Below are 55997 nucleotides of genomic sequence, written 5' to 3' on the forward strand. Positions count from 1 at the left end.
GACAACCGCCACCACCCGGGGCGAGTTCGGGCTGTACCGGGTGGAGATGCGGCCCCGGGCGGGCGGCCCCAAGACGCACTTCCACAAGCGGATCTCCGAATCGTTCTACATCCTGGACGGCACCGTGCGCGTCTTCGACGGTGTGCAGTGGGTCGACGCCCGCAAGGGGGACTTCCTGCACGTGCCGCAGGGCGGGCTGCACGCCTTCCGGAACGACTCCGACGCCCCGGCCGACATGCTGCTGCTGTTCACGCCGGGCGCTCCGCGCGAGGAGTACTTCGAGCAGGTGTCGCAGCTGGCGCACGCTTCGGAGGAGGAGCGGGCCGCGTTCTTCGACCGGCACGACTCGTACTTCGTGGAGTAGGAGCAGCGACCGGGAAGAAGGCCGCAGGCAGAAGCGGGGCTCTGTGCCCGTGACACCGGCAGTCGCCGGTGTCACGGGCACAGGGCCCCGCGCAGCTGTCAGGCGGTCGGCCGCGGTGCGCGCAGGTGGGCGCGCTCCTTCAGTTCCGCCTCGTCGACCAGCTCCAGCATGGGCTTGCCGGGCGCGCACATCATCGTGACGACGAACTCGGTCCGCTCGTCGTCCAGAGCGTTGCCGTCCTGGTAGTGGATGGCGTCGCCGCCGGGCTCCCAGAAGGTGCCGCCGGCCTCGACGACGCGCTCCGGCTCCCCTTCCAGTTCGAAGCGGACGGCACCCTTGATGACGTAGCCGAACGCCGGGCCGGAGTGGCGGTGCGGCGGGGTACCGGGGTCGCCGGGCTCCCACTCGACGTGGATGGTCATGGCCGAGGCGCCCTCGGGAACGGTGACCGGTGAGGCGTCCTGGAGCATCTTCGCCGCCCGGGTCCAGCTGGGGCCGTCCTCGCCGCCCGTGCCGTGCCCGTGTCCGTGGTGGCCGTGCTGGGTGTGCTGTGAGTTCTCCGACACTGGGTCGCACCTTCCGTGGTTGCACCGTGTCCGCGCGACACATCGTCCGCGCATTCACGTGATCGTCGCGGTCGTGGCGACCGCTCGATTCTCCTGACCGGGTCCCCCGGGAATCTGTGACACGCGGTGACGGTCGGCCGCGCCCAACACGGTGTCACAAGAACCGGCTCCGACCTGTCTAGGTGTGGTGAGCACGGTGGCACGCGGACGCCCGCCGCCGTCGCCGCCGCCCATCGGACACCCGGCAGGGTCATCGGCCCCCGACGAAGGAGATCCAGATGAGAGTCGTCGTTGTAGGTGCCACCGGTCTGATCGGTTCCCGGACGGTCGCCAGGCTCCGCGACCACGGGGTGGAGGTCGTGCCGGTCTCGCGCGCGGACGCGGTCGACGTGAGCACCGGGCAGGGCCTGGAGCGGGCCGTGCGCGGCGCCGAGGTGGTCGTGGACGTCACCGACGCCCCCTCACGGGAGCAGACGGTCAGTACGCGGTTCTTCACCGCCTCGACGGGCCATCTCCTCAAGGCCGCTGCCGCGGCGGGCGCGGAGCACTATGTGGCGCTGTCGGTGGTGGGCGCCGACCTCGTCGGCTCGGGCTACTTCCGGGCCAAGGCGACGCAGGAAGACCTGGCGCGGCACGCCACCGTGCCCTACACCCTGGTGCGCGCCACTCCGTTCCACGAGTCCGTCGAGGCGATCGCGACGGACGGCATCCGGCCCGACGGTGTGCACGTGCCGCCTCTGCTGGTGCGCCCGGTCTCGACGGACGACGTCGCCGCGGCGGTCGCCCATGCCGCAGTGGGACTGCCCCGCTTCGGGATGCTCGAGGTCGCGGGACCGCAGGAGCTCCGGCTCGAGGAGGCCACCGGCGAGCTGCTGGCCGTCCTGGGCCGGACCGGGCCGGTGGTCGCCGACGCGCGGGCGCCCTTCTTCGGCGCGGTGGTCGGGGAGCGGGCCCTGCTGCCCGGACCGGACGCCCACCTGGGCCACCACACCTTCACCGAGTGGCTCAAGAGCCGCTGACTCCGGCGGGCGACGCCGCGCCGTCGCCCGCGCTTCCCGTCGGCCGCCGACCCCTGTGTCCGCGGCCGGCCCCACCCGTCCCAACGCCGTGCCAGGAAGGCTGCGCCATGAACGATCCGTCCCGGCCCACTGAGACACCCGCGATCAGTGAGCTCGACCAGCTACCCGACCGTGACCGGGAGGAGACCGCCGAGTGGCGGGCCTCTCTCGACGCCGTCGTGCGCAACGCCGGGCCGGAGCGGGCGGCGTACCTGATGCGGCGCGTGCACGAGTTCGCCGAGGCGTCCGGGACCCAGCTGCCCCCGCTGCTGTCCTCGGACTACATCAACACCGTCCCGGCCGCCGCGCAGCCCGAGTTCGGCGGTGACCTGGAGATGGAGTCCAGGATCACCGCGCTCAACCGGTGGAACGCCGCCGCGATGGTCACCCGGGGTTCACGCCTGGGGCTCGGCGGCCACATCTCCACCTACGCGTCGGCGGCCTGGCTCTACGAGATCGGGTTCAACCACTTCTTCCGGGGCAAGGACGGCGACGGCTCCGGCGACCAGCTCTTCCTGCAGGGGCACGCCTCCCCGGGCATCTACGCACGGGTGTTCCTCGAAGGGCGCCTGAGCGCCGAGCAGTTGGACGGCTTCCGGCGGGAGGCGAGCGGTCACGGCCTGCCGTCGTACCCGCACCCCCGGCGGCTGCCGTGGCTGTGGGAGTTCCCGACGGTCTCCATGGGTCTCGGGCCGCTCGGCGCCGTCTACCAGGCCCGCTTCAACCGCTATCTGCACGCGCGCGGCATCAAGGACACCTCCGCCTCACGGGTGTGGGCGTTCCTGGGCGACGGGGAGATGGACGAGCCGGAGTCGATGGCCGCCCTGACGCTCGCCTCCCGTGAGGGCCTGGACAACCTCACGTTCGTCGTCAACTGCAACCTGCAGCGCCTGGACGGGCCGGTCCGCTCCAACTCGAAGATTGTCCAGGAGCTGGAGGCACGGTTCCGGGGCGCGTGCTGGAACGTGGTCAAGACGTTGTGGGGAGAGGCTTGGGACCCGCTGCTGGGGCAGGACAGCACGGGTGACCTGGTGCGGCGGCTGGGCGAGGTGCCCGACGCGCAGCTGCAGACGCTGGCCGCGCGGGACGCCGCGTACATACGCGAGAACTTCTTCACCGGGGACGCCCTGTCCGCCCTCTCCGCGTCCCTGAGCGACGCGCAGGTGGTGGAACTGTTCGAGAACTCCCGCGGCGGACACGAGCCGTTGAAGGTGTACGCCGCCTACCGGACCGCGGTGGAGCACCGGGGCGCGCCGACGGTGGTTCTCGCCCAGACGGTCAAGGGCCACACGTTGGGCTCGGCGTTCGAGTCGCGCAACGCCAACCACCAGATGAAGAAGCTCACGATGGCTCAGTTCCGTGAGCTGCGCGACGTGCTGGAGCTGCCCATCCCCGACAGCGCGCTCGCCGGGGACCAGGTCCCGTTCTGGCATCCCGGGGCGGACTCGCCCGAGGCGCGGTACCTGCGCGAGCGACGGGCCGGGTTGGGCGGCCCCCTCCCGCTGCGCCGGGTGACGGCCGCGCCGCTGCCGGAGCCGCCCGCCAAGCCCTTCGAGGCCCTGGAGAAGGGGTCCGGCCACCAGGAGATCGCCACCACGATGGCGCTGGTCCGGCTGGTCAAGGACCTGATGCGGGACGAGCGGAGCGGCGCGCGCTGGGTGCCGATCGTTCCCGACGAGGCCCGCACCTTCGGCATGGAGTCGATGTTTCCCACGGCCGGCATCTACTCGCCGCAGGGTCAGAACTACGACCCCGTCGACGCGGACCAGCTCCTCCACTACATGGAGAGCACCACCGGGCAGCTCCTCATCGAGGGCATCACCGAGGCCGGTTCCGTGGCCGAGTTCACCGCCGCGGCGACCTCGTACGCCACCCACGGCGAGCCGATGATCCCGTTCTACATCTTCTACGCGATGTTCGGATTCCAGCGCACCGGCGATCAGTTCTGGGCGCTCGGCGACCAGATGGGCCGTGGCTTCGTGGTCGGTGGCACCGCCGGGCGCACGACCATGACCGGCGAGGGTCTGCAGCACGGTGACGGCCATTCGCATCTGCTGGCCGCCACCAACCCGGCGGCGGTCAGTTACGACCCGGCCTTCGCCTACGAGATCGCGGTGATCGTCCGGGACGGCCTGCGCCGGATGTACGGCGAGCGGCCCGAGAACGTCTTCTACTACCTGACCGTGTACAACGAGCCGAAGCATCAGCCGGCCATGCCGGCGGTGCCGGGCATCGAGGAGGGCATCGTCCGGGGCGTCTACCGGTTCCGGCCCGCCGGGCCCGGCGCCGCCGGGCCACGGTTGCAGCTGCTGTCCTCCGGTACGGCCGTCCACTGGGTCCTGCGGGCGCAGGAACTCCTCGCCTCCGACTGGGGCGTGCACGCCGACGTGTGGTCGGTGACGTCCTGGACGGAGCTGCGCCGGGACGCGATGCGCGCCGACGACGCCAGGATGCGCGGCGAGGAGCGCACACCGTTCGTCACCCGGGCGCTCGCGGGCGCGCCCGGTCCTGTGCTGGCGGTCAGCGACTGGATGCGGCAGGTACCGGATCAGATCAGCCAGTGGATCGAGCAGGACTACTACTCCCTGGGCACCGACGGCTTCGGTCTGTCCGACACGCGTGAGGACGTCCGCCGGTACTTCCGGGTGGATGCCGAGTCGATCGTCGTGACCGCGCTGGACCGGCTGGTCCGGGCCGGGCAGGTCCCCCCGGCGACCGTCGGACAGGCCCGCGAGCGCTACGGCCTCGACCGCTGAGCGACGCCGGACGCGACCGGCCCCGCACGACACAGACCACGAACGACAGATCCGGCGGGCCGTCGCGTCGCGCCCGCCGGTGTTGAGGAGTTGACGACATCATGACGGTTTCCGTGACCCTGCCCGCCCTCGGCGAGTCCGTCACCGAAGGCACCGTGACCCGTTGGCTGAAGCAGGTCGGCGACCGCGTCGAGGCCGACGAACCCTTGCTGGAGGTCTCCACCGACAAGGTCGACACCGAGATCCCCTCCCCGGCGGGCGGTGTCCTGCTGGAGATCACAGTGGCAGAGGACGAGACCGTCGAGGTCGGCGCCGCCCTCGGCGTCATCGGCACACCGGTCAAGGCCCCGACGGACCCGGCCCTCATGCCGGTCGCACCGTCAACACCCCGGGCCGAGCCCGCCTCCCCGACCCCGGATCCGGCCACGGCACCGTCTCCGGTTCTGACTCCGGCCCCGGCACCGTCCCCGGCTCCGCTCCCCTCGCCTGTGCCGGCGGCCGCAGTTCCTGCCGCCCCACCCGTCGGCGCTCCGGCCGCCGGCACAGAAGCCTCCTCACTGCGAGGCCGTACGGTGCCGATGACCCGCATACGCAAAGCCATCGGGAACAACCTGAAGAAGGCGCTGCAGGAGCAGGCGCAGCTGACCACCACGGTGGAGGCCGACGTCACGCGGCTCATGCGGCTGCGCAGCCGGGCGAAGGACGGCTTCCTCGCCCGCGAGGGGTTCAAGCTGTCGCCGCTGCCCTTCTTCATCAAGGCCGCCGCCCAGGCGTTGAGGGCGCACCCGGTCGTCAACGCCAGGATCGACGAGGCCGCGGGGACCATCATCTACTTCGACACCGAGAACATCGGCATCGCGGTCGACACGGAGGACGGCCTGATGACCCCGGTCGTCAAGGCGGCCGGGGACCTGACGGTCGCCGGGCTCGCCCGGGCCGTCCACGACCTGGCCGGCCGGGCCCGCGGCGGGCACCTCACTCCCGACGACGTGACGGGAGCGACGTTCACCATCTCCAACACCGGTTCGCGCGGCGCGCTGTTCGACACCGTCATCGTGCCGCCGAAGGAGGCCGCGATCCTGGGCGTGGGCGCGACGGTCAGGCGGCCGGCGGTCGTCCGCGACGGCGACGACGAGGTCATCGGCATCCGGGACCTGGTGCACCTGTCGTTGTCGTACGACCACCGGCTGGTGGACGGGGCGGACGCGGCCCGCTACCTGACCTCGGTCACGGCGATCCTGGAGGCCGCGGCGTTCGAGGACGACCTGTACGCCGACACCGTGGCGTAGGAGAAGGAGCGCCGGTGCGGCCCTCCCGCCGCACCGGCGCAGGCATGTGGTGTCATCCGCCCTTGCCGCCCTGCGGACACCGGCCACAAAACCGTGGCCGGCTCGCGCGCTCCGTGCGGAGGACGGCGAGGTCCCGGGCCCGCGCCCAGGCGGTGACGGTGTCGCCTTCCTGCGTGCGGTGCACGGGAACGTCCGCGTGGCGCAGGATGGCATCGATCCGTTCGTCCCCTGCCAGGAAGAGACCGTAGAGGCTCTCCCAGCCGCCGCTGAGCGCGTGCCGCGCCAGACGTCGCAGGAGACGGGTTCCGAGTCCGCGGCCCTGCCAGGAGTCCTCGACCAACAGCGCGGCCTCCACGGCCGAGTGATCCGGCATCAGATGTCCGACGGCGACGAAGCGTCCGGTGACGTCCAGCACGGCCAGGTGGACCGAACCGGGGCGGGTCAGCAGAGTGGGCAGGTAGGTGCGGGGGTCGGGCATCGCCCGGTGGTAGCGGCTCCACAGGGTCTGTGGTGAGCAGCGGCGGTGCAGCGCCACGGTTCGGGCGAGGTCGGCGGGGCCTATCGGTGTGATCCGCGGTTCGCGGCGCATGAGCTGGTCCTTGCACATCCGGGGCCGGTGCGGGAGGTGGCCCGCCGCAGCGTCGGCCGGTTGAGCGGGTCGCGGACACCTGACCGGCCGCACCGGCCGGGTGTGACTCGCGACGAGCCGTGCGGACGGGCTCGCGGCAGCGCGCCCGTCCGCACAGGACCCGTCTTGCGGTGTCAGCGCACCGAGTGAGCGGCGTCCTCGATGACCTCGGTGACCTTTCCGGGCTTCGAGACGCTCACCGCGTGGGAGGCCCGTACCTTCGAGGTGTGGGCGTGGGCCCGCTGGGCCATGAACTCCTGGGCCGTGGGCGGGATGTTGAGGTCCTGTGTGGCGACCAGGACCCATGAGGGGATGGTCTTCCAGGCCGGCTCGGCCGCGCCCTCGGCCAGGGCGGCGTCGGTGATCGGCCGCTGCGTGACGGCCATCAGGTCGGTCTTGTCACGAGGCACGTCCGCTGCGAACTGGTGGCGGAACTTGTCGTTGTGGATGTAGAGGTCGTTGACCTGGGAGCCGTCGGCGTTCGTGGTCGGTACCGGCCGCAGCGCGTCGCCGAGCGTGCTGCCGGGGAACTTCCCCGACAGGTCGGCCGCGCTCTCGCCTTTGTCCGGGAGGAAGGCCGCGAGATAGACCAGCGCCTTGACGTTCTCGTTGCCGGTGGCCGCGTTGCTGATCACCGAGCCACCGTAGGAGTGCCCGGCCAGGACGATGGGCCCGTCGATGCCGGCCAGGACATCCTTGAGGTAGGTGGAGTCGCCGCTCAGGGAGCGCAGCGGATTGGCGACGGTGACCACCGGGTACCGGTCGTGCCGCAGCTTGCGGATGACGTCGTTCCAACTCGTGGAGTCGGCGAACGCGCCGTGGACCAGGACGACGGTGGGCTTGGGCGCCTCGGTGGCGGCGCCCTTGTCGGCGGCGGCCGGGCCGGTCGTGGTGACGAGCAGCCCGGCGAAGATGCTCGCGGTGGCGAGGGCTGTGAGAGCGGTACGGTCCCGGCTGGTGCGGGAGGTTCGGTCCATGTCGATTGCCTTTCGGACGGGATCGGTGATCGGTGCCCGCGTCTCCCGGACGGGAAGCGGGTGTTGGTGCCGGCGGCCGGTAAGAGCTGAGTGACCGTCTGCCGGGGTGCTGGGGAGGCCGCTTCGGCCGCGAGGACGGCGCCGGTGCCGCCGCGCGGCTTCAGGGCCGATGCCGCCCGGTGAGCTCCTTGTGCTCGGTCGGCGAGGGTTTGGGGATCTGGGCGCCCGGGCCGTAGAAGGCACGGCTGAGCGCGACGCGCAGGCGCCGGGTGCGGGCGGGCGCGGAGCCGTCAGGGTCCCGGTCGGGCCCGCCCTCCAGGGGTCGGTACTGCTCGTGGGCGGTGAGGGTGTGCAACCGCGCCTGGTCGAGGGGCTCGTGGACCTCGACGTACTCGCCGTGCGGCAGTCGTTTGATGACGCCGGTCTCGCGTCCGTGCAGCACTTCGTCGCGGTCGCGGCGCTGCAGGGCCAGGGCGAGGCGCTTGGTGATCACGAAGGCCAGGACCGGGACGACGAACAGGCCGACGCGCACGGTCCACGTCACTGAGTTGACGGAGAGGTGCAGCCTGGTGGCTAGCACGTCGTTGGCGGCGCCGATGAGCGCCACCGCGTAGACGCTGAGCCAGGCCACCCCCAGGGCGGTCCGCACGGGGCGGTTGCGGGGGCGGTCCAGCAGATGGTGGTCACGGTCGTCGTCCGTGACCCAGGCTTCCAGGAAGGGGTAGGCGCCCATCGCCAGGAAGAGCAGCATCCCGCCCAGCAGGGGCAGGAGGTTGTCCAGGGCCAGGGTGTGGCCCCACAGGTCGATCTCCCAGCCGGGCATGACGCGCAGCAGGCCGTCCGCGACGCCCATGTACCAGTCCGGCTGGGATCCGGCGGAGACCTGGTCGGGGCGGAAGGGGCCGTATTCCCACACGGGGTTGATCTGGGCCACGGCGGCCATGAAGAAGATCACGCCGGACACGAAGCAGAAGTAGCCGGCGGACTTGACGGCATGAACCTTGAACGGAAGGCCGACGACGTTGTTCTCGGTCCGGCCCGGCCCGGCGTACTGCGTGTGCCGGTGGCGTACGGCAAGAGCCACATGGCCGACCAGCAGGGCGATGATCAACGCAGGGATGACCAGCGTGTGCAGGGTGTTGAAGCGGGCGATCAGGTCCTCACCGGGGAACTCGCCGCCGAAGAGGAAGAACGACAGGTAGGTCCCGACGACCGGGATCGACAGCAGAGTGCCGTTGACCACCTGCAGGCCGGTTCCTGACAGCAGGTCGTCGGGCAGGTCATAGCCGGTCAGGCCCGCGAACATGGCCAGGACGAGCAACAAGAACCCCAGCACCCAGTTCAGCTCACGCGGCTTGCGGAACGCGCCGGTGAAGAAGACCCGCAGCAGGTGCACGAACACCGCGGCGACGAAGACCAGTGCCGCCCAGTGGTGAGCCTGGCGGACGAGCAGACCGCCGCGGACGTCGAAGGAGATGTGCAGGGTCGAGTCGAAGGCCTGGGACACCAACTGCCCCCGCAACGGCGCGTACCTGCCGTCGTAGACCACGAGGTCGGCGGACGGGTGGAAGTAGAGGCTGAGGTAGACACCAGTGATCAGCAGGATGACGAGACTGTAGAGCGCGATCTCGCCGAGCAGGAACGACCAGTGGTCCGGGAAGACCAGGCGGCGCGCGGAGCGAGTCAGCCCTCGCAGGCCCGTCCGGCTGTCCACCCACGTGGCGAGTCTCTCTCCGCCGCGCCCCCGCTCCGGCTCGGCCGGCCGGCTGTCGTTGCCCATCTCGTCACCATTCGTTTCTGCGTCGCACTCCGGGGCTCGCCGTCTCTGGTCCCGCATCGGGTCAGCGCACAGCGGGCACGACGGAGCCGATTCGTCCAGAACTGCACTGCCTGCACTGACTGCACTGTTCAGGTGCATTCATGAACTGCTGTCCCAGTCAAGACCGGCGAGACGGCGAAGGTGTGACACCGTCGCGTGGCCCGACGTCAGCGTGTGACGACGTTCTCCGGCTCCTCACCAGCGGCGAACCGGGCCAACTGCCGTCGGATGAGCGCCTCGAGACGGGGCCACAGGTCGGGGGTGAAGGCGCCGACGTGCGGGGTGATCAGGACGCCGGGCGCTGTCCAGAGCGGATGCCCCGGCGGGAGCGGCTCGGGTTCGATCACGTCGAGGGCGGCCCGCAGCCGACCGCCGTGCACCTCCTTCAGCAGGGCGTCGGTGTCGACGACCGCTCCCCGGGACACATTGACGAGCAGGGCGCCGTCCTTCACACGGGCCAGCAGTCCGGCGTCGAAGAGCTGACGGGTCGCCGCGGTCAGCGGAGTGGACAGCACGATCACGTCCGCGTCCGCGACGAGCCCGGGCAGTCGCGAGACGGAGTGCACCGGCCCCTGCCGCGCGTCCCTGTCCTGGCGCCCGACGCGGGTGACGACGCAGCCGAAGGGTGTCAGGAGCTCCTCCAGCGCGGAGCCGACGGCGCCGTGGCCGACGATGAGCACGGACCGCTCGTACAGGGACGAGAAGGTCCGCGGGTTCCAGTCCTCCCGGTCCTGGGCACGGAGCGACTCCGGTATGCCCCGCAGACAGGCGAGGATCAGCGTCAGAGCCAGCTCCGCCGTTCCGGCGGCCGGGACCCCCCGCGCGCTGCACAAGGTCACCTCACGGGGAAGGCGATCGAGTGCCGCCCGCAGTTCGTCGGTACCGGAGCTGAGTGCCTGAACCGCCCGCAGACGTGTCATCCGGGCGAGCGGCCCGGCGATGATGTCGATGTCCTTGGTCAGAGGCGGCACATAGAACTCCACCTCCACCGGGTCCGTCGGGAAGGCCGAACGGCCGTCCCAGCGGGCGTAGTCGAGCCCCGGGGGCAGATCGGCGAGACGGCCGAACTGTGCGGGCAGCCATACCTGTGGGGAACGCGCGGTCATGACGACGTACTCCGCTCTCACGACGGTTTCGGGGCCGGTGCGCTCGGCCGTCCGGTCGGTGCCCTGCCATGGGGCCACTGACCTGGGGCGCGGCGGCGTCGCCGGCGGGAAGGGGCACCGGTCCGGTCGCGAAGGTCGGAGACGGGGCCGAAGAATTGACTGCGCACCGTGTGTATCTGTGACAGCGGTGCGCGGTTGCTGCCCTCGTGTCACACACTCTGCTCATACGTTGTCATGTCGGGCATGCACACTGTCATATCCAGAGCGCCGAACATCCGACGGGAATCCGACTCCTACGCGGTGACCGCTGAGTTCTACGACATCCTGCAGGCCGACGAGGACGAGGCGCGGGTCCGTCGCCTGTACGGCCGTGAGGTTGCCAAGGCCCGCAGCGGCGTGCTGGACATCGGGGCCGGTACCGGGCGGGTGACGATGCTGGCGCTGGCCGACTCCTGGGCAGATGTGCACGCCGTCGAGCCGGCCCGGGCCATGCGCACGTCCCTGCTGACCCGGCTCGCCTCCCTTCCCGCCGAGCAGCGGGACCGGGTGACCGTGCACCCGCACCCCCTGGACGAGGCGGCGCTGCACGCGGTCGCGGACGTGGCCGTCTGTCACAACATGGTGGGCTGCCTCCCACCTGCCGCACGCGAGAGGTTGTGGTCCGCGATCGGCGGGGCTCTCACCCCTGACGGTTCGCTGTTCCTGCAGCTGCCGCCGGCCCGCCTTCCGGTCCGCACCGTCGTGCGCGTGCTGGCGGACAAGCGAGTCGGCGAGCACATCTACGGCGGGCGGATGACGATGTCGGCCGCCGGCTACCGCATCCGCACCCGCGTCGACTACTGGGTCAGAAATGCCGAGGACGTGCTGCGGGAACACTCCGAGACGTTCTGGATGTGGCCCGCGACGCGCGCTCGGCTCGTCGACGAGCTGGCACAGCACGGATTCGTCCCGCTCCCGGGACACAACGACTCGGAGCTGCTGGCCGTGACTCTTCGGAGCGGTCGGTGAGACGCCGTACGGAGTGTGTCTTCTTCAGGCGGCGTTGTCACAACCGGGCTTGCCGCCCGGTCTTCTGGACGGCCCCACCACACGGCTCGCTGTGCGCGCCACACCATCTGGGACGGGATTCATCATGTCGCGTGTGAAAACTTTCGTGATCGTCGGGGGCGGCCTGGCCGCCGGAAAGGCCGCGGAGGAACTGCGCGCGCACGGTCACGACGGGCCTCTCGTCGTCATCGGCGACGAGCAGGAACGGCCCTACATCCGGCCGCCGCTGTCCAAGGGCTATCTGCTGGGCAAGGAGGACCGCGAGTCGGTCCACGTGCACCCCGAGGACTGGTACCGGGCGAACGACGTCGACCTGCTGCTCGGTCGGAACGTGACGTCCATCGACCGGCGGGGCAGCGCGGTGACGCTGGACGGCGGCAGCCGTGTGCCCTACGACCAGCTGCTCCTGGCGACCGGTTCCGCGCCACGCCGCCTGGCCGTCCCCGGGGCGGACCTGGACAACGTGCTGTACCTGCGGCGTCTGGGCGACAGCGACCGTCTCAGGGCCGCCTTCAGCGAGGGCGCGCGGATCGTGGTGATCGGCGGCGGATGGATCGGCCTGGAGACGGCGGCGGCCGCCCGGACGGCCGGGGCGGACGTGACCGTGCTCGAGCACGGGGAACTGCCTCTGCTGAAGGTCCTGGGACGCGAGGCGGCCGAGGTCTTCGCCGGCCTGCACCGGGAACACGGTGTCGACCTGCGAGCCCGCGCGGAGATCGAGCGCATCACCGGAACCGGCGGACGCGCGGACGGCGTCCTGCTCGCCGACGGCACCCACCTGCCCGCGGACGCCGTGGTGGTCGGTGTGGGCATCACGCCCAATGTCCGTCTGGCCGAGGACGCGGGCCTGGACGTGCGCAACGGCATCGTCACGGACGCGCACCTGAGGACCTCCGCCGAGAACATCCATGCCGCCGGTGACGTCGCCAACGCCTACCACCCGCGGCTCGGCCGCCATCTCCGGGTGGAGCACTGGGCGAACGCACTGCACCAGCCGCGCACGGCCGCGCTGAGCATGCTGGGCAAGGAAGCGGTCTACGACCGGCTGCCGTACTTCTACACCGATCAGTACGACCTCGGAATGGAGTACACCGGATACGCGGAGCCGGACGGCTACGACCGCGTCGTCTTCCGCGGAGCGCGGGACGAACGGCGCTTCATCGCCTTCTGGATGTCCGGCAAGCGCGTCCTGGCCGGCATGAGCGTCAACGTGTGGGACGTCGTCGACTCGATCCGGTCCCTCGTCGAGTCCGGCGTGGAGACCGACGACGCCGTCCTCTCCGATCCCGCAGTCCCCCTGGAGAGTCTGCTTCCGTGAGGCACCGCCGGACCCCGCCATCCCGTTCATCTGCCAAGAGAGGACCAGCCATGGCCCCCGAGCCCCCTGCCATCCTGGACGCCGGCCCGTTCGACGGCGTCGACCCGGACGAGTTCGTACGAGCGGCCATGCGCTGGCACTTCGACCGGGCGACCGGTTCGCGCTACTGGCTGGACCGGGCCGACCGACTCGGTTTCGATCCCCGGCACGACGTCAAGGGAGTGGCCGATCTGGCCCTCTTCCCCGATCTGACCGACGAACTGCGGGAGGTCCCGGTGACGGACCTGGTCCCCCGCGGTTACGGGAGCGACGTCCGGCTGGTCAACGTCTTCGACAGCGGCGGGACGACCGGGGCGCCGAAGCGGGTCGTCCAGCTTGACGACTGGGTGTCGCACAGCACGGAGCAGATCGACCGGCGGCTGCGCGCCCACGGCCTGCCCACCGGTACCCAGTGGTTGACCGTGGCGCCGACCGGCCCGCACCTGGTGGGGGACGTCCTGCAGCGGGCGGCACGGTCCCTGGGCGGTCCGGGGCTGAGCGTCGACATGGACCCGCGGTGGGTGAGGAAACTGGTCGCCGCGGGCCGCAGCGACGAGGTCGAGTCCTACACCGACCACCTCGTCGACCAGTGCCGACGGATTCTGTCGACCCAGGACATCGGCGTGCTCGCCGCCACCACCCCGCTGTTGGAGCGCTTCGCCCGGGAGGACGACCTTCTGGAGCGGATCAACGGCTCGGTGAGGGCCATCGTCTGGGGCGGCACGCACATGGACCCCGACACCCGCCACCTGCTGGCCACGGACGTCTTCCCCGACACCCCTCTCGTCGGCATGTACGGCAACACCATGATGCTCACCGCGCTCCTCGAGCGAGTCGGTCTCAGCGCCGCCCAGCCCTGCGTGTTCGATCCGGTGTCGCCGTACGTGTTCCTGTCGGTCGTGACCCCTGGCACCCGGGAACCGGTCGGGTTCGGTGAACGCGGCCAGGTGATCGTCAGCCACGTCAGCAAGTCCATGCTCATTCCCAACAACGCGGAACGCGACACGGCCGTACGCGTGCGGCCGGTCGACGGCCAGGCGGGTGACGCCGTGGCCGATGTGGCACCGGTCCCCACGGTCGAGGGCGACCGGGTGATCGAGGGCGTGTACTGATGACGGCCGCCGGAGCTTTCCCGCCGGTCCATCTGGACGCGCTGGGCCCCCGCGGTCCCTACCGGACGCGGGTGCCGAGCACGGTGCAGGACGTGACCGGCGCCGAGGTGGCGCGGCTGAGCCTGGTGCCGCCGGTGTACGTGACCCGGACGCTGTCCGCGCTGCGCAAGGCCGAGCCCGTACCGGCGGCCCGTGTCGACGCACTCCTTGAGGCGGCCGCCGAGGAGTTCGCCACCGGCACCGTCGGCGGCCTGGACGTAGGCGAGTACGAGCACCTCGTCAGCCGCACCTCCGGAACTCCGCTCCCGGTGGTGCGCACCGCGACCCGGGGCACAGCGCGCTTCGTCGCTCTGGCGCGCTCGTCCACGGAGCAGGGCAGGCCGCGCGGGACGCTCGCCGGCCGCGAGCGCGCGGGTGCCGGGCACGCCGTATGGGCACGACGGGGTGACGTGTTCGCGGTCAACGCCTCCGGCAACCACCCCGGTGTCCACCGGCTGTGGCTGGAGGCCCTGACCCTGGGCTACCGCGTCGCCGTACGCCCGTCGCGGCGCGAGCCGTTCACCCCGCACCGGCTGGTCGCCGCGCTGCACCGCGCGGGTGTCCGACAGGACCAACTGGTGCTGCTTCCTACGGACCATCGAGCCGCCGACGCGCTGATCCGCGGCGCCGACCGCGCGGTGGTGTACGGCGGCGACGACATGGTCGCCCGGTACGCCGGCGATCCCCGCGTGTTGCCCCAGGGGCCCGGCCGGAGCAAGATCCTCGTCACCGCGGACACCGACTGGCGCCGGCACCTCGACACGATCGTCGCGTCGGTCGCCGACGAGGGCGGCACCGCGTGCGTCAACGCCACCGCCGTGCTCGTCGAGGGCGATCCGGCACCGCTCGCCCAGGCCCTCGCGGCCCGCCTGTCCCGGCTGCCCGGTCTGCCGCCCCAGGACGAGCGGGCGGTGCTTCCGGTGTGCGGCCTGGACCGGGCCCGGGCTCTCGACTCCCACCTGCGGTTCGTGGCGGCCGGGACCCGGCCCTGGCTCGGCGGCGACGGCATCGTGGAGGATCTCGGCGACGGAAGTGCCGCGCTGCGCCCCGCGGTCCACCAGGTCGACCGGGCCGACGCCGAGCAGCTGCGGACCGAACTGCCCTTCCCCTGCGTGTGGGTGGCGCCCTGGAACCGTACGGACGGCATCGCTCCGCTGCGGGACACGCTCGTCCTCTCGGCCTATACCCGCGACCGGGCCCTGCTCGACGCGCTGCTGGCGGAACCCACCGTCGCCAATGTGTACGTCGGCGACCACCCGACCTACTGGATGGCTCCCGGCGTGCCCCACGACAGCTATCTGTCGGACTTCCTGATGCGCAGCAAGGCGGTCGTCGGCACGCTGTGACCGGAGCTCAGTGGTGCACGAGCAGCATCAGCGCGGTCCCCAACGCCATGGCCCCGTGGCGCGTTTGTCCGTACGGATCCGTCGGTGCGGCGCCGTGCGCGCGGTCGGTGTCGGACCGGAGCGATGGCATGGGGCGAGTCAACAACCAGATGGCGCACGCCAGGAGATACGACGTCAGCACGGCGGTGACCACCGTGGCCGGTCCTGCGGTGTTGCCGAGAGATCCGGCCGAGACGTGCTCCCGGCCGTGGGACGGGCGCAGCATCCAGGCCATCGCCGCCATGCCCACGGCGGACGGCAGTTGTGCGGTGATGGCCGCAACGGCGTGCGCCGGGCGGCGGTCGAAGGCCGTCAGGGAGAACCACACAGCGGCGGCCGTGAAGAGGAGCGTCGCTGTCCAACCGGGCAGCGAGCGGCCGAGACTCCAGGGCATCGCCGCCATGGCCGCGGCCATGGCGGCGTGCAGGAGGTGGTCCACCCTGTCACGGCCTCCGGTGCCCCGGGGCCGCAGGCCCTGCCACAGCGCGTGCGCCGCGACAACGGAGAAGAGCACCGTGAGCAAGCCGTGTTCGACGTCGACGGGTGTACGCATGGACGTCATTTCCCACACTGTGTGTGCCTTCCTGGTCCCTTGCCGTACGCAGTCATGACCAGGTGCGCGATCCATCCGTGACACGGAGAACGTGACGTGATCAGGACCCAGGAAAAGGAACGAATACCACGGTGTGACTCAGGAAGCATGTCGGGCGCGAGCATCCGGTCGGCCAGGAAATCGACCGGCAGCACCGCTTGTAACATGGTGCGCACAAGCCAGAAGGGACACTTCATGCACGCTGGCAGCCACCCCGACGCCCTTGATCAAGCGATGGAGGACTTCCTCGCGGCACGCCCCCAGCTCTTCGGCATCGCGTACCGCGTACTGGGCAGCATGGTGGAGGCCGAGGACGTCGTGCAGGACACATGGGTGCGGTGGCAGAACACGGACCGCACGAAGGTGAAGGAACCGGCGGCCTTCCTGACCACGGTCGTCACACGGTTGGCGATCAACTTGGCTCAGTCCGCGCGGGTGCGCCGGGAATCCTATGTCGGGCCGTGGCTTCCCGATCCCGTCGACACCACGGAGGATCCGCAACTGGGTGCGGAGCGTGCCGAGGCCCTGGAGCTGGCGGTTCTGATGCTTCTGGAGAAGCTGAACCCCGTGGAACGCACCGCCTATGTGCTGAGGGAGGCGTTCGACTACCCCTACGGCCGGATCGCCGAGATCCTGGAGACGACCGAGGCCAACGCACGCCAGTTGGTGAGCCGGGGGCGCAAGCACCTGGCCGCCGAGCGCACGGCGCGCGTCACGCGGACCGCCCACCGGCGCCTGCTGGAGGTGTTCCTCTCCGCGGCGCGGACGGGCGAGCTGTCGGTCCTGGAGGACATTCTGACCGCCGACGTCGTCAGCTACTCGGACGGCGGCGGGACCCGCGGCGCATCCAGGATCCCGGTGGTCGGACGGACCCACGTGTCGCGGTACCTCGTGGCCTTCGCCCCGCGCTTCTGGCCGCAGACGGACATCCGGTGGGTCGAGGCGAACGGTCTGCCGGCGGTGCTGATCTCCTCCGGCGGGGAACCCGTCAGTCTGCTGTCCCTCGACGTCTCGGAGGAGGGCATCGACCGGGTCATGTGGGTGATGAACCCGGCCAAACTGGCGCCCTACGTGGCCTCCTTGCAGGACTGACCAGCCCTCGGCGTCTCCGTCGCTCGCGGACCGGCGTCACAGGAGCGGTCGTTCCTCGGTCATGCAGTAGTCCGGCCCGAACTGCACGACGGACGCCTCACCACGACGACTCGGAGTCATGCCGTGACCGATCCGATCCAGCTGCCCGCCCTGTCCACCGAGAAGGACTTCACCGGGGACGAGTTCTCGCCTATCTACACGACGACGGTGACCGTCGACGGTGGTGCGGCCTCGCACGGGCGGGCCTCCGGCCGGGCATGTTCGTCCGACGGCGCCCTGGACCTGGATCTGCGGATGCCCGCCGAGCTGGGCGGCAGCGGCCAGGGGACCAACCCCGAGCAGCTGTTCGCGGCCGGCTTCGCGGCCTGCTTCCACGGCGCGCTGGGCCTCCTGGCGCGGCAGGAGGCACTCGACCCCGCGGCCATCTCCGTCCTGGCGACCGTCGCGTTCGGACGTAATCCCGAGGACGGCGGCTATCTGCTCCACGTCGACCTGGTGGTGCGGTGGCCCGGCGTCCCGCGCGAGACGGCCACGAGCCTGATGGAGCGGGCCGACGGGTTGTGTCCGTACGCACGCATGGCCTGGAGGGGCACCCCCACCACCATCACACTCGCTCCCTGACCGGTCAGAGCGGAAACCACGGATCCACGTCGGCGGCTTCCTCCTTGCGGACGGTGAACCCGGAGATCTCCTTCTTGCGCACGTGCTGCGGCGGCAGGGCCGCGACCAGGGGGCGGTCACCGGGCGCCCCACGAGGTCCACGCCGCTGCGGCGAACCCCCGTCGAAGAACTCCTCGTTGACGGACCGGTAGTGCGCCCAGTGCTGCGGCAGGTCGTCCTCCTGGAAGATCGCCTCCACCGGGCACACGGGCTCGCAGGCGTGGCAGTCGACGCACTCGTCGGGGTTGATGTACAGCGTGCGTACGCCCTCGTAGATGCAGTCCACCGGGCATTCGGTCAGGCACGCCCGGTCCTTGATGTCGACACAGGGCTGCGCGATGACATACGTCATCCCCTTGCCCCTCTCCGGGCTTCGGGCTCACCCATGTGACCGACGACGCCGCAAAGTTGTGACACCTGCACACGCACGGTGCTCACCACATCGGCACCCATGTCACAAACCGTCGCCCGGACTTGTCACTTGTCCGTGACCCACTCAGAGCGACGGGAGTGATCGTGGCCATTACCGAACAACGTCTTGCCACCACGGTGCTGGTGATCGGCACCGGCGGAGCCGGCCTGCGGGCGTCGATCGAGCTGGCCGAGGCCGGCGTCGACGTTGTCGCCGTCGGCAAACGTCCCAAGGAGGACACCCACACCTCACTGGCCGCCGGTGGGATCAACGCGGCCCTGGCCACGATGGATCCCGAGGACAGCTGGCAGCAGCACGCCGCCGACACGCTCAAGGAGAGCTACCTGCTCGGTGACCCCCGTACGGCCGAGATCGTCACCCAGGGCGCCGCCCTGGGCATCGACGACCTGGAGCGATACGGCATGGCCTTCGCCCGTGAGGAGGACGGCCGCATCTCACAGCGTTTCTTCGGCGCGCACAAGTTCCGGCGCACCGCCTTCGCCGGCGACTACACGGGCCTGGAGATCCAGCGCACGCTCGTCCGGCGGGCGAGTCAGCTGGACATCCCCCTGCTCGACAGCGTCTACATCACCCGCCTCCTGGTGCACGACGGCGCGGTGTTCGGCGCCTACGGCTTCGACCTCACCAACGGCACCCGCTACCTCGTCCACGCGGACGCCGTCATCCTCGCGGCCGGCGGTCACACGCGCATCTGGCGCCGCACGTCCTCGCGGCGCGACGAGAACACCGGCGACTCCTTCCGGCTGGCGGTCGAGGCCGGGGCCAGGCTGCGCGATCCCGAACTGGTGCAGTTCCACCCCTCCGGCATCATCGAGCCGGAGAACGCCGCCGGCACGCTGGTCAGCGAAGCGGCCCGCGGCGAGGGCGGCGTCCTGCGCAACGCCCTGGGCGAGCGGTACATGAGCCGCTACGACCCCGAGCGCATGGAACTGTCCACGCGCGACCGCGTGGCGCTGGCCTCCTACACCGAGATCAAGGAGGGGCGCGGCACGCCCAACGGCGGCGTCTGGCTCGACGTCTCGCACCTTCCCCGCCAGACGATCATGGCGCGGCTCCCGCGGGTCTATCAGACCCTCCTCGAACTGCAGATGCTCGACATCACGCGTGATCCCATCGAGGTCGCCCCCACGGCCCACTACTCGATGGGCGGTGTCTGGGTCCGCCCCGAGGACCACAGCACCGACGTCCGCGGCCTGTACGCCATCGGCGAGGCCGCCAGCGGACTGCACGGCGCCAACCGCCTGGGCGGCAACAGCCTCATCGAGCTTCTGGTCTACGGCCGCATCACCGGCCAGGCCGCCGCCGCCTACTCGGAATCACTCACCGCACAGCCCCGCAGCGCCTCCGCCGTGGCCGGGGCCCGCGCCGAGGTCGACGAGCTGCTCGCCGCCGACGGACCCGAGAACGTGCGCGCCCTGCAGCGCGCCATCCGCAACACCATGACCGAGCACGCGGGCGTCGTCCGGGACGAGCAAGGTCTGCGCGCCGGCCTGGCGGAGCTGGACCTCATCGAGAAGCGCCTGGAGAACGTCGGAGTCCACCCCGACATCGCCGGCTTCCAGGACCTCGCCCACGCCTTCGACCTGAAGTCGGCCGCCCTGGCCGCGCGCGCCACTCTCGAGGCGGCACTGGAGCGCCGGGAGACCCGCGGCTGCCACAACCGCAGCGACTTCCCCGCGACGGACCCCGCGTTCCGCGTCAACCTCGTCTGGTCCCCGAAGACCGGTGTCGCCCACGAGAGCATTCCGCCCGTTCCGGAGGAGATCGCCGCGCTCATGGCGGAGGTCTCCACCGAGGGAAAGCTCGTCGAGTAGCCGGAACCGGCCGGACACATGACGATCTTGTCACACAACACAGACGAACCCGGTCTTTCCTTACAAACCCTGTCCTCGCGACAATCACGCACTCCCGAAAGGACTCCCTCATGAAGGTCGTCATCATCGGCGGTACCGGACTGATCGGCTCGAAGCTGGTCGCCAAGCTCAAGGAGCACGGCCATGAGGCCGTACCGGCCGCTCCCAACACCGGTGTCAACACCCTCACGGGCGAGGGTCTCGCCGAGGTCCTGACGGGCGCCTCGGTCGTGGTCGACGTCTCCAACTCGCCTTCCTTCGCGGACGACGCCGTCATGGAGTTCTTCCGCACCTCGACCACCAACCTCCTCAAGGCGGAGGCGGACGCCGGTGTCACCCACCACGTGGCCCTGTCCGTCGTCGGTACCGAGCGGCTCCAGGAGAGCGGCTACTTCCGTGCCAAGCAGGCGCAGGAGGAGCTGATCAAGGACTCGGGCATCCCGTACTCCATCGTGCACGCCACGCAGTTCTTCGAGTTCATGAAGGGCATCGCCGAATCCGCGACCGATGGTGACACCGTCCGTCTGGCCCCGGTCAAGATCCGGCCCGTCTACTCCGACGATGTGGCCGCGACCGTGGGCCGCACCGCCGTCGGCACCCCCGTCAACGGGGTGGTGGAGGTCGCCGGTCCCGACGTGTTCCAGCTGGACGAGCTGATCGGCAAGGGCCTGGCCGCCAAGAACGACCCGCGCAAGGTCGTGTCCGACGTGCACGCGCCGTACTTCGGTGCGGAACTGCAGGAGACCACGCTGCTCCCCGGCCCGGACGCGCACATCGCGGAGACCCGTTTCGCCGACTGGCTCGCGCAGCAGCAGGGCTGAGTCGTCACCGGGCAGCAGGCACTGGGGAGCCTGCTGCCCCGGGCCGGGGCCTGCCGTGCGCACCGCGTCACGGCGGGTCCCTTCCGTTCACCACAGATGTCAGGGTGGTCCCGTTCCCGGGACCACCCTGACATCGTTCGGGCCGCGCTCACGCAGCCGCTTCCGTCACCGTCGCCGTAGGCCGACGCATCGTCCGCGCTCGCATGGCGCGGCGCTCTCCTTCCGTCGTACCGCCCCAGATGCCCTCGACCGGGCCCACGTCGACGGCCCACGACAAGCACTGCTCCGCCACCGGGCACCGGCGGCAGACGGCCTTCGCCTCGTCGATCTGAAGGGCTGTCTGGCCACTCCTGATGTTGCCTACCGGGAAGAAGAGATCCGGGTCTTCTCGTAGGCACAGGCTCCCGTCGCGCCAATCCATGGAACACCTCCTGAGTGTGGAACGGACACTGTTCGGGGGTGGCTCATCACGTGGGGGGAGGCGTGGGGAAAGTGGCCGGCAGCGCGCCGCCACCTCACACGCGGGTGGCAGAGCGCCACCACCCTTCACTGGGAAGGACCGATGGATCGGCACATGTGTGACATCGGCGCCGGGCCGGCAGCGGGTCGTGAAGTTCTGGCACAAAGTGCGTCGCGCACCTGTAACGAAGCGTCCGCCTGCTCGGTCTCTAGGAGCGGAGGTGCCCCGCGGGAACGCGCACCCGGCGCCCGGGCGGTCCCGGCGTGCGCACCGCCTCCGTCAAGAACCGGCAACAGGAAACGGAGACCGAAGGACATGCATCCAGAGGCGATCCCCGTGGAAGGCGACCTGCATGAGGCCGTGTCCGTCTTCGTGAAGCTCCGACCGCGTCTCTTCGGCATCGCCTATCGCGTGCTGGGCAGTGCGGTGGAGGCCGAGGACGTCGTCCAGGAGGTGTGGCTGCGGTGGCAGCACACCGACAGGGCCGTGGTGGTCAGCCCCGTGGCCTTCCTGTCGAGCGCCACCACACGACTGGCCATCAACGTGGCCCAATCGGCCCGGGTCCGCCGTGAGACCTACATCGGTCCGTGGCTGCCCGAACCCATCGACACCAGCAACGACCCGCAGGCCGGTGCCGAACGGGCGGAAGCGCTGGAACTCGCCCTGCTCCTGGTGCTGGAGAAGCTCCCCCCGACCGAGCGTGCCGCCTACGTCCTGCGGGAGGCCTTCGACTACTCCTACCCGGAGATCGCACAGATTCTGGGGCTCAGCCCCGTCAACGTGCGCAAGATCGTGAGCCGGGCCCGCAAGCACCTCACCGAGGACCAGCGGGACAGCGTCGACGCCACCGAGCACCGAAGGCTGCTCGATGCGTTCGTCACCGCCGCCCGCCAGGGGGATGTCGCCTCGTTGGAAGCGCTGCTCACCTCGGACGCGGTCAGTCTGTCCGACGGGAACGGCATGCGCGGGGCGGCCCGCGTCCCAGTCCTCGGCCGAGCCCGCGTGGCGAACCTGTCGACCGCCTATCCGCGGTTCTGGCCGACGGTCGAGGTCGAGACGGTCGAGGCCAACGGTCGCGGCGGAGTCGTCCTGTACCGCGACGGCCGGGCCTCCACCTTCATGACCGTCGCGGCCACGCACCGGGGCATCCATCAGGTGATGTGGGTCTTCAACCCGAGCAAGATCGCCGCTCTCCTCCGCTCCTGCTCGGGCTCGCGCGAGGCGGCCTGCAGCTCTGCCTGACGGACAGTCAAATGCCTTCAGGAGCAGGACTGTTCCAGGAGCGCAGCTTGTCGGGGTTGAGGACTGCCCAGATCTGGGCGACACGGGAGTGGACCAGGTCGAGGGTGATCACGGCGGCGACCCGCTCGTCGTAGCGGGCGACCAGTCCGGTGCGTCCGTTGACCGGCCAGGTGTCCACGGTGGTCCGCGGCCGGGCGGAGAGCAGGGTGAGCAGGCTCCGGGCGACGTGTTCGTCGCCGGTGACGGGCCTGGCCAGCGCGCGGACCTTGCCGCCGCCGTCGAAGTACGCGGTGACGCCGTCGGTCAGCAGCGCTCTGAGACCGTCGTGGTTCCCGTCGGCGCACGCCTGCCGTACGGCCCGCGCGATCTCCTCCTGCCGACGCGGCGATGCCGGTCGGCCGCTTCGGGCGCGCAGACCCTGCCGGGCCGTGACCGCCGGGTCGGCGCGGACCGGCACCGATCGCACCGCGCCGCCCGGTGCCGTGGACGCGGCCGCTCCGAAGACACCGTCGAGCACGAACGCGGCTCTCTGCACCGGTGACAACGTGTCCACCGCCCGCAGCAGCACCTCGCTGACCTCGCCCTCCAGCCCGTCCTCGCACGGTCCCCGGCGGTGCGCGGAACCACACGCGTCACCGTCCGGACCGAGCGGGGCCAGCCGTGCCAGCGCGAGGCCGCCCACGACGTGGGTCAGCCAGGTCCGCGGCGTCCGTATGCGCGACCGCTCGCCGTCGGAGAGCCCGTACCACTCCCGGTACGCCTCGTCGGCGACGCGCTCGGCCGTGACCCGGCTGCCCAGCATCCAGTGCGCGACCTCCACCAGGTGCCGCCGCTCGTCGAGCAGTTCCGCGAGCGGCATGGCGTCACCGATGTGCTCCATACCGACTCCCCCTTCCGCACGGCCCTGCCGCCGCGGCCGCGGCGCACGGAACGTTACCCGCCGGGTCCCGCTCCCCGGTCGGTGAGCCCGCCGCATCGAGAAGTGGGAGAGATGCTGACATCTCTGCAACGAAACACACTGTCACACCGGCCTGCGGTCTTCTGTCCCACTCAGTGGCAATACAGTGTGTCGTGTGTACAGGCTGCCCATGGAGTCTCCTTACCCCGGGCCGCTCCTCACACTCACCTTCCGAAGGGAATCATCATGCACACTTCAGCACGTGCCGCTGTCGTCGGAGCCTCCCTCATAGGGCTCTCGCTCGTTCCGGGAGCCGCCCAGGCCACCCCCGGCGGCCCCGGCGTCAGCGGCAAGGTCCTGGCCCAGCGGACCGTCGGCGACACGGACTACATCCTCCGCGAGATCACCATTCCTCCCGGCCAGGCGACCGGGTGGCACTACCACGACGGCACCCTGTACGCCTACGTCAAGCACGGCACACTGAGTCACTTCAACGCCTCCTGCACGTCCGACGGCGTGTACAAGAAGGGCAGTTTCCTGAAGGAGCCGTCGGGCGCGGATCACGTGCACATCGGCGAGAACCGGGGGGCGACGGACGTCGTCCTGGAGGTTCTCTACGTCCTGCCGCACGGCGCCCCCTTCTCCCAGGACGCTCCGTCCCCCGGCTGCGAACTGCCGTAACGCGGCAGCTGTACGACGGCTGTCACAGCTCCCGTCACTACCCGGTCAATGCGGTATCGACGGCTCGCGGCGGTCTCTGCCCCGGGCCCCGCGGCGACGAAGGAGGAGCATGGCAGGGACATACATCAGCCGCGTCCGAGCGACCGCTGGTCCCGAGAAGCCCGTCCACCGGACTTCCGACGCAGGTCGAGGAGGGACGCGCGGATGACTCGAAGCGCTGACCGCCGGACCGATCCCGCCGCCGTCACCGTCTCGCTGGCCGCGGAGGCCGCCGTCCTCGAGGGACGGCTGGGTGTGCTCCGGGAGGCGATCGACGAGGTGGACGTCCAGATCCACGCGGTGTCCGAGAAGATCAGACGGCTGTCGCGGTCCGTGGCCGGATCCGGCGACACCGAGGCGCCGGCGGGCGAAGGGAGCGACACGGGGCTCGCCCCCTCACCGGCGGGCCGTCCCTGACGGCCCGTGCGGGCGGATCGCACCGATCAGCCGGGCCGGCACCCCGCCTCCGCAAGAAACGGTGTGTTCTCCGTGGGCCTGCCCACTCTGTTCTCGTACCCGGCGGGGCCGCTGCATATGATGTTCGGCAGCATCCCCCCGGTGCCGCGCCGGGTGGCGGGCCAGGACATCGAGCGGTCCCGCCAGGACAAAGGGTTGAGGACGAGAGGAACCCATGGTCTCCGTGACCCCGACGGCGCACAACATCGAGAGCACTGCCGAGAGTCTCCAGGAGGACCTGGTCCGGCTGGAGATCCAGAAGCAGGCGCTGGAGCGGGAACTGGCCGCGGTCACCGCCCACCTCGGTTCCGTGCAGCGGGCACTCGACGCCCTTCAGGCCCTCATGCCCGGCACCGGCCCGGCCGCCACGCCCCCCGGTCTCGTGGACGCGCCGTCCCCGGCGAAGCCGAAGCCCGCGCGAGCCACGGCATCCGCCGCTCCGGCCGACGAGCCCCCGGCCAAGGCCGGCCGGAGCGACGATGGCGACGACGCCGGTAAGACGTACGGCAAGCTCACGGAACAGATCCTGGCCTACTTCGCGGAGGCCGGAGACGCCGAAGTCCGCGCCCGCGACGTCGCGTCCGCTCTGGGACGCGACACCGACAGCGGTAGCATCAACGCCGTCCGCAGCACGCTCGACCGTCTGGTCGGCGCCTCGCGCGTCCAGCGGGTCGGCCGCGGGCTCTACCGCGCCGTCAAGCGCTGATCCGGCCTCCGGGCTCCGCGGGCTCCTCGCTCCGGCGTGGTTCGCCGTGGGAGACGAAGGCCTCCCTCGGGTGCTGCACCGAGACGAGCGAGACGATGTCGCGGCCGTAGAGAACGGCGGTGGCCCACACGGCGAACACACGAGCCTTGCGTTCCCAGCTCGGTATGGCCAGGACGTGATACCCACGGTGCATCAGCCAGGCCGGGAACCCCTTGATGACCAGGCCCCGGTACTGGAAGATGCCACGGCCGAGCCCGAGCGTGGCCACCACGCCCAGACTGCGGTGCACATAGTCCTTGGCCGGTCGGTCGCGCAGGGACGCCAGGACGTTCTTGGCCAGACGCTTGCCCTGCCGGACGGCGTGCTGGGCGTTGGGCACGGTGCGGGCGCCCGGTCGGCCGGCTGCGAGATCGGGCACCGAGGCATCGTCACCTGCCGCCCAGACGTCGGGCACCACCTCGGTGTCCGTGGTGACCCGCAGATCCGCCCGTACGGTGAGCAGTCCGCGCTCGTCGACGGGAAGGTCGGTGTGGTTGTGCACGATCGGGTTGGCGGCGTTGCCGGCCGTCCACACCAGCAGACCCGAGTCGTACTCGGTGCCGTCCGACAGCCGCACGCGTCCGTCCTCGGCCGAGACGAGCTGGGTGTTCAGGTGCACCCGCGCCCCCCGCTTCTCCAGTGAACGCACCACCCAGGCACCCGGCCGGTCGGTGACCTCAGGCAGGATGCGGTCCCGCGCCTCGACCAGGTGGAAGGCCGGTTCGTCCGCGTCGATCTCCGGATACTGCTTGAGCAACGCGGTCGCCAGTGCCAGCAGTTCACCGAACCCCTCCACTCCGGAGAATCCGCCACCGACGACGGTGACGGTGAGCAGCTTGCTGCGTTCGGGCCCGCGCGGCAGGCCGGCCGCGCGGTCGAACGAGGTGAGGAGGCGGTCGCGGATCGCGACCGCCTCCTCGACATGCTTCAGTCCGTACGCCTGATCGCTCAGCCCCGGGATCGGGAAGGTCCGTGTGACCGCCCCCGCCGTCACCACCAGCACGTCGTAGTGCAGGTCGAAGGGCGGCGCGGATTCCGGGCGGACCGTGACCGTGCGCGCGCCGTGGCGGATCTCCGTCACCGAGCCCGCGATCAGACGCGTCCGGTGCAGGTGCCGTCGGAGCGAGACCGCGGCGTGCCGCGCCTCCACCGAGCCGGCCACGACTTCGGGCAGGAACGGCTGGTACGTCATGTACGGACGGGGGTCGACAACGGTGACGCGCGCCTCACCCCGCCGCAGCTTCTTCTCCAGGCCCCAGGCGGTGTAGAAACCCGCGTAGCCGCCGCCCACGATCAAGATCTCACGCACGGTGTCCTCTGTTCCTCTCGGTCTTCACCTTGTAGACCGATCGTCGGCACTCGGTGTGACATGGTGGCCGGATCGCAGCCGACTACCGTTCGTGGCTTGGCTCTCGCGGGCTCCGGGGTGTCAACGCGCCGTGTGCGGGCACTTCTTCACCCTCATGTCCACTTCGTAGACCAGGGACGTGCGGTGGCCGTACTGGATGGTGTACATCCTCTTGCCACCGAAGACGACCTTGGTGGCGGCCGCCGGGAAGTAGTCGGTGGTCAGCCGGGGAGGCGCCGTCGTGACGTAGGCCTGGCCCGTCGGCACGGTGTACATGCTCAGGGGCGCCTGGGTCGACGGCGACAGTCCCGTCGGGATCTCGGCGGGATCCGGGTAGCTGGTGCCGTAGACATCCACCGGTTCGATGCCCGCGGAGCCGACGACGGTCGCGTCGGACGCCGGAACAGTGTCCCTGCCGTGCGGGTTGTGGAACCAGACCTGGCGAGAAGGATGAATACGCGATTTGTCTGTCATGTCAAATCCCGCCGTTGAACGAGCCGAACGATGTCTTCGTCACGAGGCGCGGCTTCGTCCCACGGGGGCGGTTCCCGCCGGGGGCGGGCGGTGATACGGCCATGAGGGGCCTGTGCCAGGGGAGTTGCGGTCTCCGGGATAAGGAAGCCCCGGCATTTCACACTGTTTCATGTTGAACGAATCAGACGGGCGCAGTCGACACAGTGGCATTTGGGCCAGGCTCCGATCAACGAAATCGGAACTCCTGGCGCCGTCGCCGCGTGCGGCGGCCGATGGGCACGACGAGGACGGGGATCAGACGGAACGCCAATCCCCGCCGCAAACCGCGAGCCACCAGCCACAGGGAGGTGTGATCGCCTCAGTGGTCGTCAGGCGCCGGCGTGCGCGCTCCAGTGACCTTCCAGGATCTCGGCGACCTCTGCGGGTCGCTGGAGCAGCGGCCAGTGGTTGCAGTCCATCTCGACCACCTCGGAGGCGTGCAGGGAGGCGCCGAGCTTGCGCCCGAACTCGATCTGGCACGCGGGGTCGAGTGCTCCCCAGAAGACCAGACAGGGCGCCGACACGGCAGACAGTCCCGGTTCCCACTCCGCTCCCATGGTGACCGCGGAGCGGTACAGCTTGAGGATGGAGTCCTTCATCGGCTCGTCCACGCGGCTCGCCATGTCCTTGGCCGGCCCGATGGGTACGTCGAAGCCGGCCGCCAGGTCCTCGGCGAACGGCTCCGCACGCAGTTCGCGCATGAAGCGGTTGCCCTCGACCTGGTCCTGCCAGATCTTGGCCAACGGGTGCCACACGTAGCCGGAGTTGACCGGCCCGTTGCCTCCGGCCCAGGTGCGGACCAGATCGGGGCGCAGATAGGCGACGCGGAGGGTGAGAATGCAGCCCCAGTCGTGACCGACCAGGTCCACCGGCTCACCGACCCGTTCCAGTCGTCGGATCAGCCAGTCGACGTACTCCTCCTTGGAGGAGCCGAAACCGTTCGGGCGCGCGGCGCCGAAACCGGGCAGGTCCCAGGCTTCCACATCGGTCCTGCTCAGGTGCTGTCGCACACCGTCCCATACGTGATGGGTGTCAGGCACGCCGTGGATCAGGATGGCAGGCATGAGTGATTCCTTCTTCAAGAGACGGACTGCGCCTCGCGGGTGGAAGAGGTCTCACATCTTGTCACACCGTGTTTTTGCGGTGCCGCCCTCCAGCGGTCCGCAGGACCGCACATCGGCTGCTGAAGTACGGGGCGGGGCTCTCCACGTAGGCCCAGGCCGATGTCACATGATCCCCGTCTGGCCGGTCTGCTCTGCAAAGAACGCTGCGGCCACGCGGTGGTGGGGCGTGGCAGGGTGCAGGAGGAAAGGACGCCTCATGGGGCACACCGGTGACACAGTGCCGATCGCTGATCTGCTCGACGAACGGCGGCACCTACTCGACGTCGCCTCCTGGATGCTAGGCACCGGTCCCGAGGCCGAGGACGCCGTCACCCATGCCTACCAGCGGTGGTACGGCCTGACCGACGCCCAGCGGACGAACATCGCCGAACCGCGCACCTGGCTGACCAGAACCACGGGCACCATCTGCCTGGCCCGACTGCCCCTGCAGAGAGGCTCGTCCGCGGTCGCGGGTGAAGCCGCCACCGAGATCGACCGGGCGCTGACGGAAGAGATCAGCGACGTCCTGCTCGACGCGCTGAACACGCTGTCGCCGGCCGAACGGGCCGTGTTCGTCCTCGACGACGTCTTCGCCGTGCCGCCGCAAACGGTCACGATCGTGGGACAGTCAGCCGACGCAAGCGCCGAACTCGCCGATTACGCCCGCCACAGCCTGCGCGGGCCCCGGGTACGTGCCACGACGCCCCCACAGCACGACCGGATCGTCCACGCCGTCCGGGGGGCCTGCGCCACTCTCGACGCCGCGCGTCTGGACTCCCTGCTCGCCCCCGACGTCAGCGCGTTCTTCGACGGTGGCGGCAAGGTCCGCGCCCTCCTCCGACCAGTGCACGGCAGCCGGCACGTGGGCCGCGCCCTGCTGACCCTCCTCGCCCCGCGCCCTCACATCACCCTGCACCTGCGTCCGGCCAACGGCCGCACCGCGATCGTCGTGCGCCACCGCGACCAGGTCGCCGCCGTCATCAGCTTCGGCATCGCCCGGCATCTGGTCACCCGCGTGTGGGCCGTTCTCAACCCGGACAAGCTGCGTTCCTGGAACCGCGGCCCCGCTGCGGCCGTCGAACGCGGCGCACAAGACGGTTGATCCGCCGATGACGCACGCACCCGTTGCGCTTTGCCATGACAGTGGCAACAATCGGTGTACAAGTTCTTCACCATCCATTACTGCATCTTCATCACAGCGCCGGCTGAGATCCGAACGCATCGCAGCTGGACGGGGGCGCGGCACGTGAGTCGAGGATGAGAGGGAGAAATGGTTTCGGCATCGCGCACGGCACGCACCATCGAGAGCACCGCTGAAAGCCTCCAAGGGGATCTTGACCGCCTGGAGTTGCAGAAACGGTCGCTGGAGAGAGAACTTGCCGCCGTCGCCGACCATCTCGAAACCGTGCGCCGAGCCGTGCACGCCCTGGAAAGCGTGATGACAGGCCCGGCGGACACGGCGCCCGCAGCGGAAACCGTCGACCCGAACCGGCGCTCTGCGGCACCGTCGACACGGACAAAGGCGGGCTCGGGCACGGGCCGTGCAGCTCCTGTCGGTTCCTCTGCTGACACCCCGGCGGCCTCGCGGCCGCCCGGGCGCGACGAGAAGGCCGGGAAGCGGGCTTCCCGTTCGAAGGACACCTCCCGCTCGAAGAACGACGCGGATCGCACGTACGGCAAGCTGACCGAACAGACCCTCAACTACCTTTCACAGGTCGGTGACACTGATGTGCGCGCCCGCGACGTGGCAACAGCGCTGGGCCGCGCCACCGACAGCGGGAACATCAACGCCATCCGCAGCACGCTCGACCGTCTCGTCGGCACGTCCCGGGTCCAGCGCACCGGCCGGGGCCTCTACCGTGCCCAGCAGCCCTGAGCGACAGAGCGAAAGGCCAGGCCATAGCCCCGGACGCCGTTTCGCGGGGGATCGAAGGCGTCCGGGCCACGGCACCCGCCCGGTTCTGTGCAGCGGGTGCGACAGCGTTCCCGACGCCTTCGTGGAGTGCGCCTCGACGTCGGAAACACTGTATTCACCCTACCGCACTTTGACACACTCAATGACACTGTTGGTTCCGGAAGTGATGCGATCCATAACAGTGTCATCAACAGTGACAAATTCTCTTGGAGCCCAGCCACCGCGCACGGATCATCGGACGACGTGAAGCACTCGTATCAGTCCTCGCCGCTTTCTCCCGGCACTCATGCGCTCACCGTCCCCCACGGTCTCGCCCGCATCGAACAGCGATACCACGTCGCCGGTTCGGGCCCCGTGTGCGTCGCTCATTCAGGCGGGCCGGGCATCGGCTGGGAGTACCTCCGGATGCCTGAGCTGGAAGAGCGTCTGACCATGGTCTACGTCGAGCCGGTCGGAACGGGGCGCTCCGGACACCTGCCGGACGCCCGTGACTACACCGTGGCCACGTACGCAAACTTCCTGCACCATGTCGTCGAACACCTCGGACAGCCGCGGATCCAGTTGCTCGGGCACTCCCACGGTGGTTTCGTCGCCCAGCAGTACGCACTTGACCACCCGAACCACCTTGCCTCTCTCGTCCTGTACGACACCTCTCCTGTGGCGGACGACGCGTTCTGGTCGACTGCGGTCGCCGCCATGGAACGGTTCGTGGAACGGAACGTCGACGCCCATCCTGAGGTGGCCGGTTACACCGTTAGCCTCACCACCCCTCTCGGCCTCTTGAACGACGACGGCGCCACCGCTGTCCTGCGGCAGATCATGCCGGCCTATGTCTTCGACTACTGGGCCCGAGAAGGGGAGTTCGGGCCTGCCCGTCGGTTGCTGCGGATGTACGCGGCCCCCAACCGCGGGGAGGGCGCTCCGTTCGACATACGGCCAGAGCTGCCCCGTATCACCACTCCGGCCCTGGTCCTGGCCGGCGAGGACGATTTCATCTGCGGACCTCGCTGGGCCCGTCTCCTTCTCGAGTCGATGCCCGCCGCCGAGTTGTCGGTCCTGAAGGACACCGGACACCTCGGGCACGTCGAACGGCCCTCTCTGTTCAGCACCGCGGTGCTGGGGTTCCTCCGGGCGCACGGCGTTCTCTCCTCGTAGCCCGTCACACGGTGCACCGAAGCTGTCACAAGGTAAGCCGCTGTCCGGTCAATCATTCGAGCACGGATGAGGCACCGGCGGTGACTCACACCGGAGAATAGGCATCTCATTTACCAGTTCGGAGTCGGCATGCTGTCCGAACGATCCGCACAGATCGTCCGCACCACTCCCCCGCCGTGGGCGCCTCCCTCGGCACCATCACCGAGCTGTTCTACCGCCGCATGTTCGAGGAACGGCCCGAGCTGCTCCGCGACTTGTTCAACCGGGCGAACCAGGCCAGTGGCGCGCAGAGGGAGGCTCTCGCCAGTGCCGTCGCCGAGGTCCTCGGTGACGCCGTGACTCCGGCGGTGGCATCCGCATGGGACGAGGTCTACTGGCTGATGGCCAACGCTCTCATCGTCATGGAAGCGCGCCTGTACGCGCAGGCACAGGTCGAGGACGGTGCCGTCTGGCAGACCATGGAGATCACGGTACGCCATGAGGAGACCCCCGACGCGGTGTCCCTCGTCCTGCGACGCGCCGACGGGTCACCGACCGGACCGTTCGTCCCCGGCCAGTACCTCAGCGTGCGGGTCGAACTGCCCGACGGAGCACACCAGATACGGCAGTACAGCCTCTCCTCGGCCCCCGGCCTCAAGACCTGGCGCATCACCGTCAAGCGGGAGTACTCCGCCGACGGCCAAGTGCCCGAGGGCGAGGTCTCCTCCTGGCTGCACGCCCACGCCAATCCCGGCGACACCCTCCAGGTCTCCCTCCCCTTCGGCGACCTCCTGCTCCCTGAGGGCGACAGCCCGCTGCTGCTCGCCTCGGCAGGCATCGGCGTCACCCCCATGCTGGCCATGCTGGAACACCTGGCCGCCACCTCGCCCCACCGGCCCGTGGCCGTCGTCCACGCGGACCGCTCCCCCTCCGATCACGCCCACCGGCTCGAACTCGTCGAACTGGTCGGCCGACTCCCCCATGCCTCGCTGCACGTATGGTACGAGGACACCGACCACCCGGACGCCGCCGCGGACCATGTCAACGAGGGCTGGGCCGACATCGCCCGCCCTTCCCCCGCCCCTGACGCCACGGCATTCCTGTGCGGTCCCCTGGCCTTCATGAAGGCCGTCCGCACCGACCTGCTCGCCCACGGGCTGAGACCCCGATCCATCCACTACGAAGTGTTCGGCCCGGACCTCTGGCTCAGCAAGTAGAACGCCCGCCGCGTGACAGCCACCCGAAGGACCTCAACCAGTGAGCGAAAAGGTGTGCTCGCAGCTACAGACAGACGCCGCGCGCAGAACGCCAAGAACACCACGACCACGGCACCGATCAGAAGCAACTGCACTGGAGCGGAACCCCACGGAGGCACTGCGCGTCGACGCCGAGCGCAACCGCGAGCGCATCCTGGCGGCAGCCCGCCGTCTCATCTCCCGCGAAGGACTCGGTGTCCCCATGACCGCCGTCGCACGCGAGGCCGGCGTCGGCAACGCCACCCTGTTCCGCCGATTCGGCACCAGGGAGCGCCTCATCGACGCTGTTTACACGGATCGGGTGGAGGCCCACCACAGCCTTGTGACGGCCTGCTCGAACGACCCGGACCCCTGGCAGGGTTTCGCCGACTACGTCCAGTGCGTCTGCGCCCGGCAGATTGCGGACCCGACCTTCGTCGAGGTCCTGACCATGACCTTCCCCGCCGGCGCCGTGGAGACCCGACGCGCCGAAGCATCCCGCGGTGCGCTCGGGCTCATCTCCCGGGCCAAGAAGGCCGGTTACCTGCGCGAGGACTTCAGTGACCGCGACCTCACCATTCTGCTGTTGGCCAACTCCGGCGTCGTCCGAGCAGGCGGCAACACCGCCTCGAACGCCTCGCGCCGCCTCGTGGCCCAGACGCTGCGCGCCTATGCCACCCCGGACGCGCCCCTCATACCCGTGCCGGACGCTCCGCCGGCCACGGAGCTCTACCACGCCATGATCAGCCTCGTTCGATCGCGTCCCGCATGAGTCGGGCGAGCCAGTCGGTGCGGGTTCGGCGGGCCATGGTCGAGATCCGTGCCTGCGGGTACAGGGCGTCGAAGCCGTGGAAGCCGCCAGCCCAGACGTGGAGTTCGGCCTGGCCGCCCGCCGCCCAGATGCGGGTGGCGTAGTCGGTGTCCTCGTCACGGAAGACCTCTGCGGAGCCGGTGTCGATGTAGGTCATCGGCAGACCCAAGGGGTCCTCGGCCAACGCCAGCGACATGTACGCGGACACCTCGGCGTCGGTGAGGTCGCCGAGTGCCGAGCGCCAATCGATACAGGCGGCACAGCACCTGCTCACCGAGCTCCTAGCCCTGCAACAACTCCTCCGCAAGGGTGCGCGCACCGCATCGGAGGAGGAGAAGAGCGAGTACCAGCGCACCAAGCTTCATCACCACGCCACGGTGCAGCTGCACTCACAGTGGCTCCCCGGCGCCGAGTTGAGGTCTCGCCTCACATCGAACGTGCTGTACGCCTCCATTGGCCCCCAAAACGACCAACGCAGCGACTCCGAAAGGCGATCCGACGCGATGCTGGCCTGCGCAGACTCAGTAGCGTGCCTCGGCGCGTTCCTGCGCTCCGAGGCACCGCCCAGACGCTCACCGGAAGTTGAGGCCGTCATCAGACGCTGGCCCGAAGGCAAGGACTATCACGAGTACATCGTCTCCGGGCCTCCCAGGGAGTAGCCCGCGGCCGTTCTGGTCATTGGTGGGCGTTGGGCATCCCGTTGGGCGGCTTCTGCCTGGATACGGTCGAAGTTAGTAACGGGCGCCATCGACAAGCACCATGCGCGACGACCGGAACACCCCGGGCGTGCCAGCGCACCGAACGGGTCCGGGCTTGGTTCATCTGCGCCCAACTCCCGACGACACGTACTTGAGGTTCACTGGCACCGGACGCGGGCCGAGAGGCTCGAACGGGACAACCCGCCGGGGTGCTCCAGTTCACACGGCACACAGCACCAACAACGGAACAAGCAGGGACAGTTCACCGTTCTTCCAGATGTGGCTGCGGAGGGGACAGTGTCCCCGGGCCTCACCTACAGCCCATGGGGACGATCGTCCGGCTGAAGCCCCATGGAGCCCTCCGCCGGGAGGCGACCGCCCTCCGCACGCCACCGCTCACGGCCCCGGCTGGTCTCCCCCGTCCAGCCGGGGCCTTCGCATACGGGCACGCCCCCAGGGTTGTCGTTACCGGGCCAGGGTGACGGTGACCGGCTCGTTGGGGCAGCGGCTCAGCGTCTCCGAGAGCGCGGCTTCCTCACTCCCGTCGATGGACAGTCCGTAACGGGTTTTGTCCGCGACCCAGTCGGTGACGTACTGACACCGATAGCCCTCGAACGTCGGCAGCCAGGGGCTGGGGTCTTGTTCCGACTTGGACCGGTTGCTGGATGCGGACACCGCGATCAAGGCCCGCGGGTCGTCCTGATCGTTGGCGTATGCCTCGCGTTCCTTCGCGCGCCAGCCGGATGCTCCGCTGTCCCACGCTTCGGCGAGCGGTACGAGGTGGTCGACGTCGAGCTTGCGGGCGCTGTCGAGGTACTGGTCGTCGTAGGCGCTGTACCAGAGGCCGCCGGTGAGCACGCAGTTCGCTTCCTGCCCGGGAGCGGTGACCGCCTCAGATTTGAGGACCTCCGCCCGCCGCGGTCCGCGCGCGACGGGACGGGCGGTGCCCGGCCATCGCCCAAGACGCTGTCGGCGCTGCGTCATGGTTGAGCCGCGTCGGGCACGCCACAAGAGCACGGGATAGATTGCCGCTGTGTCCGGCTCAGGTCCCGATTCCTACGCGGCGTTGTATCGCCTGCGGTTCACCCGGCGGCTGCCGGGCGAACTGACGGAGCTGACCGGGCCTGTGCACGGCGTCCCCAGAGCACCGGCTACTCCCGGCCCCGGGTCACGCTCCTGGACGCGTTCGCCGGCCCGGGCCGCTACGAGGACGGCGAGCCGGGCTCACCGGTGTTCATCCTGGACCGCCTGCTCGGTCATCACGCGGTCGACCGCATGCACCTCAGCCCCCGGCGGGTGCATTTGATATTCATCGAGAAGGACCGCGCCCGCCACGAACGCCTCGTGGCGGAACTCGTCTCCCGCTTCGGGCCGCTCAAGGATCTGCCGGTACGGGTGGAGGTCCGGCGCGGTGACGCGGGCCGCGACAGCCTCGCAGTCCTCGATGAGCTCGGAGCCTGGGGCCACCCGATCCTGGGGATCTTCGACAGCTGGGGCAGCGTCAACGTGCCGCTGCACGTGATGTCCCGCCACTGCCCGTCCCGGAACACGGCGCTGCGCAGCACGCCCTCACGGGCGAAGCCAGACTTCTCCAGTGCGCGCTGCTCGGCGATGTTCTCCGTCTCGGTGTCCGCCTCGAGTCTGACCACAGGAGTGTGCGCGAACAGATAGCGCACCAGTAACCGCTGTGCCTGCGTGCCGACACCACGTCCCCGGCCATCCGGCAGCAACTGGGCCCCGATATTCCAGCAGTGCGAGCTCCGCGAGGTCACGACCTTCCGCCATGCCACGAAGCCGAGCCGGTCGGTGCCGGTCGCCACCATCAGCTGGCCGCCGTCATCGCTCAGCAGGCCATCCTGCGCCCAGCGGCGTCGCCAGCGCCCCGGATCTGACCAGCCCAGCCATTGGAACGGCCCAGTCGCCTCCGGATCTGTCAGGAACCGCTCGAGCACCGACAGGTCATCCTCGACCACTGGACGCAGTATCACGGGATCGTCGCTCATCCCCGTCACCGTAGGTCCTGCCGGCAGTCCAGGTGACAACAATCCTGCTGCCGTGCCAACTATCGTGCTTCGGCACACGAGATGCCCGCCAGCGTTTGTGACAGTGGCCGGGCTCAGTAGGAGAACTCGATGTAGTCGATGTCGGTGAGTCTGACCATGTGCAGACCACCGCGCCCGGGTGAGACTCGGAAGTAGGCCTCGCCTACTGCGTCGGCAACGATGCTCCGCATTTCTTGCTCGTCCGCGCTGCGGTGTCGTGCCTCGAGCAGGCGGGCCGGATAGGGATGATGCAGGGCCTGCGACAGGCGGCGTACGCGGCCGTCGTCGGAGGACCCTGCTGCTGCGTTAAAACCGAACCAGCCGCGGAAATGCACCCACAGACTGTGCTACTGGTCGCCGATTGCTCGGTGGGCCCGGCGGCGGACTCGTGGCTGCCACAGCCGGATGACCTCTTTGAGGATGGCCTGGCGCAACGCCTCGTTCGGCGCGTTCCGCTTGTTCGTGAGGATGCTCTGCAGGGTCCGGGGAGTGGTGTGCAGGCGGCCGGCGAGCGTGGAGAGGTCCGCGCCACGGGAGTTGAGAAAGCGTAAGCGTGCCCGGTCTGAGAGCGGGGGCTGGCGGGTCCAGTGGTGGGCGTCGGCGATGTCGAGGGCTTCGGCGACGGAGTTGGTGTGAAGTCGGTCGAGCATGGGTCCTTCAGGAGGGAGTAGGGCGGCCGCGCAGTGTGCGAGTGGTGGCCGCTGCCGAGGTGGGGGTGCCGGTTTTGCGGGATCGGCGGTCGGGTGGGGTGGGCAGGAGCCGGCAGGCGTGGAGTGCCTGGTCGATTTCGGGGTGTTCCCAGTGCGGGACGGACAGCGGGTTGGGGGCGTCTGGATGGCCGCGCAGGGCTGCGAGCTGGCGGGCGGCGTCCATCAGCACCGTTGTCCAGGGAGGCAGAGCGGGCAGGCCGTTGCCCGGGTGGGTGTGGAGGGCTTTGATCTGTCGGCTGCTGTATCCGGTCAGTGCGCCCAGGGCGGCGCATGCGGCGTGGACGGGGTGGGCGATGCGGGTGTGGATGCGGTCGGCAATCTGGGTGTTGTGGGGGTGGAGGTGGTCTTGGTGCGGTCCGGGAACGGGCAGGGGCGGGATGGGGCCGGTCGGTGCGGATGAGGGAGTGAAGGCAACGGTGACGGGGCTCAGAGGCTGGGGCGGCATGCGGAACTGCAGTTCGTCGTCGCGCGGCGGGAAGGGTGCACCATGCCGCCACCACGGGTAGCCCGCGGGTTCTCGGAGGTGGGCTGGAGGGCGCCAGTGGGCGGCTGCGGCGCGTCGGTCGTCGAGGAGGCGGTGCTCGATGGTGTCCAGCAGGCGGAGGGTCTGGAGCGGGAGGGGCCGTTGCACAGCAGGGTCAGGCGGAGGCCGGTGCGCGTGCTGAGTGCCAGCAGTTGCTCCCACTGCCCTGCGCTGATCCGGTGGGCGCGGCAGATGGTCAGGTGGGTGATGCCCAGCGTGAGGATCCAGGCTGCGGTGATGCGCCAGCTGCGGTCGGAGTTGCCTGCCCATGTGGGCAGGTCGTGATTGTCGTCGGGGACGGGCAGGTGCTTGCCGAGGGCGCGGATCAGGTCGTGCGCCAGGTAGGCCCCGGTTCCCGCGAGCGGGGTGGGGTGGACGGTGATACGTCCGTAGCGGGGCTGATGGGCCGCGAACGCCAGGCGCATGTACTCCTGTTCGTCTCGCATGGTGACGACGACGGTAACGGGAGGAAGGGTGGTGTTCTGGCGGGGTGGCCAGGTCGGGCACCACTCGTTGTCGGCGCTCAGACCACTGTGTCCAGCCGGGTGGGGCGGGGGCGGCCCTGTCCAGGATGAGATCAAGGACTACGCGTGGAAGTCCTTCGGTAACGCCATCAAGGCGTTTCACCGGACGCTGACCGCTCAGCGCAAGCGGGAACTGCTGATCGGAGACGACACCTGGGCCCTGGACGAAGCTGCGATGCCGGTCCCCGGCTACATCGTGAACTTCGACGCCAGCTCGGTCGAGGCCCCGGTCGCGGAGCGGCTCCTGCTGGAGCAGCTCGTCGAAACGCTCGCGGAGGAGTTGGAGCCCCGCGAACTCCTCGCGCTCGCCCTCGTGAAGATCGACGGTATGACCTCCATGCAGGCGGCCCAGCTGCTGGAGATCTCGGACGGGGCCGTGCGCAATGCCATCTACCGGGCGCGGGTGAAGCTCAAGCCTGTACGAGGACGCCTCGGTCTGGCGTGAGCGCCCAGCAACCTCTCGCCCGGGTGCGCGGACCGTCGGATCCGATGGTCCGCGCTCACCGAGGGTGGGCTGCTTGGCGGCAGTGACACCACCACACACACACCGACCAAGGAGAGCGAATCGTGGGACGAAACAAGGACTGGGGGCTCGCAGCACGCACGGTGCTCGCGCTGCTCGCCTACAGGATTGGGCGGGTGTGGGACGCCTTGCTCATCGCGGTCGTACCGATCAAGGAGGTGCTGTTTCCGGCCCGGCCCGGCCCCGCCCGGCCCGGACGATGAGGGGGGGACGTCTCGTGGTGCTCGCCGCCGTCGGCCTGCTGCGCACCCTTCACCTTCCCGGCATGGGTGCAACGCGATGGACTCGACCGGATGCACTTGCCGTAGGTGGACCGCACGCCCTTCGAACGAAGGGGGCCTCGGATGAGTGAACTCTTATGGAGGTCTGCGTGGTGACGGGCGGGGGTGCGCCACCACGCAGGCTGAACCCGTAGAAACCAGTAGGGCCGGAGTCCTGGAGCAAACGCCAGGGCCTCCGGCCCTACTGGTGTTGGTGCAGGGGCACACGGGGTGTCTCGCACCGTCCGCTCGACACGGCTACCAACCCCGAGCGGCGGGAACCGCGACCAGGAGGTCCGTTCCATGACCAGCATCCCTCTTCCCGACGGCCAGAGCGACGATCTGCCCGAACTGTTTCAGAGCACGTTCGAGGAGATGATCATCGCGGCCGAGAGGGAGCTGGAGGCTCAGCGTCGCCGACTCCGGCAGATGCGCCGCCAGCGCCAGCGCCAGCAGCGCCGGAACGCCGCCCGGTGGGCCCGGGCGCACAGCCGCGTGGGGCTCTTCTGGGGCGGCTCGCTCGCGTTCGCGGTCGGCGCGGCCTTCGCCCTGCCGGGGATGTACGACATCGCCGTCGAGCTGTTCAAGGTCGCGGTCGCCGCGTGGATCGCGGCGGCCTCCGCCCAGCAGCCCCGCGGCTGACGGCACGGACCTGTAGAGCGGCACGAATGCCGAAGGTCCCCGGGCGCCAGCCCGGGGACCTTCGGCATGTCCGGGAACCATTGGAGGTCCGCCCCTAGGCGCTCAATCGTCCGTATGGCGCTGGGCACGAGTCCGGGCAGGCAGTGCGAAACCTAGTGCGCGTTCCACCGATTCCGCCTCCCGTCCGTCATTCGACAGGCGTCCAGACGATCACCGCCGCGGCGGCACGCGCAACTGCCACTCCTGCCCGTTCCACATCTCCGGCAGCCACCGTTTCTGCGCTCGGGCTGTTCGGCGTCTCATTCCGTGGTGGCGTGTCTGGTTGATCGGCCGCTCCGGCCCTGGGACACGCAGTGCCGCTGGAGAACGTGGTCGTGGACGTTGCGGCGGGCCGGGGTGGCTGCCGGGCCCGGTGCGCGGCCTTTGCGCGGTGAGTCGTCAGTACACCTGGGTGCATCCCAGCGACGCGAGCGATGAGGTGCGGCCGCAGGCGTTCGCGACGTACCCGGCGTCGTTCACCATGCGGGTGTGTGCGTCGCTGCCGGAGTTGACGCGGCTGGTGTAGTAGTCGCTGGGGGCCTTGCTGTTCGCAATGTCGATCCTGTCTCCGACGGACGCGCCGATGATCTTGCCCCAGGCGGCTCGGCAAGACGGGCTGTACCGCAGGATGATGGTGCGCCCCTGGGACGTCGTGGTCCGTACGTTGCGCGCGTCGTTGGCACATGTCGTGCCGTTGGGCTCCAGCCCCGTACAGGTGGAGCCGTAGCAGGTGCCCGCAGCAGCAGCCGGGGCCGCCGTCGCGGGAACCCCCCACGCCACAGCTCCAAAGGACAGCAGCGTCGCGGCGATGACAGTACGTGATTTCATGAATCCTCCCGAAGCCGTGGCAGAACGTGATCCGGATCGGCATCGCGTTCATCTGGTGATTGGTGCAGGTCTCCTGGTCGACCACGCCACCGGAGGAACCGATTGGTCCGGCGACGGGAGACGAAGCAGAGCAGACTTGATCGAGGTGAAACTGGGTCACGTGCTTGCAGCCGCTCGACCGTAAATCTCCACGACCGGGAGGGGTCCCGGCGCGAGCGCGTCGAGGCTGCCGACCTCGGGGGCACGCTGTCTGCCCGCACAAAGCCGCGGCGCCGGGCACGGGCCGGCTCCATCGCGGTCGGCGCTGTCTCCGGCTCCGGGAACGCACATCGGCCGAGCTCACGCATCGCGCGGGTCCGCCGCTCGACTGCTTCAGCGATGTCCGGGGCCGCCAGGCAGGGCCGCTTGCCTGTGGGTGGGGAGGGCACGGTGGCGGCCATCGCGGGCCGGGGCCTGCGGGGTGACATCGTTCGGAGTGGGCGCAGCCAGAGAACCGGGCGCGAGGATTCGTAGCACCAGACGACTGTGCGGACATTCGGCAGAACGTCGGTCAGCTGGGAGTTGCGATTCTCGTTGGCCCCGAAGGGCGACTGCCAGGATGCGCTCTGGCGCGCTCGCGCCAGCGGCGTCCGCGTTGTGATCCTCGGTCCACCTCCACTCGCGCGGAGAGCACATCGGCGACAAGGCCAAGCGTTTCTCGGCGTGCGGTCCACCTCCGCTCGCGCGGAGAGCACTCGGCCGCGCTCAGGCTCCGCAGGTACCCGTCCGGTCCACCTCCGCTCGCGCGGAGAGCACAGCATCGCGACGGTCGGCGCCGCGAGCTTGCGTCGTGCCTGGCCGGGAGTGCGATGGGTGCCTGGACGGGTCATGAGGTGTTCCTGGCGGGGGCGATGCTGAGGAGGCCGCAGCCGTATGCCTTGCCGCGGCCGATGCCTTCGGTGATCTTCTGGCGGAGGAGGTCGGAGTCGGTGACGGTGGCGGAGCCGTCGAAGCGGGTGCGGGCGTGGCGGATGCGTTGCGGAGTGCCTGAGGCGGGCGTGCGGGTGGCGTGGGCGGTGTCGAGGGGATGGGAGTGGAGGGTGAGGGGTTTCAGGCCAGCGGTGTCGGCTTGGCGGGTCCACCATTCGTCGGCGTGGGCGCCGGTGAGGGGGATGACGGCGGGGAGGTTGTACAGGGCGCGGGTCGTGGCGCCGGGTTTGCGGACAGGGCTGGCCGCGCAGCGGTAGCGGATGGTCAGGCCGGGTTTGAGAGCGTCGAGGAGGGCGTCCAGGGGTCGGCTGTGCGTGGTGCCGTAGCCCTGGGGAAGTCGGGTGAGGTCGGGCTGATGGGTGCTTTGCAGGAGGATGTGCGGTCCGGCGGGGGTGTCATCGATGCGGAACAGGACGCCGAACTGAGCGCGGGGATCGGGTCCGGCGTCGGCGGGATACAGCGCCATCAGACGGCGGTGCAGGTTCATGGCTGTGGCGTTGCCGGTGAGGTCGCGGCGGGCCTCTGGGGAGCGGGGGTCGGGGATGACACGGGTCAGCCAGATACTCAACGAGGGCTCCCTTCAGGCTGGTCGAGGTGTTCGTTCAGGTAGGCGGTGAGGGTGCGGAGGTGCTCGGCGCCCAGGCCGGTGTGCTGGGCCGCGGGCAGGGGCAGAGTGCGCCGGTACAGAGGGCGGGCGCGGTAGGCGCGGCGGCGTGAGTGGAAGGTGAGGGGCTGATCGTTGACTTCGCCGGCCGGGTGGGCGCCGGTCCCGGTGTCCGGCTTGGTGTCCGTTGCGGGTGCGCGCAGGTGGTCGAGGGGACGGTCGGAGAGGAACTCGATCCCGCTCGCATCGCGTTCGGGTGGGGGGGCGGCGATGGGCACGTGGATGAGGTGGTGCAGTACGTCGTCGAAGTGACCCAGGAGGAGCGGGCCTTCGGCTGGGCAGGAGCGGCGGCCCAGGTAGGGCGGCCAGTGCGGGGCAGCGAGGGCGGCTGCAGCCCGGTCGAGCACCGTGGTGTCGTCGCCTGCGGTGAGGGCGAGAGTGAAGACGGCGTCGGCCAGGTAGCTGCGGTGGGTCAGCAGGGTGCCGGTGTCGCCGCTGCGTTTCTTCCCCTCGGCGGTCGTGACGGTGGCTTTTGCCGGCAGGCCCCCGCCCACGGTGTGCAGGTCACGCAGGACGATGCCGGGACGGTCTGCCCGCACGGTGATCGACAGACGGGTGAGGTCGTCGAGGTTCTCACCACGGTGGCGTCCCAGGGCGGCGGCGAGCAGACCGATGACGCCGGAACGGGTGGGGAAGCGGGCGGTGTCGCGTTCGTTGAAGTGGCTGCGCTCGCCCCAGGACTGTAGCGGTCCGGCGAGGCGCAGCAGGAGTCCCGGCTCGGCGGTGGCGCTCACGCGGCGGCCTCGGTGGTGCCGGTGAGGGCGGCGTCCAGGGTGGTGGTGATCAGGTCGTCGAAGGAGTCACGGCGCTCGCCGAGCCCGGTGAGGTTCTTGGTTTCCAGGCCTGCCCAGCCGCAGGTGAGGAGGCCGCGGGTGCCCAGCAAGGTGTTGGCGGCCTGGGCGTAGGCGGACAGCTGGCTGCGGGAGACGTCGGCGAAGCCGCCCTGCGGGCTTGCCTGGACGGGCCTTTCGAAGGCGGCCGCATACGACAGGGGCCGGTCGGCGCGGACACAGATGTGGACGAGGTCGGGGATGGTGTGCGGGGCGGTGGAGTTCTTCTTGGCCTGGGGCAGTGAGTGATGAAGGAGGCCAGGAAGGCAGCCGCCAGGTCGCGGGCGGCAGTGGGCTCGTCACCGATGTTGGCGATCAGGTCGCGCAGGTCGAGGGTGGCGTAGCGGTAGAAGGTGCCGGCACTGAACTCGGCGTGCCCCATGTGGCCGCTGCCGGTGGCGTCGTCCCACAGAGCGGTGACGTCGTCGACGGCGGAGAAGTAGTCGAGTTCGACGTCGGTCTCGTGGGTGGTCAAGGCGTGGGCGACCTGGACGGCGCCGTCCACGCCCGCGTCGTCGATCTCGGCGAGCATCCGCCCGAAGAGGTTGATGACGCCGGGACCATCCCCGCGGGTGCAGGGAGCGGGGGCCCGGCATCCCCTCGTTGCCGGACCGAGCATCGCACGGCTGAGGCCCGGCCCGGACTTTTTGTACGAAGGATATGAACGACAGCTCGAACACTGGGCTGCAGGCCCGATGACGTGGGACTTCGGCGGACGAACACTGTCTGGCACGAGCAGGAAGTCCCCCGCTGGGGGCAACCGGACGGGACCCGGCAACGAAGGCAGGAGTGACATGGAAGAGAAGAGCAACGACTCGGGGCGCCCCATCACCAATTTGTGGGGGGAGGGTGAGGAGCCGCAGAACCGGTTCCTGGACGGCCCCTTCGCCCCGGTCGCGCAGGAGGTGACCGCCCATCAGCTGGAGGTGATCGGCAAGATCCCCGAGGAGCTCAACGGCCGCTACGTATGGTGCGGGCCCAACGCCAGCCCGTTCGACCCGGAGGACCCGCGCACGTACAACTGGTTCACGGGCAGCGGGATGCTGTCGGGAGTGCGGCTGCGGGAGAGCCGGGCGGAGTGGTACCGCAACCGGTTCGTCCGTGACGAGCTGACCACGCCGCACCTGGGCGTGCCGCGGCTGCCGGGGCCCGAGCCGCTGTCGCGCCGCGAGCCGTACCGCGACATGACGGGGCCGCGCTTCGTCGAGGCCAACGTGGTCAACACGCACGTGTGGGCGGTGGGGGGCAGGACGTACGCGTTCTCTGAGGCCGGTGCGCTGCCCGTGGAGGTCAGCTACGAGCTGGAGTCGGTCGCGCGGTGCGACTTCGGCGGCACGCTGAACGGCTCATGGACGGGGCATCCGCACCGCGATCCCGACAGCGGTGAGCTGCACGGCTTCTCCTACTTCTGGCAGTGGGACCACGTCAGCTACCAGGTCCTCGGCACCGACGGGAAGATCAACAAGACGGTCGACATCCCGGTGGAGGGCCGGCCGCAGGTTCATGACATGGCGATCACCGCCAAGTACGCGATCTTCTTGGACGGTGCGCTCGAGTTCAACGAGCGGATTCACCGCGAGGGCCACGACTTCCCCTGGGTGTGGGATCTGGGGAAGTCGGTCCGGTGGGGGCTGGTGCCCCGCGACGGTGGAACGGCCGACGTGAAGTGGTGCGCACTCGACCAGCAGACCCATGTGTTCCACATCCTCAATGCCTTCGACCTGCCCGACAGCAAGGTCGCGGTCGACGCATGCAGCTCCCCGAAGGTGTTCGTGGACGACCTGAGCGGTCCCACCGAATCCCGCTCACGGCTGGACCGGTACATCCTCGACCCGGTGACCGGCACCAGCAAGATCGAGACCATGAGCGACATCGGGCTGGAGATGCCGCGGCTGGATGACCGGATGACGGGCAAGCAGCACCGCTACGGCTACTTCAACCGCCTCGAGGGCGCCGGCGCGATCGCCAAGCTGGACGTGCAGAAGCAGAGCACGGAGTTTTACGAGTACGGCGACGGCAAGGCCGGGGTGGAGAGCGTGTTCGTGCCCCGCACCGCGGACTCGGCCGAGGACGACGGCTGGGTGTTGGGGTACGCCATCGATGTGCCGACGCAGACCACCGAGGTGCTGATCCTGCCCGCTGAGGACCTCGCGTCCGGCCCCGTCGCCCGGATCAAGGTTCCGCACCGGCCCCAATTCGGCTTCCACTCCAACTGGATCGCCGATGAAGAACTCGAGCAGGCGAATGCCTGACGACTCGAGCGGTCAAGGGCCCGACGAAAGGAACCACTGATCATGACCACGCTCCCGGCAGAGGTGCTCGCGCAGATCCGTGCTGCCGGCCGTGGCTTCTCGCCGGAACTCTTCCAGGCGCTGACTGACCTGCTCGCGCCGCTGCACGAAGAGCGCAGCTACCTGGCCCCGCGAGTGGAGCGGGATCTGTCCTACGGCTCGGACCCCCGCCACCTCCTGGACGTCCACACCCCCGGCAGCCCGGCCGCGGAAGGCGCCCCGGTGCTGCTGTTCGTGCACGGCGGCGGCCACGTCTCCGGCGACAAGTCCGATCCGAAGACGCCGTGGTACGACCACATCGGCGGCTGGGCGGTACGCCACGGCATGGTCGGGGTTAACATGTCGTACCGGCTGGCGCCCCAGCACCAGTGGCCGTCCGGTGCCGAGGACATCGCGGCCACCGTGGCCTGGATCCGCAAGAACATCGCGGAGTACGGAGGAGACCCGGACCGGATCGTGCTGATGGGCCAGTCGGCCGGCGCCACGAATGCGGCGTCGTACTTGGCCGGTGACGGCGGAGCCGGCGCGGAGGACCTGGCCGGTGCGGTCCTGCTCTCGGGGATCTACGATCCGCCGACCGCGGAGCGCAGCTTCCCGCTCACCGTCTACTACGGCGAGGACGCCTCCAAGTACGCCGAGCGGTCGGCCGTCCCCGGGCTCGTGCGCTCGCAGGTCTCGATGCTGGTGGGCGTCGCCGAGCTGGACATTCCCGACTTCCACAGCCAGGCCGTCGGCCTGCTGGACGCGATGCTCGCCGCGCACGGCGTCATCCCGCCCTTCGTGACGGTCCTGGGCCACACCCATCTGTCGGAGATCCTGGTGCTCGGACTCGACGACGAGTCCTTCGGTGACGATCTGGCGCGTTTCGTGCACAGCGTCACCGCAGTGGGGGCGCGCGACGCGCCCCGCTGAGCCAACTGCTTCATCCGGGCCCGGCCGGTCCGGTGACGCGAGGTCACCTTCGCGGCGCCGGACCGGTCGGGCCTCTTTCGCGTCCCCGGAGACCGCGACAACCGTTCGGCCTTGTTTTTGGCCTGGTGCGGAACAGGGCCATCACAGCGTTCCGATCCGCTCCATGAGAGCCAGGGCGGCATGGATCTCCAGTGGCCGTTCCTCAAGCCTTCCGCCGAGCAGGCGTTCGATGTTCTTCAGACGGTATACGACGGTGTTGCGGTGGACGTGCAAGGCGGCGGCAGTGCTGAGCAGGTTCTGGCCCGTTCTCAGGTACTCGAGGGCGGTGGCGCGCAGGTCGGCGGTCTTCGGATCCTCTGCGGCGAGGTCGCGCAGTTCTTCGTCCACGAACCACCGTGCCCGCTCCGGGTCCGCGCTGAGGAGCGCGGCGAGTCCGACGTCGTGGTACGTCGTCAGCGCCCGGTCACCCGCGGTCTTCGCCACCCGGTGCGCGTCGAGCGCGGCGAGGTGGCTGCGCCGGAAGCCTGCCGCTCCGGATGCCGGTACCCCCGCCGCGATGTGCACCAGTCGCTGGGCGCAGACGGATGACAGGGCGTCGGTGCAGTCGTCGGGGAACGGTGTGGGCCTGCTGATCCAGCACCACATCGGAGCGGAGTCAGGAAGGAAGGTCAGCGGCGGGCCGGCGCCGAGGGAGTCCGCCACGGCGGCGGCCGTCCTGCCCATGTTGCTGTGGACGTCCAGTGCCGGTCCGCTGCTGTCGACCGGGGACAGGACCAGGGCCAGGTGATGGTGGTCGAGGTCTACGCCGAGGACGTCGAGGGCGTGTTCGCTCGCGACGGGCTGACCCGACACGAGGGCGGAGATCATCCGCTGCCGGTTCGACAGTTCCTGCGCCCTGATCCGCTCGCGCTCCGCCAGGTACTCACTGAGCATCACGTCGAGGGTCTCGTCGAAGAACGCCGCGATGGACGGGATCAGGAACCGCATGAGGGCTGGGCGCTCATGCTCAGGCTCGTACGTGTTCAGATGCTCGATCACCTGGTCGGTGATGTCGCGCCGCGTCGTCTGCAACCCCAGGAGGAAGTGGCTGTAAGGCTGCCCGTCGTGCACCAACCGGTGCACGAATGCCACGTGCTCGGGAACGAGTCCCAGCTGAGCAGTGTCACCGTCCAGCCTGCGGAGCAGCCCCACCATGCGCTGCTCGACCACGCCCGGCAGGACCGCGGCCATCGTGCTCGCCACATCGGGGGACATCGTGGACAGGGTCTTCTCGAGGAGGTGACGGCTCACCCCCGCCGCCCACGCCGCCGCCGACTCCGGAAGTGCCCCCTCTGCCTCGGCCGCAGCACCTTCGGTTGGAAGGTCGCTCTCCTCGCCGACCAGGCTGCGGATGAATCGATGCACACTGTCCGGCGTCATGGGCGGAAATTGTACTTGTGATACAAAAATACCGTCCATATTCCGGGCGAATGGCCTCATGCCTTCGTATCGGCGGACGACGGACTGATTCGAGCGCCGGTCCCTGGCGGGAAGTCTTCACCCTTGAGAAGTGCCCTGGTGCGCCCCCTGGCGCAGGTATGAGCCCGCGCGCTTCGCTCCTCTCTCATCCGAACTTGTTCAAAGCGTGCTTTTGTTGCTGTGCCCCTGGATCGGTTCAAGCCCCCAAGCGGCCGCTCGGGCGGCTGCTGCGGCGCGATTGGGAAGGTCCAGTTTGGCGAAGATGTGCTCGACGTGCGTGGCGACCGTGCGCACTGCGATCGACAGGTTGCCGGCGATCTCGCGGTTCGTGCGACCGCGGGTCAGTTCGGCCATGACCTGGAGTTCACGGAGAGACAGTCCGCCGGGACGAGCGCATGGCCGACAAAGGGCTTGGGTCGCGGTGCCGGACCGTGTCAGACGCACTTCGAGCAGTTGCTGCCCGTGGATCACGAGGATCGTCGTCGGCAACGGCCGAGACCGTGCCATGGTGCGGATGAGATCGCTCAGCAAGACCCCGTCGGCCCCAGGACGCCATAGCAGCCCGCCGTTGACGGACACGCACGGCGCACCTGGGGAATCGGGAACGGTCATGGCCCAGACGCCGTCGCCCGGTTCGGACGGCTGGTCGCCCGTGTCACTTGGTCGCAGGCCATCGACCACGGCGGCCAGGGAGTCGGTGAGCATGGTCACCACGGGGCGGACCGGTAGGGGCGCTGTCACGTTGGCTGACCGGGTGGGACGATCTCCGGGTTGATCATGCTGGAGGGGTGGTTCGTGGAGAGTGCGTCGCCGTCGTACAAGGGGCACCGGTACCCGGTTGAGGTCATCTCCCATTGTGTGTGGCTGTACTTCCGCTTCCCGCTCAGCTTCCGCGAGGTCGAGGAGCTCATGCTCGAGCGCGGGATCGTCGTCTCCTACGAGACGGTGCGCCGCTGGTGTGTGAAGTTCGGGCAGGCCTACGCCAGCGCGCTGCGGCGCAGGCAGCCCCGGCCTGGTGACCAGTGGCACCTGGACGAGGTCTTCATCAAGATCAACGGGGAACGGAAGTACCTGTGGCGGGCGGTCGACCAGGACGGCATGGTGCTGGACATCCTCGTGCAGGACCGGCGGGACAAGGCTGCGGCCAGGCGCTTCTTTCGCCGCCTGCTGAAGAAGACGGGTGCGGTGCCGCGGGTGGTCGTCACCGACAGGCTCCGCTCCTACGGCGCGGCCCACCGCGAGGTCATGCCCTCCGTCGGGCACCGGCAGTCGAGGTACCTGAACAACCGGGCCGAGAACAGCCATCAGCCCACCCGGCAGCGCGAACGGGCGATGAAAGGCTTCCGCTCCGTGGGCGCAGCACAGCGGTCCTGTCCGCGTTCAGTGGCATCTCGCCCCACTTCCGCCCCCCGCCGTCATCTGATCCCCGCATCCGGCCATCGAGCCGAGACGGCCGTCCGCTTCGCGATCTGGGAGCAGATCACCGGCATTGCCGGCCAGCCCACCGCGCCGTGAACACACAACCGGAACCCGACTCCACCACGCCCCGGCACACCGTCAGACAACCCCGCACCCAACAACGTGACAACGCCCGGTCGTGGACGGTCGAAGTACACGTCAGCTGACCCGAAGACCGACCGCCAGCGTCAGTTCAAGGACCCGGTGTGGCGATGCGAGATCCGGAAACAGCTCCCGCAGCTGCGACATCCGGTACCGGACTGTCTGGGGATGGACGAACAACGCCGCCGCCACCTCGTCCCGCCTGCCCTGGTGCAGCAGCCACGCCCGCAACGTCTCCTCCAGCCGCCGTGCGGTCGCGACAGGCAAGGTCCGCAACGGTGCGAGGGCTCGGGCACGCAGGTCTGCGAACGCGTCCACGTCGGCGCTCAGCACCAGCTCGGGCAGGTGGTCCTCGGTGTCGCGAATATCAGAGGAGAGGGAGCGCGCGCGTACGGCTCGTGCGTACGAGGCGGACGCACGAGTCCATGGCCGGGCCGGGCCGACCACGGCGGTGCGGTCGGTCAGCTGCCGCAAGAGATGTGCTCGGTCGGCATCGGGAACGAGCAGCACACCGGTGGCATCCGGCAGATCGTCGAGGACGAGGGTGCTCGGGTCGAGCGCGCGGTAGGCAGGCCGGGCCTGGGCGGCGGGCAGCAGGACCGCGGTCAGCGAAACCGGAGGCTGCCACCCGGCCCGTTGAACAGAGGCCAGCAGCACGTCCGGGCTCGCGTCGGCGAGGAGGTCGCGGGCCAGGTGTTCCAGGTGGCGCTCGTGGGCCCTGCCCCGGGCGGCCAGTTCGTCGGCGTGGCCCGCGGCGCTCGCGGCGGAGAGCTCGTCGATGTAGGCGAAGGTCAGCTCGGCGAACTTGGCGACATCGGCGGCGGGCAGACCTGCGGGTACGGCACCCGCTGCCAGGCATCGCCAGGCCACGCGGGCGCCGACGCGGTAGGCGCTGAGCAGGGCGTCCATCGAACGGCCGTCGCGCACCTCGCCGCGGCCCAGCTCGTAGGCTGCGTCACCGGCGTCGCCGCCTGTGGCGTTCCCGCTCGCGAGGTCCAGGTAGTGCCCCAGGGCGGTGCGGACGGCTCGGCGGATGGTGGCGCCCATGCGGCCCGAAAGGGCGTTGGCGTAGGGAGGGACCTCGTCGATGATCGCCTGGACGACCTCGTCGGCGGTGGTCTTCAGCGCGGCCCGAAGTGCGGTGACCGTCGTCTCATCCAGGGCCAGTTCGCTGGCCCTCCGGATTGCATGGCTCACGTTTTGTTCCCTGCGAACAATTCAGCCGACCAGATTTACGTCCTGCGGTCAGGACTTTACGCCTTGAGGCACAGCAAGCTGGAGTCATGACGAGTACAGCCCTCCGCAGCAGGGCGTGGAAACTGCTGGAGATGGTCACGACGCCGCTGCTGCCGTCGGACTACCTCGACCTGGTCAGCCCGCTGCGTGCGGGCGCTGACCTGCGTGGGCGCATCGAGGCCGTGCACCCCGAGACGGGTGACGCCGCGACGATCGTGATCAGGCCGGGACGGGGCTGGCGCGGCCACACAGCCGGTCAGTACGTGCGGATCGGGGTCGACGTCGACGGGGTGCGCCTGTGGCGTGCCTACTCCATCACCTCGCCGACAAACCGCCAGGACGGCCGCGTCACGATCACCGTGAAGGCGATCCCGGACGGCAAGGTCAGCAACCACCTGGTCCGCAGGGCGAAACCGGGCACGCTGATCCAGCTCGACCAGCCGACCGGTGACTTCGTGCTGCCGCAGGCCAAGCCCGCCAAGGTGCTCTACCTGACGGCCGGCAGCGGCATCACGCCCGTGATGGGCATGCTGCGCGACATCGAGTTCGACGACGTCGTCATGGTCCACTGCGCGCCACAGCCGCAAGACGTGATCTTCCGCAACGAACTGCACGACCTGGTCGCGGACAAGAAGCTGCGGCTCACCGAGGTGCACACCGACACGGACGGCATGCTCGACATCGCCCGTCTCGACGAACTCGTGCCCGACTGGGCCGAGCGCGAGACCTGGGCCTGCGGGCCCGCGGGCCTGCTCGACGCCGTCGAAGAGCACTGGAGCGAGCACGGCGTCCAAGAGCGCCTGCACACCGAACGCTTCCGCCCGAGCATCGTCGTCGCAAGCGACGGCGGCGGTGAGGTCACGTTCAGCGCCACCGGCAAGACCGTCGACGCGGACGGTGCCACGCCGTTGCTGGACATCGGCGAGGAGGCCGGCGTGCTCATGCCCTCCGGGTGCCGCATGGGCATCTGCTTCGGCTGCGTCACGCCACTCAAGGCGGGCGCCGTCCGCGACCTGCGCACCGGCGAGATCACCGAGGCCGAGCCGGGCGTCCTCATCCAGACCTGCGTGTCCGCCGCGGCGGGCCCCTGTGACATCGAACGGTAGGAGCACCTTGACCGCCATCGACCCCACCGCCCACCTGACCGCGGAGCAGATCGAGGAGCTCGGCCGCGAGCTGGACGCGATCCGCGACGAGGTGATCGCCGACCGCGGCGAGAAAGACGCCGCCTACATCCGCAAGGTCATCTCGGCGCAGCGCAAGCTCGAGCTGGTCAGCAGGGGCGTGCTGCTGTTCTCGATCTTCCCGCCCGCGTGGCTGCTCGGCACCGCCGGGCTGTCCGTGGCGAAGATCATGGACAACATGGAGATCGGCCACAACATCCTGCACGGCCAGTGGGACTGGATGCGGGACCCGAAGATCCACTCCACCACCTGGGAGTGGGACCACGTCTCGCCGTCCGAGCAGTGGAAGCACTCGCACAACGAACTGCACCACACGTACACCAACGTGATCGGCAAGGACAACGACCTCGGCTACGGCATCATGCGCGTCGACGAGGACCAGAAATGGCACCCCTTCCACCTCGGCCAGCCGCTGTGGAACTTCCTCAACGCCTGCTTCTTCGAGTACGGCATCGCGGCGTACGACCTGGAGCTCGGCAAGAACCTGAACAAGCGCCGCCGCAAGAACCCGGAGTTCCGCGCGCGGGCCAAGGCCGTGGGCCGCAAGATCCGCAAGCAGGTTCTCAAGGACTACGTGATCCACCCGCTGCTGTCGGGCCCGTCGTTCCTCCCCACGCTCGCCGCCACGTTCACCGCGAACCTGGTCCGCAACGTCTGGACCCACTCGGTGATCATGTGCGGGCACTTCCCCGAGGGCGTACAGGTCTTCGAGCGCCACTCGATCAAGGGCGAGACGCGCGGCCAGTGGTACCTGCGCCAGATGATGGGCTCGGCGAACATCAGCGGCAGCAAGGCCCTGCACTTCATGACCGGCAACCTGTCGCACCAGATCGAGCACCACCTGTTCCCGGACCTGCCGAGCAACCGGTACGCCGAGGTCGCGGTGAAGGTGCGCGCGCTGTTCGAGAAGTACGAGCTGGAGTACGTCACCGGCCCGCTGCCCAAGCAGGTGTTCTCCGCGTGGCACAAGGTCTTCCGGCTCTCGCTGCCGAACAAGAAGCCCAAGGTCAAAACGCCGGACCGCGAGCAGGAGCTCGTCGCCGCCTGATTCCCGGTATTGGTTCAGAACTCTCGGCCGTACCGGCGGCACCGCCGGGTTCGGTGAGATCCGTTACGGACAGTGGGCGACCGCGACGTCAGACCGTACGACACAGGATCCGGGGCAGCCAGTGTCCGGCTGCGCTGCTACCTGGACGTGCGCCAGGAGCTCAGCACACAGCCCCCGGCGAGGTGTCGTAGTGCGCTGACCTGCCATGGTCGGGCCGGTAGTCGGGTGCGTATGCGCACTCGGTTTGCCGACGGGCGGGCTGGGTGGAAGGTATGGACTGTGACGCGGACACTGCCGGAACCGATGCTCGCCGCCCCTGTGTCCGACCCTGCGCTGCTGCCGGGGTGGGCGGATGAGCCGAAATTATGGATGGGGTTTCGTTCTGTCCGTTGTCCACTGCGGGCATGGCTCAGGGCCCTCCGGCGTGAAGGGCCCTGGACCAGTGGTGACGTTGGTTGGGTGAGCAATAGTCCCCGAGTTCCGCGTTCGTCCCCCAGCTCCTGGCACCACTGAGAGTGCCAGGACCTGGACCTGGTACCTCGTCCGGGTGAGCGAAGCCCGTTCTGACCCAACCTCGCCCGTAGTGCGCAACCCTCATCCCTGTCGGGATTCCTTCAGTCTGGGTGAAGTCGTGGAGGCGTGGGTTGGCTCTGGCCGTAGTACGCGATCTGCGTGAGTACCGGGCGCCGGCGGGCGAGGAGGAGCTCGCCGCGTTCGAGACCGATGTGCTGGCGGGGTTCGTTCTAGCCAGGGCTTCGGCCGGTCTGGTCGACGGCACGATTCGCAGCGACACCAACCACCTGGAGCTGATCCGGGACTGGTTCGGCCGTCAGCTGTGGGAGATGGAGCCCTCCGACGCCGACGTCTATTTCGGCAAGGTGCTGCGCGACGCCAAACCCTCGACCCGGACCGGTCGGGCGGGTGCGCTGGCGGTGTTCTTCCAGTTCCTTGAGCTGCGGCACAAGGTCGAGCTGCACAACCTCACCGGCCGCGTGGTCGAGTGCCCGTTGGACGAGATGAACCGGCCGCGGGCCTCGGTGGAACCGCAGCTGCGGATCCCGCCCAGTGAAGCGGAGATCGAGGCGCTGTTCGCCGGGTGGCGTGAGGAGCTGGTGACCTGCCGCAAATTCGGCCCGGCCGCCCGCAATTACGCGGTGGCCCGGCTGGCGGCGGACGTGGGGCTGCGGATCAACGAGGCACGGATGCTCGACCTGGACGACGTCCGGTGGGAGCTGGGCAGCTTCGGCAAGCTCAACGTCTGACACGGCAAAGGTGCCCGCAGACGCGGGCCGAAGCCGCGGCTGGTGCCGCTGATCAACGGTGCCGACCGGAACCTGCGGTGGTTCATCGAGGACGTATGGGGCCACTTCGACGCCGACCACACCCGGCCGGGCGCCCCGCTGTTCCCCTCCGAGCGCAAGAACCAGGACGGTTCCTGCTCGCGGGCGACCGCCGACGTCTTCCGCCGGTCGCTGGCTGATGCCGCCGCCCAGCACCTGCCGACCTGGGCCGGGAAGCTCACCCCGCACGTGCTCCGGCACTTCTGCGCCTCCCAGCTCTATCTCGCCGGCATGACCTTGTTCGCCATCCAGGAACTACTCGGACATGCCTGGACCGGTACCACGGCCCGGTATATCCACGTCCACGGCACCCATGTCGAAGACGCCTGGGTCGCCGGACAACAGCGCGCAACCGGGCGATGGAAGGGACTGGCCCAGTGAAGTGGAACCTTCGTCTGGCGGCCGCCAACCGCGGCATCTGGAAGGCCAGCGAACTCCAGCGGATGCTCGCCGAGCGTGGCGTCGTGATCAGCGCGGGGAAGATGTCGGGGCTGTGGTCCGGTCAGCCGAACACCGTCAAGCTCGATGAGCTCGACGTCATCTGCGCGGTGCTCGGCTGCGGCGTCGAGGAACTGCTGCTGTCCGAGCCGGAGCGGGTGCCGGAGCCGACGTTGGCGACCGACTCGCAGGCCACTGCGGTGGGCCAGCCGCGCGCCGTCGCCCCACGTCCTCACACAGGCAGGTCTCTGCCCCCTCGATGAACTACGTGCACTGCGGCAAGCTGCTGCCCGAGGGCTCCCGGCGGGACCGGGCGTACTGCGACAACAAGTGCCGGGGCTTGGCCTCCTACTACCGACGCAAGGCGGGCGTCCCACCCCCGCCACGCTGGCAGCACCCCGCCTTGACCTCGGACAACCTCGCGCTCCGGTCGGCCTCGGCCCACGCCGAACAACTCGGCGAGGCCAACGGATGGTCGCCGTCGCTCGTGCGGTGCGCGATGGACGGCCTGACGGCGGTGCTGGAGCACCACCCGCCCGGCAAGCCCGTGAAGCTCACCGAAATCCGCACGCGAATACCTCGACACGCTTCCAGTTTTCGGGTCGCCGAAGTCCTCGCCGACCTGGACCTTCTGGAAGATGACAGCGCCTCGTCGATCCGCTCCTGGATCGACGACCGCACCGGCGAACTGCCCGCCGGATTCGCCGGCGACGTCCGCGCCTGGCTGCTGGTCCTCCTCGACGGTGACAGGCGCGCCAAACCCCGGTCCCGCACCTGTCTCTACGTCTACTTCGGCTGTGTCCGCCCCCTGTTGGAGAACTGGGCGACGACCCGTGATCACCTGCGCGAAATCACCGCCGCCGACGTCACGGTCGCGCTGTCACCCCTGCGTGGATGGCAGCGTCGCAACGCCATCGCGGCACTGCGCTCATTGTTCCGCTTCGCCAAGAAGCGCGGCCTGATCTTCGCCAACCCCACCACCCGGCTCAGGACGGAGGACATCCCACGCAGCCTGCTGCCGATGACCGACGACGAAGTGCTCGCCGTCCAGCGGATCGCCGTCACCCCGGCGCAACGGCTGATCGTCGCCCTGGCTGCCGTCCACGCGGCCCGCGCTACGGCCATCCGTCGCCTCACCTTGGACGACCTCGACCTGCCCAACCGCAGGATCACCATCGCCGGACATGGCCAACGGCTCGGCGAACTGCCCCACCAGACCCTGCTGGCCTGGCTCGACCAGCGCCGGGCCACCTGGCCAAAGACCCCCAACCGGCACGTCCTGATCAACGCGAAGACAGCCCTGGGAACCGGGCCCGTCAGCCCCGAATACCTTAAACGGCACCTGCTGCACCAGGGCGTTTACCTCGAACGCATCCGCGGCGACCGGGTACTTCACGAGGCACTGACCGCCGGCACCGACCCACTGCATCTCGCCCTGGTCTTCAACCTGTCCCACACCGCCGCGAGCCGCTACGCGGCCATCGCCCAAAACCTGCTCGACGACCAGATCGAGCAGACCGCCGAGATGCGGTCGGAAGGGAGAGCGGGCGCTCTTGACGGCTGCCCGTGAAGGGATCCCCGGCCGAACGGTGCTGGCGGAGCAGACAGAAAAGACCGGCACGGCTTCTGTCGAGGAGCTGCCGTTAAACCAGTGGCGCCCCGTGGACGCGCCTCATAGCTTGTGCGCTCGTGACTGATGATCCGCAGATGCGCCCGAATCGACAGGACCTCGGCCGAGTGTTCA

General features: G+C 69.5%; 56 protein-coding genes and 5 pseudogenes (2 of these 61 cut by a window edge). 35 read left to right on the top strand and 26 right to left on the bottom strand.

From position 1 onward, the window contains the following. Positions 1-364 carry the 3' portion of a cupin domain-containing protein gene (locus OP79_RS28600; protein ID WP_033324200.1) on the top strand. It extends 131 nt beyond the left edge of the window, so only the last 364 of its 495 coding nucleotides appear in the window; its start codon lies off the left edge, out of view; it ends in the stop codon at positions 362-364. Positions 365-462: 98 nt separating this feature from the next. Here the strand turns inward: OP79_RS28600 and OP79_RS28605 are convergent, their stop codons facing one another. Then, complete coding sequence (locus OP79_RS28605) at positions 463-930, bottom strand: cupin domain-containing protein (RefSeq protein ID WP_033324202.1); 468 nt, start codon at positions 928-930, stop codon at positions 463-465. A gap of 278 nt (positions 931-1208) precedes the next feature. Here OP79_RS28605 and OP79_RS28610 point away from each other — a divergent pair, with 278 nt between their 5' ends. The 3 genes from OP79_RS28610 (at position 1209) to OP79_RS28620 (ending at position 6033) form a co-directional block, all read left to right on the top strand. Further along, a complete protein-coding gene (locus OP79_RS28610) occupies positions 1209-1949 on the top strand; it encodes an SDR family oxidoreductase (RefSeq protein ID WP_033324204.1) in 741 nt (246 codons plus the stop codon). 107 nt (positions 1950-2056) lie between these two features. Next, the gene (gene aceE / locus OP79_RS28615) at positions 2057-4744 is read left to right on the top strand and encodes a pyruvate dehydrogenase (acetyl-transferring), homodimeric type (protein ID WP_033324206.1); all 2688 of its coding nucleotides are present in this window, start codon (positions 2057-2059) and stop codon (positions 4742-4744) included. A 101-nt stretch (positions 4745-4845) separates the two neighbouring features. Next, positions 4846-6033 carry a 2-oxo acid dehydrogenase subunit E2 gene (locus OP79_RS28620; RefSeq protein WP_051744987.1) on the top strand — a complete coding sequence of 396 codons (1188 nt, stop codon included), beginning with the start codon at positions 4846-4848 and terminating at the stop codon, positions 6031-6033. Positions 6034-6085: 52 nt separating this feature from the next. Here OP79_RS28620 and OP79_RS28625 read toward each other — a convergent pair whose 3' ends face one another. The 4 genes from OP79_RS28625 to OP79_RS28640 all read right to left on the bottom strand — a co-directional run bounded on the left by OP79_RS28625 (position 6086) and on the right by OP79_RS28640 (position 10563). Continuing rightward, positions 6086-6622, bottom strand: coding sequence for a GNAT family N-acetyltransferase (locus OP79_RS28625; protein ID WP_078492058.1), 537 nt, complete (start codon positions 6620-6622; stop codon positions 6086-6088). A 173-nt stretch (positions 6623-6795) separates the two neighbouring features. Next, positions 6796-7638, bottom strand: coding sequence for an alpha/beta fold hydrolase (locus OP79_RS28630; protein WP_078492059.1), 843 nt, complete (start codon positions 7636-7638; stop codon positions 6796-6798). Positions 7639-7798: 160 nt separating this feature from the next. Then, the gene (qcrB, locus tag OP79_RS28635; protein WP_033324208.1) at positions 7799-9418 is read right to left on the bottom strand and encodes a cytochrome bc1 complex cytochrome b subunit; all 1620 of its coding nucleotides are present in this window, start codon (positions 9416-9418) and stop codon (positions 7799-7801) included. 206 nt (positions 9419-9624) lie between these two features. After that, entirely contained in the window at positions 9625-10563 is a 939-nt protein-coding gene (locus OP79_RS28640) for a 2-hydroxyacid dehydrogenase (protein WP_033324284.1), read from the bottom strand. Positions 10564-10806: 243 nt separating this feature from the next. Between OP79_RS28640 and OP79_RS28645 the strand changes: the two genes are divergently transcribed. The 4 genes from OP79_RS28645 to OP79_RS28660 all read left to right on the top strand — a co-directional run bounded on the left by OP79_RS28645 (position 10807) and on the right by OP79_RS28660 (position 15464). After that, complete coding sequence (locus tag OP79_RS28645; RefSeq protein WP_033324210.1) at positions 10807-11571, top strand: class I SAM-dependent methyltransferase; 765 nt, start codon at positions 10807-10809, stop codon at positions 11569-11571. Positions 11572-11695: 124 nt separating this feature from the next. After that, positions 11696-12928 (top strand): NAD(P)/FAD-dependent oxidoreductase, encoded by a 1233-nt coding sequence (locus tag OP79_RS28650; protein WP_033324211.1) that lies wholly within the window; start codon positions 11696-11698, stop codon positions 12926-12928. Between the two features lie 50 nt (positions 12929-12978). Further along, entirely contained in the window at positions 12979-14079 is a 1101-nt protein-coding gene (locus tag OP79_RS28655; RefSeq protein WP_033324213.1) for a phenylacetate--CoA ligase family protein, read from the top strand. Further along, positions 14079-15464, top strand: a complete 1386-nt coding sequence (locus OP79_RS28660) for an aldehyde dehydrogenase family protein (protein WP_033324215.1) — start codon at positions 14079-14081, stop codon at positions 15462-15464. Before OP79_RS28655 ends, OP79_RS28660 begins: the two co-directional genes overlap by 1 nt. 7 nt (positions 15465-15471) lie before the next feature. Here the strand turns inward: OP79_RS28660 and OP79_RS28665 are convergent, their stop codons facing one another. Next, positions 15472-16065, bottom strand: coding sequence for a DUF5134 domain-containing protein (locus OP79_RS28665; RefSeq protein WP_051744988.1), 594 nt, complete (start codon positions 16063-16065; stop codon positions 15472-15474). A gap of 225 nt (positions 16066-16290) precedes the next feature. Here OP79_RS28665 and OP79_RS28670 point away from each other — a divergent pair, with 225 nt between their 5' ends. Next, complete coding sequence (locus OP79_RS28670) at positions 16291-17187, top strand: RNA polymerase sigma-70 factor (protein WP_033324288.1); 897 nt, start codon at positions 16291-16293, stop codon at positions 17185-17187. 123 nt (positions 17188-17310) lie between these two features. Then, positions 17311-17808 carry an Ohr family peroxiredoxin gene (locus OP79_RS28675; protein ID WP_033324218.1) on the top strand — a complete coding sequence of 166 codons (498 nt, stop codon included), beginning with the start codon at positions 17311-17313 and terminating at the stop codon, positions 17806-17808. Between the two features lie 85 nt (positions 17809-17893). On the opposite strand, the pseudogene fdxA reads toward OP79_RS28675, so the two are convergent. Further along, positions 17894-18199, bottom strand: a pseudogene (gene fdxA, locus OP79_RS28680) (ferredoxin); the annotation flags it as partial. A 164-nt stretch (positions 18200-18363) separates the two neighbouring features. On the opposite strand from fdxA, the gene OP79_RS28685 reads away from it, so the two are divergent. Next, positions 18364-20094, top strand: coding sequence for an L-aspartate oxidase (locus tag OP79_RS28685; protein ID WP_106972498.1), 1731 nt, complete (start codon positions 18364-18366; stop codon positions 20092-20094). Positions 20095-20204: 110 nt separating this feature from the next. Further along, a complete protein-coding gene (locus OP79_RS28690; protein ID WP_033324220.1) occupies positions 20205-20954 on the top strand; it encodes an SDR family oxidoreductase in 750 nt (249 codons plus the stop codon). 148 nt (positions 20955-21102) lie between these two features. Here OP79_RS28690 and OP79_RS28695 read toward each other — a convergent pair whose 3' ends face one another. Then, complete coding sequence (locus tag OP79_RS28695) at positions 21103-21375, bottom strand: WhiB family transcriptional regulator (RefSeq protein ID WP_033324222.1); 273 nt, start codon at positions 21373-21375, stop codon at positions 21103-21105. 354 nt (positions 21376-21729) lie between these two features. Between OP79_RS28695 and OP79_RS28700 the strand changes: the two genes are divergently transcribed. After that, entirely contained in the window at positions 21730-22656 is a 927-nt protein-coding gene (locus OP79_RS28700; protein ID WP_033324224.1) for an RNA polymerase sigma-70 factor, read from the top strand. Between the two features lie 7 nt (positions 22657-22663). On the opposite strand, the gene OP79_RS28705 is transcribed toward OP79_RS28700, so the two are convergent. Then, entirely contained in the window at positions 22664-23536 is an 873-nt protein-coding gene (locus OP79_RS28705) for a sigma-70 family RNA polymerase sigma factor family protein (protein ID WP_033324226.1), read from the bottom strand. 264 nt (positions 23537-23800) lie between these two features. Here OP79_RS28705 and OP79_RS28710 point away from each other — a divergent pair, with 264 nt between their 5' ends. The 3 genes from OP79_RS28710 (at position 23801) to OP79_RS28720 (ending at position 25436) form a co-directional block, all read left to right on the top strand. Then, positions 23801-24235, top strand: a complete 435-nt coding sequence (locus OP79_RS28710) for a cupin domain-containing protein (RefSeq protein WP_033324228.1) — start codon at positions 23801-23803, stop codon at positions 24233-24235. A 204-nt stretch (positions 24236-24439) separates the two neighbouring features. Beyond that, a complete protein-coding gene (locus tag OP79_RS28715) occupies positions 24440-24691 on the top strand; it encodes a hypothetical protein (protein ID WP_033324230.1) in 252 nt (83 codons plus the stop codon). Positions 24692-24905: 214 nt separating this feature from the next. Then, positions 24906-25436 carry a hypothetical protein gene (locus tag OP79_RS28720; RefSeq protein ID WP_033324232.1) on the top strand — a complete coding sequence of 177 codons (531 nt, stop codon included), beginning with the start codon at positions 24906-24908 and terminating at the stop codon, positions 25434-25436. On the opposite strand, the gene OP79_RS28725 is transcribed toward OP79_RS28720, so the two are convergent. From OP79_RS28725 to OP79_RS28735, 3 genes are all read right to left on the bottom strand, one after another. Continuing rightward, on the bottom strand, positions 25426-26784 hold the full coding sequence (locus tag OP79_RS28725; protein ID WP_033324235.1) for an NAD(P)/FAD-dependent oxidoreductase: 1359 nt from the start codon (positions 26782-26784) through the stop codon (positions 25426-25428). The two genes, OP79_RS28720 and OP79_RS28725, sit on opposite strands and share 11 nt — an antisense overlap. 120 nt (positions 26785-26904) lie before the next feature. Next, entirely contained in the window at positions 26905-27297 is a 393-nt protein-coding gene (locus OP79_RS28730; RefSeq protein WP_033324237.1) for a hypothetical protein, read from the bottom strand. A 368-nt stretch (positions 27298-27665) separates the two neighbouring features. Then, a complete protein-coding gene (locus OP79_RS28735) occupies positions 27666-28400 on the bottom strand; it encodes an alpha/beta fold hydrolase (protein WP_051744989.1) in 735 nt (244 codons plus the stop codon). A gap of 256 nt (positions 28401-28656) precedes the next feature. Here OP79_RS28735 and OP79_RS28740 point away from each other — a divergent pair, with 256 nt between their 5' ends. From OP79_RS28740 to OP79_RS28760, 5 genes and pseudogenes are all read left to right on the top strand, one after another. Further along, a complete protein-coding gene (locus OP79_RS28740) occupies positions 28657-29541 on the top strand; it encodes a sigma-70 family RNA polymerase sigma factor family protein (RefSeq protein WP_033324240.1) in 885 nt (294 codons plus the stop codon). Between the two features lie 168 nt (positions 29542-29709). Continuing rightward, positions 29710-30315: a hypothetical protein gene (locus OP79_RS28745; RefSeq protein ID WP_033324242.1), complete on the top strand. Its 606-nt coding sequence runs from the start codon at positions 29710-29712 to the stop codon at positions 30313-30315. A 282-nt stretch (positions 30316-30597) separates the two neighbouring features. After that, positions 30598-31509, top strand: a complete 912-nt coding sequence (locus OP79_RS28750) for an alpha/beta fold hydrolase (protein ID WP_033324243.1) — start codon at positions 30598-30600, stop codon at positions 31507-31509. Between the two features lie 129 nt (positions 31510-31638). Continuing rightward, positions 31639-32705: pseudogene (locus OP79_RS49875) on the top strand (NO-inducible flavohemoprotein). Positions 32706-32946: 241 nt separating this feature from the next. Next, entirely contained in the window at positions 32947-33495 is a 549-nt protein-coding gene (locus OP79_RS28760; RefSeq protein WP_245685475.1) for a TetR/AcrR family transcriptional regulator, read from the top strand. Here OP79_RS28760 and OP79_RS28765 read toward each other — a convergent pair. Continuing rightward, positions 33467-33778, bottom strand: a pseudogene (locus OP79_RS28765) (alpha/beta hydrolase); the annotation flags it as partial. The gene OP79_RS28760 and the pseudogene OP79_RS28765 sit on opposite strands and share 29 nt — an antisense overlap. Before the next feature lie 919 nt (positions 33779-34697). Then, the gene (locus OP79_RS28775) at positions 34698-35090 is read right to left on the bottom strand and encodes an HNH endonuclease family protein (protein WP_033324246.1); all 393 of its coding nucleotides are present in this window, start codon (positions 35088-35090) and stop codon (positions 34698-34700) included. 318 nt (positions 35091-35408) lie between these two features. On the opposite strand from OP79_RS28775, the gene tcmP reads away from it, so the two are divergent. Next, positions 35409-35903 carry a three-Cys-motif partner protein TcmP gene (gene tcmP, locus OP79_RS57220; RefSeq protein WP_245685483.1) on the top strand — a complete coding sequence of 165 codons (495 nt, stop codon included), beginning with the start codon at positions 35409-35411 and terminating at the stop codon, positions 35901-35903. On the opposite strand, the pseudogene OP79_RS57225 reads toward tcmP, so the two are convergent. From OP79_RS57225 to OP79_RS28795, 5 genes and pseudogenes are all read right to left on the bottom strand, one after another. Beyond that, a pseudogene (locus OP79_RS57225) lies at positions 35870-36235 on the bottom strand (GNAT family N-acetyltransferase); the annotation flags it as partial. The gene tcmP and the pseudogene OP79_RS57225 sit on opposite strands and share 34 nt — an antisense overlap. A 113-nt stretch (positions 36236-36348) precedes the next feature. Then, positions 36349-36609 (bottom strand): hypothetical protein, encoded by a 261-nt coding sequence (locus tag OP79_RS55415; RefSeq protein WP_157857375.1) that lies wholly within the window; start codon positions 36607-36609, stop codon positions 36349-36351. Between the two features lie 12 nt (positions 36610-36621). Further along, positions 36622-36924: a hypothetical protein gene (locus OP79_RS28785; RefSeq protein ID WP_033324247.1), complete on the bottom strand. Its 303-nt coding sequence runs from the start codon at positions 36922-36924 to the stop codon at positions 36622-36624. Between the two features lie 7 nt (positions 36925-36931). After that, on the bottom strand, positions 36932-37429 hold the full coding sequence (locus tag OP79_RS28790; protein ID WP_033324248.1) for a hypothetical protein: 498 nt from the start codon (positions 37427-37429) through the stop codon (positions 36932-36934). Next, positions 37411-37953 carry a hypothetical protein gene (locus OP79_RS28795; protein WP_157857376.1) on the bottom strand — a complete coding sequence of 181 codons (543 nt, stop codon included), beginning with the start codon at positions 37951-37953 and terminating at the stop codon, positions 37411-37413. Before OP79_RS28795 ends, OP79_RS28790 begins: the two co-directional genes overlap by 19 nt. 31 nt (positions 37954-37984) lie before the next feature. Between OP79_RS28795 and OP79_RS50590 the strand changes: the two genes are divergently transcribed. From OP79_RS50590 to OP79_RS28805, 3 genes are all read left to right on the top strand, one after another. Next, entirely contained in the window at positions 37985-38476 is a 492-nt protein-coding gene (locus OP79_RS50590) for a sigma-70 family RNA polymerase sigma factor (protein ID WP_051744991.1), read from the top strand. A gap of 122 nt (positions 38477-38598) precedes the next feature. Then, positions 38599-38757: a hypothetical protein gene (locus OP79_RS55420; RefSeq protein ID WP_157857377.1), complete on the top strand. Its 159-nt coding sequence runs from the start codon at positions 38599-38601 to the stop codon at positions 38755-38757. A gap of 360 nt (positions 38758-39117) precedes the next feature. After that, entirely contained in the window at positions 39118-39456 is a 339-nt protein-coding gene (locus OP79_RS28805; protein WP_033324250.1) for a hypothetical protein, read from the top strand. A 438-nt stretch (positions 39457-39894) separates the two neighbouring features. Here OP79_RS28805 and OP79_RS28810 read toward each other — a convergent pair whose 3' ends face one another. From OP79_RS28810 to OP79_RS49880, 4 genes and pseudogenes are all read right to left on the bottom strand, one after another. Further along, positions 39895-40323 (bottom strand): DUF2690 domain-containing protein, encoded by a 429-nt coding sequence (locus OP79_RS28810; protein WP_051744992.1) that lies wholly within the window; start codon positions 40321-40323, stop codon positions 39895-39897. An 865-nt stretch (positions 40324-41188) separates the two neighbouring features. Next, the gene (gene cas6e, locus OP79_RS28815; RefSeq protein ID WP_033324251.1) at positions 41189-41860 is read right to left on the bottom strand and encodes a type I-E CRISPR-associated protein Cas6/Cse3/CasE; all 672 of its coding nucleotides are present in this window, start codon (positions 41858-41860) and stop codon (positions 41189-41191) included. Continuing rightward, positions 41857-42690, bottom strand: coding sequence for a type I-E CRISPR-associated protein Cas5/CasD (cas5e, locus tag OP79_RS28820; RefSeq protein WP_033324253.1), 834 nt, complete (start codon positions 42688-42690; stop codon positions 41857-41859). The genes cas6e and cas5e overlap by 4 nt, the downstream gene beginning before the upstream one ends. Next, positions 42687-43615: pseudogene (locus OP79_RS49880) on the bottom strand (type I-E CRISPR-associated protein Cas7/Cse4/CasC). Before OP79_RS49880 ends, cas5e begins: the two are co-directional and overlap by 4 nt. On the opposite strand from OP79_RS49880, the gene OP79_RS28830 reads away from it, so the two are divergent. Further along, positions 43581-45038, top strand: coding sequence for a carotenoid oxygenase family protein (locus tag OP79_RS28830; RefSeq protein WP_051744993.1), 1458 nt, complete (start codon positions 43581-43583; stop codon positions 45036-45038). The pseudogene OP79_RS49880 and the gene OP79_RS28830 overlap by 35 nt on opposite strands. 42 nt (positions 45039-45080) lie before the next feature. Beyond that, on the top strand, positions 45081-45989 hold the full coding sequence (locus OP79_RS28835; RefSeq protein WP_051744994.1) for an alpha/beta hydrolase: 909 nt from the start codon (positions 45081-45083) through the stop codon (positions 45987-45989). Between the two features lie 141 nt (positions 45990-46130). Here the strand turns inward: OP79_RS28835 and OP79_RS28840 are convergent, their stop codons facing one another. Together OP79_RS28840 and OP79_RS57230 are read right to left on the bottom strand one after the other, a co-directional pair. Then, positions 46131-47408 carry a PucR family transcriptional regulator gene (locus OP79_RS28840; protein ID WP_033324254.1) on the bottom strand — a complete coding sequence of 426 codons (1278 nt, stop codon included), beginning with the start codon at positions 47406-47408 and terminating at the stop codon, positions 46131-46133. Positions 47409-47606: 198 nt separating this feature from the next. Next, complete coding sequence (locus OP79_RS57230; protein ID WP_078492068.1) at positions 47607-48152, bottom strand: helix-turn-helix transcriptional regulator; 546 nt, start codon at positions 48150-48152, stop codon at positions 47607-47609. 72 nt (positions 48153-48224) lie between these two features. On the opposite strand from OP79_RS57230, the gene OP79_RS49885 reads away from it, so the two are divergent. Beyond that, positions 48225-48962: an IS6 family transposase gene (locus OP79_RS49885; RefSeq protein WP_106972499.1), complete on the top strand. Its 738-nt coding sequence runs from the start codon at positions 48225-48227 to the stop codon at positions 48960-48962. Positions 48963-49064: 102 nt separating this feature from the next. Here OP79_RS49885 and OP79_RS28855 read toward each other — a convergent pair whose 3' ends face one another. Next, a complete protein-coding gene (locus OP79_RS28855; RefSeq protein ID WP_033324257.1) occupies positions 49065-50204 on the bottom strand; it encodes a PucR family transcriptional regulator in 1140 nt (379 codons plus the stop codon). An 86-nt stretch (positions 50205-50290) separates the two neighbouring features. On the opposite strand from OP79_RS28855, the gene OP79_RS28860 reads away from it, so the two are divergent. The 7 genes from OP79_RS28860 to OP79_RS28885 all read left to right on the top strand — a co-directional run. After that, entirely contained in the window at positions 50291-51349 is a 1059-nt protein-coding gene (locus OP79_RS28860) for a ferredoxin reductase (protein WP_033324258.1), read from the top strand. Positions 51350-51356: 7 nt separating this feature from the next. After that, on the top strand, positions 51357-52475 hold the full coding sequence (locus OP79_RS28865) for a fatty acid desaturase family protein (protein WP_033324259.1): 1119 nt from the start codon (positions 51357-51359) through the stop codon (positions 52473-52475). 644 nt (positions 52476-53119) lie between these two features. Beyond that, positions 53120-53737, top strand: a complete 618-nt coding sequence (locus tag OP79_RS57235) for a site-specific integrase (RefSeq protein WP_245685476.1) — start codon at positions 53120-53122, stop codon at positions 53735-53737. A gap of 42 nt (positions 53738-53779) precedes the next feature. Next, the gene (locus OP79_RS57240; RefSeq protein ID WP_245685477.1) at positions 53780-54196 is read left to right on the top strand and encodes a tyrosine-type recombinase/integrase; all 417 of its coding nucleotides are present in this window, start codon (positions 53780-53782) and stop codon (positions 54194-54196) included. Then, on the top strand, positions 54193-54516 hold the full coding sequence (locus OP79_RS28875) for a helix-turn-helix domain-containing protein (RefSeq protein WP_033324260.1): 324 nt from the start codon (positions 54193-54195) through the stop codon (positions 54514-54516). Before OP79_RS57240 ends, OP79_RS28875 begins: the two co-directional genes overlap by 4 nt. Then, entirely contained in the window at positions 54513-55823 is a 1311-nt protein-coding gene (locus OP79_RS28880; protein ID WP_211270881.1) for a site-specific integrase, read from the top strand. The genes OP79_RS28875 and OP79_RS28880 overlap by 4 nt, the downstream gene beginning before the upstream one ends. 137 nt (positions 55824-55960) lie before the next feature. Further along, positions 55961-55997 carry the beginning of a class I SAM-dependent methyltransferase gene (locus tag OP79_RS28885; RefSeq protein WP_051744996.1) on the top strand. Its footprint extends 785 nt past the window's final position, so the window shows 37 of its 822 coding nt (coding positions 1-37); the start codon lies at positions 55961-55963; its stop codon lies beyond the right edge, outside the window.

It is taken from the genome of Streptomyces yerevanensis (assembly GCF_000716805.1).
Lineage (GTDB): Bacteria > Actinomycetota > Actinomycetes > Streptomycetales > Streptomycetaceae > Streptomyces > Streptomyces flaveus.

Bases quoted from the DNA above. Each gene is read 5' to 3' on its own strand.
- OP79_RS28610 (WP_033324204.1), top strand. From the start codon at position 1,209: ATGAGAGTCGTCGTTGTAGGTGCCACCGGTCTGATCGGTTCCCGGACG.
- aceE (WP_033324206.1), top strand. From the start codon at position 2,057: ATGAACGATCCGTCCCGGCCCACTGAGACACCCGCGATCAGTGAGCTC.
- OP79_RS28620 (WP_051744987.1), top strand. From the start codon at position 4,846: ATGACGGTTTCCGTGACCCTGCCCGCCCTCGGCGAGTCCGTCACCGAA.
- OP79_RS28625 (WP_078492058.1), bottom strand. From the start codon at position 6,622: ATGCGCCGCGAACCGCGGATCACACCGATAGGCCCCGCCGACCTCGCC.
- OP79_RS28630 (WP_078492059.1), bottom strand. From the start codon at position 7,638: ATGGACCGAACCTCCCGCACCAGCCGGGACCGTACCGCTCTCACAGCC.
- qcrB (WP_033324208.1), bottom strand. From the start codon at position 9,418: ATGGGCAACGACAGCCGGCCGGCCGAGCCGGAGCGGGGGCGCGGCGGA.
- OP79_RS28640 (WP_033324284.1), bottom strand. From the start codon at position 10,563: ATGACCGCGCGTTCCCCACAGGTATGGCTGCCCGCACAGTTCGGCCGT.
- OP79_RS28645 (WP_033324210.1), top strand. From the start codon at position 10,807: ATGCACACTGTCATATCCAGAGCGCCGAACATCCGACGGGAATCCGAC.
- OP79_RS28650 (WP_033324211.1), top strand. From the start codon at position 11,696: ATGTCGCGTGTGAAAACTTTCGTGATCGTCGGGGGCGGCCTGGCCGCC.
- OP79_RS28655 (WP_033324213.1), top strand. From the start codon at position 12,979: ATGGCCCCCGAGCCCCCTGCCATCCTGGACGCCGGCCCGTTCGACGGC.
- OP79_RS28660 (WP_033324215.1), top strand. From the start codon at position 14,079: ATGACGGCCGCCGGAGCTTTCCCGCCGGTCCATCTGGACGCGCTGGGC.
- OP79_RS28665 (WP_051744988.1), bottom strand. From the start codon at position 16,065: ATGACGTCCATGCGTACACCCGTCGACGTCGAACACGGCTTGCTCACG.
- OP79_RS28670 (WP_033324288.1), top strand. From the start codon at position 16,291: ATGCACGCTGGCAGCCACCCCGACGCCCTTGATCAAGCGATGGAGGAC.
- OP79_RS28690 (WP_033324220.1), top strand. From the start codon at position 20,205: ATGAAGGTCGTCATCATCGGCGGTACCGGACTGATCGGCTCGAAGCTG.
- OP79_RS28695 (WP_033324222.1), bottom strand. From the start codon at position 21,375: ATGGATTGGCGCGACGGGAGCCTGTGCCTACGAGAAGACCCGGATCTC.
- OP79_RS28700 (WP_033324224.1), top strand. From the start codon at position 21,730: ATGCATCCAGAGGCGATCCCCGTGGAAGGCGACCTGCATGAGGCCGTG.
- OP79_RS28705 (WP_033324226.1), bottom strand. From the start codon at position 23,536: ATGGAGCACATCGGTGACGCCATGCCGCTCGCGGAACTGCTCGACGAG.
- OP79_RS28710 (WP_033324228.1), top strand. From the start codon at position 23,801: ATGCACACTTCAGCACGTGCCGCTGTCGTCGGAGCCTCCCTCATAGGG.
- OP79_RS28715 (WP_033324230.1), top strand. From the start codon at position 24,440: ATGACTCGAAGCGCTGACCGCCGGACCGATCCCGCCGCCGTCACCGTC.
- OP79_RS28720 (WP_033324232.1), top strand. From the start codon at position 24,906: ATGGTCTCCGTGACCCCGACGGCGCACAACATCGAGAGCACTGCCGAG.
- OP79_RS28730 (WP_033324237.1), bottom strand. From the start codon at position 27,297: ATGACAGACAAATCGCGTATTCATCCTTCTCGCCAGGTCTGGTTCCAC.
- OP79_RS28735 (WP_051744989.1), bottom strand. From the start codon at position 28,400: ATGCCTGCCATCCTGATCCACGGCGTGCCTGACACCCATCACGTATGG.
- OP79_RS28740 (WP_033324240.1), top strand. From the start codon at position 28,657: ATGGGGCACACCGGTGACACAGTGCCGATCGCTGATCTGCTCGACGAA.
- OP79_RS28745 (WP_033324242.1), top strand. From the start codon at position 29,710: ATGGTTTCGGCATCGCGCACGGCACGCACCATCGAGAGCACCGCTGAA.
- OP79_RS28760 (WP_245685475.1), top strand. From the start codon at position 32,947: ATGACCGCCGTCGCACGCGAGGCCGGCGTCGGCAACGCCACCCTGTTC.
- OP79_RS28785 (WP_033324247.1), bottom strand. From the start codon at position 36,924: ATGCTCGACCGACTTCACACCAACTCCGTCGCCGAAGCCCTCGACATC.
- OP79_RS28790 (WP_033324248.1), bottom strand. From the start codon at position 37,429: ATGCCGCCCCAGCCTCTGAGCCCCGTCACCGTTGCCTTCACTCCCTCA.
- OP79_RS28795 (WP_157857376.1), bottom strand. From the start codon at position 37,953: ATGCGAGACGAACAGGAGTACATGCGCCTGGCGTTCGCGGCCCATCAG.
- OP79_RS28805 (WP_033324250.1), top strand. From the start codon at position 39,118: ATGACCAGCATCCCTCTTCCCGACGGCCAGAGCGACGATCTGCCCGAA.
- OP79_RS28810 (WP_051744992.1), bottom strand. From the start codon at position 40,323: ATGAAATCACGTACTGTCATCGCCGCGACGCTGCTGTCCTTTGGAGCT.
- OP79_RS28830 (WP_051744993.1), top strand. From the start codon at position 43,581: ATGGAAGAGAAGAGCAACGACTCGGGGCGCCCCATCACCAATTTGTGG.
- OP79_RS28835 (WP_051744994.1), top strand. From the start codon at position 45,081: ATGACCACGCTCCCGGCAGAGGTGCTCGCGCAGATCCGTGCTGCCGGC.
- OP79_RS28840 (WP_033324254.1), bottom strand. From the start codon at position 47,408: ATGACGCCGGACAGTGTGCATCGATTCATCCGCAGCCTGGTCGGCGAG.
- OP79_RS57230 (WP_078492068.1), bottom strand. From the start codon at position 48,152: ATGCTCACCGACTCCCTGGCCGCCGTGGTCGATGGCCTGCGACCAAGT.
- OP79_RS49885 (WP_106972499.1), top strand. From the start codon at position 48,225: ATGCTGGAGGGGTGGTTCGTGGAGAGTGCGTCGCCGTCGTACAAGGGG.
- OP79_RS28860 (WP_033324258.1), top strand. From the start codon at position 50,291: ATGACGAGTACAGCCCTCCGCAGCAGGGCGTGGAAACTGCTGGAGATG.
- OP79_RS28880 (WP_211270881.1), top strand. From the start codon at position 54,513: ATGAACTACGTGCACTGCGGCAAGCTGCTGCCCGAGGGCTCCCGGCGG.